Source organism: Geminicoccus sp., assembly GCF_036263595.1.
Lineage (GTDB): Bacteria > Pseudomonadota > Alphaproteobacteria > Geminicoccales > Geminicoccaceae > Geminicoccus.
In genome coordinates this window covers 1-56,829 of record NZ_DATAGQ010000148.1, presented here as the reverse complement: position 1 = coordinate 56,829, position 56,829 = coordinate 1, and the positions used below count along the sequence as shown (strand labels likewise).

Here is a 56,829-nt window from a genome sequence, read left to right as displayed (position 1 = left end):
GGAAAGAGGGGCGTGCCCGCAGGCTCCCGGGGCAGGTCGATCACCTGCTCTACATCCTGCCCTTCGAGCCGGCCTTCTTCGCGCGGTTCGGCGTGTCCGGGACCTTTGTCGGCCATCCGGTGATCGAGGAGCCTCCGCATGCCCCCGACGGCGAGCGGTGGCGGGCCGCCAATGCGGTGCCGGCCAGCCGCCGCCTGCTATGCCTCCTGCCCGGCAGCCGCCGCTCCGAGGTCACCCGGCACCTGCCGATCCTGCGTGAGGTCGTGCGCGACCTGGCCGTCGACCAGGCCGATCTCGGCGTGGTCCTGCCGACGGTGCCGTCGGTCGAGGCGCTGGTGCGCGATGGGGTGGCGGACTGGCCGGTGCCGGTTCAGGTGACGACCGAGCGGGCCGGCCGCTTCGACCTCTTCGCCGCCTGCGAGGCCGCGATCGCCGCATCGGGCACCGTGACGCTGGAGCTGGCCCTGGCCGGTTGCCCGGCCGTGGTGATCTACAAGTCGTCCGCGATCTCCGCTTTCATCGGGCGCCGCCTGATCAAGGTCCGCTATGCGTCGCTGGTGAACCTGATCGCCAACCGGCCGGTGCTGCCCGAGCTGATCCAGGAGGATTGCACGCCATCGGCCATCGCGGCGGAGGTGGCGGCGCTGATGGAAGATCCGGATGCCGTGGCGCTGCAGCGACTGGCGATGGGGGACGTGATCCGCACGCTCGTCCCGGCCGATGGCTCGACCCCGAGCGAGGCCGCCGTTCGTGCAGCCCTGGGCCCGGCACGGCTCAGCCTGCCGACAACGCCCTAGCCAGCTGCCGGCCCGCCATCCCTGCGGCCTCAAGGATGTTCTGGGGAGTGACGGTGGCTCCGGTCCGGCGCCGCAGGACGCCGGTATCGAGCACGAACTCGTCCTTGGGCTCGTCCAGGTCGATGACCAGCCTGCCCCGCCCGAAGCCGTCGATGAGGGCCTGAGCCAGCGTACCGCAGGCGGTCGGGCAACCGCTGCCGACGTTCACGATGCCTGGATGGTGACGGCTTGCCAGCGAAGCGATGGCGGTGGCGGCTGCTTCGACAGGGATGAAGTCGCGACGGGTGGCGGCCGCCATGTCGAAACGGATGATGCCTCGCGTCGCGAGGCCGTCCAGCATGCTGCCGACGAAGGTCGTCCGGCCCGGCCATTCATAGCCGAACACGTTGGCGAGACGGAGAACCGTCAGCCGATCGCCGAGCAGGGCCTGCGCGTGATCCTCGAGCTGCAGCTTGTGGCGGCCATAGGCGGTGACGGGGCTGGCCGTTTCCTGCTCCGTGAGCGGCGCCGACCCGGTCGGGCCGTAGACCGCGCGCGTGGAGAGCATCACGTAGCGGGCGGCGCTGCCCTGCACGCGCGCCAGGAGCGTCGTCTCCACGTCCTCGTCCAGACGCCAGGCGCGCGGGTCGCCTGGGCGGTGGCGGCCGGCATGGATGACGACGTCCACGCCGTCCAGCGGCACGGCGGCGATCTGGTCGTGCCGAACGGCCTGGGCACCGGGCAGGGCAGCGACCAGATGCCGCCCGATGAAGCCGCCGGCACCGGTGACCAGGACCCTCATGACCGCGTCAGGAGCGTCCGGCGCCTGCCTGGCGCGGCTCCACGACCACCCGCCGCCCCTTGATGCCCAGCACCAGCTCGCCCCGCTTGAGCGCCAGCGCCTTCTCGCCGAACACCTCGCGGCGCCAGCCGCTCAGCACCCGCGCACCGTCCTGCTCATCCAGCGCCACCGCTTCCAGGTCGTCGCCATTGGCGATCAGGCGCGGCGAGATGTCGTGCTCGTCGGCGACCTGCTTGAGGAGGACCCGCAGCAGGTCGACGATGGCGGGAATGCCCTTGGGCAGGTCCTTGACCGGCTCCAGCACCGGCAGCTGGGTTGCCGGCAGCTCCATGGCTTCGTTGATGGCGTCGACGACCGCCTGCGCGCTGCCGCGGTCCAGCGATACCCGCGGCAGGTCCTTCAGGGCGTCGAGCGTGCCGGGCTTGTTCGCCGCGATCTCCAGCAGGACGTCGTCGCGCAGGATCCGCTGCCGGGGCAGGTCCTTCGCCCGCGCGGCGCGCTCGCGCCAGGCGGCCAGGGCGCGCACGACGGCGGCAAAGCGCGGGTCGCGGGAACGCACCTTCAGCCTTCGCCAGGCGTTCTCCGGGTCGGCGTCGTACAGGTTGGGGTCGAACAGGGCGGCATGCTCGTCGTCCAGCCAGTGGCGGCGGCCCATCGCCACCATCTCCCGGTCGAGCTTCTCCCAGATTTCCCGCAGATGGATGACGTCGGCCAGCGCATAGGCGACCTGGCTGGCCTTGAGCGGCCGGTGCGACCAGTCGCTGAAGCGGGAGGTCTTGTCGACCTTGGCGCGGGTGAGCCTGCTCACCAGCGCCTCGTAGCCGACCTCCTCGCCATAGCCCAGGACCATGGCGGCGATCTGGGTGTCGACCAGGGGGCGGGGAAGCTGCCCGTCCATCAGGTGCCAGAAGATCTCCAGGTCCTGCCGCGCGGCATGCATGACCTTGAGGACGGCGTCGTTCGCCATGAGCGCCAGGAGGGGACCCAGGTCGATCCCGGGCGCCAGCGCATCGATCGCGACCGCCTCCTCTCTGCCGCCCAGCTGCACCAGGCAGAGCTTGGCATAGTAGGTCTTGTCGCGCATGAACTCGGTGTCGACGGTCACGTAGTCTTCGTGCGCCAGCCGCGCGCAAACGTCCGCCAGCGCGGCGTTGTCCTGGATCAGCATGCGGTGGGGATTTCCCTCGTGCGGGAGAGGCTCGCTTTACGTGCGAGGTCGGCAAGGCTAGACGCGCGGTCGAAACAGCCGGCCGGGCCGGTGGATACGAGGAACCCATGCATCTTTACCGCACCCATACCTGCGGACAGCTTCGCGCGGACGATGTCGGCAACAACGTCCGCCTGTCGGGCTGGGTCCAGCGCAAGCGCGACCACGGGCAACTCCTGTTCATCGACCTGCGTGACCATTACGGGATCACACAGCTGGTGTTTCAGCCCTCCGCCAGCTTTTTCGACGAGGCGTCGAGGCTGCGTGCGGAGAGTGTCATCACCGTCACCGGTCGGGTCGTGGCCCGCGACGCCGCCACCGTCAACCCTGGCCTTCCGACCGGAGCGATCGAGCTGGTGGTCGAGCAGCTCCATGTGGAGAGCGAGGCGGACGTCCTGCCACTCGAGGTCGCAAGCGATCGCGACTATCCGGAGGAGACCCGGCTGCGCTACCGGTTCCTGGATCTCCGCCGGCAGAAGATCCACGAGAACATCGTGCTGCGCTCGAAGATCATCACGTCGCTTCGCCAGCGGATGACCGCGCAGGGCTTCACCGAGTTTCAGACTCCCATCCTGACCGCGTCCAGCCCGGAAGGTGCCCGCGACTTCCTGGTGCCGTCCCGACTGCATCCCGGACACTTCTATGCGCTGCCGCAGGCACCCCAGCAGTACAAGCAGCTTCTGATGATCAGCGGCTTCGACCGCTACTTCCAGATAGCACCCTGCTTTCGCGACGAGGATGCGCGGGCGGACCGCAGCCCCGGCGAGTTCTACCAGCTCGACGTCGAGATGAGCTTCGTCAGCCAGGACGATGTGTTCGACGCGGTGGGGCCGGTGATCGCGGGCGTGTTCCAGGAGTTCAGCGACTGGGATGTCACGCCCTACCCGTTCCCGAAGATCACCTACCACGACTCGATGCTGCATTACGGTTCGGACAAGCCGGACCTGCGTAACCCGATCAGGATCCAGGACGTCACCGAGGTGTTCGCGGGCGGTGGGTTCGCCGTGTTCGCCAAGGCGATCGAGAGCAAGAAGGCGGTCGTGCGCGCCATCCCGGCGCCGGGTGCAGCCTCCCAGCCGCGCTCCTACTTCGACAAGATGGTGGCCTTCGCGCAGAGCCTGGGGGCCCCCGGCCTCGGCTACATCATCTTCCAGGACGGGGCGGCCAAGGGGCCGGTCGCAAAGTTCCTGGACGAGGGGCGCCTCGCGCAGCTGAAGGAGAAGGCGGGGCTGAACGACGGCGATGCCGTGTTCTTCGTCTGCGATGCGAAGGCCGGCGCCGAGAAGCTGTCCGGGCAGGTGCGGAACCAGGCGGGCGAGCAGCTCGGCATCTGCGAGAAGAACGCCTACCGGTTCTGCTGGATCGTCGACTTCCCAATGTATGAGTATGACGAGGACCTGAAGCAGGTCATCTTCTCGCACAACCCGTTCTCGATGCCCCAGGGAGGCATGGAGGCGCTGAACGGCAAGGACCCGCTCGAGATCAAGGCGTTCCAGTACGACATCGTCTGCAACGGCATCGAGCTGTCCTCGGGTGCCATCCGTAACCACCGGCCAGACATCATGGTGCGGGCGTTCGAGGTGGCGGGCTATGGCCGCGAGGAGCTGGAAACCCGCTTTGGCGGCATGTTCCGGGCCCTGCAGTTCGGTGCACCGCCGCATGGCGGCATTGCGCCGGGCGTGGACCGGATCGTGATGTTGTTGGCGGATACGCCCAACATCCGCGAGGTCACGGCCTTCCCCTTGAACCAGCAGGCGCAGGAGCTACTGCTGGGAGCACCTTCGCCGGTGAACGAGAAGCAGCTGAAGGAGCTGAACATCCAGCTGAGCCCGATCGCGCGGGAGAAGCTGCGCGGCGAGAAGAAGCCCGACGACAAGCCGATCGCCGCACCGCCGTCCTGACAACGACAATCGGCCGGTCCGCAAGGACCGGCCGATGCACGAGAGCCGAAGGCTCAGCCTTTCAGCTGCGTGAAGTCTTACTGGTCGGGTTCCGCGGACGGCGGGATGCTGCTCCAGCCACTGTCGTTGCTCTCGACCGCGGGCAGCGCCTCGATCTGCTCCTTCGACATGTTGACGACGAGCTCCTCGCCGGCATCGCCCTGGGCCATCTGCAGCTGGTTCAGGTCCAGCGCGACGGTGCGCTGGCCGAGGCCGAGGAAGCCGCCGACATCGACCAGGACGTTCTGGATCGAGCCGTCGCTGCCGATCAACAGGTCGCTGACCTCACCGACCGAATTGCCCTCACCGTCGACAATGTCACGGTCCATCAGCTCATCAGCGCTGAAGTTGCCGGCGATGGTGCCCGAGAAGCTGCCGGGCTCGGTGTTCCGGTAGGAGCCGAACTGGCTGGCGGCGGTCCCAGCCGTGCTGTTCTCCATCTCGGTGGCAGCGCTGTCGGAAGACGGCATCGTCGTCGTCGCAGCAGGGTCCGTGCCGACAGGAGCCTGCGGCATGGTCTCCATCGGCTGTTGTGCAGCAGGAGCAGCAGGATCAACAGTCGGCTGAGTCTCCTGGGCAAATGCAAGACCTGCAGTCGTCAGGCCGATCGCTGCAACGCTTGCCATGAGCAACTTCTGCATGACCGTTTCCTTTCTTTCGTTGGCTCGCTCGATCCGGGGATCGACTGTCAAATCAACGTCCCCAAACCTCTGCGGGTTCCTGCGGTGCCGGCAAATAACCCCTTGGGAAGCTGCTAATTGCGCAGGAACCTCCTAAGGCGCCCGGCGACACCCGCCGCTGCTTCGCCTAGACTTGCGGCGGCATCGCATGTGCCTGCAGGCTGGAAACGCCCGAGCGGGCGCAACAGATGGAACGGTAGCAGAACTAGGGCAGGAACGATCATGAGCGACGTCGTCATCGTAAGCGCGGGCCGGACCGCGATCGGCTCCTTCAACGGCGCCCTGTCGACACTGCCCGCGCATGATCTCGGCAAGGTGGTCATCCAGGCCGTGCTGGAGCGGGCGAAGGTCGATCCGGCCGAGGTTTCCGAGGTCATGCTGGGCCAGATCCTGACCGCCGCCCAGGGCCAGAACCCGGCGCGCCAGGCATCGGTGAACGCCGGGCTGCCGATCGACGTGCCGGCCTATGGCGTGAACATGCTGTGTGGCTCCGGCCTGAAGACGGTCGCCATGGCCTATCAGGCGATCAGGAGCGGCGACAGCTCGATCGTGGTGGCAGGCGGCCAGGAGAGCATGTCGCAGGCGCCGCATGCCGCCTACCTGCGCACCGGGGCGAAGATGGGCTCGGTCGACATGGTCGACACGATGATCAAGGACGGGCTCTGGGACGCCTTCAACGGCTACCACATGGGCAACACAGCCGAGAACGTCGCGGAGAAGTGGCAGATCACCCGCGAGCAGCAGGACGCCTTCGCGGTGGCCTCGCAGAACAAGGCGGAAGCGGCCGTGAAGAACGGTCGTTTCAAGGATGAGATCATCCCCGTCACCATCAAGAGCCGCAAGGGCGACGTGGTGGTCGAGCAGGACGAGTATCCGCGCTTTGGTGCCACGATCGAGGCGATGCAGAAGCTCCGTCCCGCCTTCAGCAAGGAAGGCAGCGTCACGGCCGGCAATGCGTCGGGCATTAACGACGGCGCTGCCGCGGTGGTCGTGATGACGGCTGACGAGGCGAACAAGCGTGGCCTCACCCCGCTGGCCCGCATCGTCTCCTGGGCGCAGGCGGGCGTGGATCCGGCGATCATGGGCTCGGGCCCGATCCCGGCCTCGCGCAGCGCCCTGAAGAAGGCCGGCTGGTCGGTCGACGACCTGGACCTGATCGAGGCGAACGAGGCGTTTGCGGCCCAGGCCTGCGCGGTCAACAAGGATCTCGGCTGGGACACGGACAAGGTGAACGTGAACGGCGGTGCCATCGCACTGGGCCACCCGGTTGGAGCGTCCGGTGCCCGCGTGCTGGTCACGCTGCTGCACGAGATGCAGAAGCGCGACGCGAAGAAGGGCCTGGCCACGCTCTGCATCGGCGGTGGCATGGGCATTGCCCTTTGCGTCGCGAGAGACTGACCAGCTAGCTGGACGGGCCGGGAACTGGCGCCCGGCCCGCCTTCTACTTGCAGGCAACCACAGCCCGAATGGGCGTGATCCGATCAGGGAGAATCGAGATGGCCCGTGTCGCACTCGTCACCGGGGGATCCCGTGGGATCGGAGCCGCGATCTCGGTCGCGCTGAAGGAGGCCGGTTTCCAGGTGGCCGCCAACTATGCCGGCAACGACCAGGCCGCCAACGACTTTGCGGCCCAGACCGGCATCCCGGTCTTCAAGTGGAGCGTCGCGGACTTCGAGGCCTGCCAGGCGGGCATCGCGAAGGTGGAGGCCGAGATCGGCCCGGTCGACGTGCTGGTCAACAATGCCGGGATCACCCGGGACAGCAGCTTCAGCAAGATGACCGTCGAGCAGTGGCGCGAGGTGATGGCGACCAATCTCGATTCACTGTTCTTCATGACCAAGTGCGTGTTCGACGGGATGAAGAAGCGCGGCTTCGGGCGCATCATCACCATCGGCTCGGTGAACGGCCAGAAGGGCCAGTTCGGCCAGGCGAACTATGCCGCTGCGAAGGCCGGGGCCATCGGCTTCACCAAGGCGCTGGCCCAGGAAGGGGCCAGGTCGAACGTCACGGCGAACGTGGTGGCGCCGGGCTACATCGCTACCGACATGGTCAAGGCCGTGCCCCAGGAGGTCCTGAACTCCAAGGTCCTGCCGCAGATTCCCGTCGGGCGGCTGGGCGAGCCCGAGGAGATCGGTCGCTGCGTCGTGTTCCTGGCCGGGGAGGGCGCCGGATTCATCACCGGCTCGACACTGACGGCCAATGGCGGCCAGTACATGGCCTGAGCGTTCTCGCGAGGCGACCGGTGCCGGGGCTTCCTGGCGCCGGTCGCCTCCGCTACTGGTGCCGCGCGTCCGGCCGGCTGGTCGGTGAACCCCTGGCGTGTTCGTTGGAGAGATCGGAATGACTGGAAGGCTGGCCGGCAAGCGCGTGCTGGTGACGGCGGCGGCACAAGGCATCGGCCGTGCGGTCGCGATTTCCTTCGCACGCGAGGGCGCCGACATCCTCGCCACGGACGTGAACACCCATCTGCTCCAGGAGCTGGAGCGTGAGGAAGGGATCCGGACCGAGCGGCTGGACGTCCTGTCGGCCGACGCCATCCGGTCCTGCGCCCAGCAGCACCCGGGCATCAACGTGCTCGTGAACGTGGCGGGCTATGTCCACAATGGCACGATCCTGGACTGCACGGACGAGCAGTGGGACTTCGCGTTCGACCTGAACGCCCGCTCGATGTTCTGGCTGATCAAGGCATTCCTGCCGAAGATGATCGAGAACGGCGGCGGCTCGATCGTGAACGTCGCCAGCGTCGCGGGCGCGTTCAAGGGGGTGCCGAACCGCTTCGCCTACGGGGCATCCAAGGCAGCCGTTCAGGGCCTCACCAAGTCGGTCGCGATCGACTTCGTGAAGCAGAACATCCGCTGCAATGCGATCTGCCCGGGCACGGTGCAGTCGCCGTCCCTGGATGACCGGATCAACTCCGCCGCCGACCCCGTGCAGGCACGCAAGGACTTCGTTGCCCGCCAGCCGATGGGCCGGCTGGGCACGGCGGAGGAGATCGCCGCGCTGGCACTCTACTTCGCGTCCGACGAGAGCAGCTACACGACCGGCACGCTCGCCGTCATCGACGGCGGGCTCACCACCTGATCGTCAGCGGGTGCCGTAGATCCGGTCGCCCGCATCGCCCAGGCCGGGCATGATATAGCCCTGCTGGTTCAGGCCGCGGTCGACCGCGGCCGTGAACACCGGCACGTCCGGATGCGCGGCGTGGAACTTGGCCACACCTTCGGGTGCGGCCAGCAGGCAGGCATACTTGATGTCAGTGGCACCCGAGGCCTTCACCTTGGTGACCGCAGCGATCGCCGAGTTGGCGGTGGCCAGCATCGGGTCGACCAGGATCACTGGTCGCTCGCTGATGTCGCTGGGCACCTTGTAGAAATATTCCACCGGCTGCAGCGTCACATGGTCCCGGTAGAGGCCGAGATGGCCGACGCGCGCGGAAGGGATCAGGTCGAGCATGCCTTCGAGCAGGCCATTGCCGGCACGGAGTACGGAGACTAGGCAGAGCTTCTTGCCGGCCAGCATCTTGACCCGGGCCATCTCGAGCGGCGTTTCCACGTCCACGTCTTCGAGCGGCAGGTCGCGGCAGATCTCGTAGCCGAGCAGCAGCGCGATTTCCTTCACCAGCTGGCGAAACTCGGCCGTGGGCGTCTCCTTGCGGCGCATCAGGGACAGCTTGTGCTGGACCAGCGGGTGATCGACCACGACGAGCTTGGGCACGCGTTTTCCTCCAGGCACGGACGGGGCCGGGTTTACGGAGCAGCGGGCCGAAGGGCAATCCGCCGACGCCGGGCTTGACGCGGTGCAGCACGAGGATACCGTCGTCACAGGCTCGTCAAGTTCCAACGGAGCGCACGCATGAAACGCCGGACGCTGTTGACTGCCACGGCAGGAGTCGTGGGTCTTTCCGCCGGGCTCGGCAGCGGCCTGTTCACGCCTGCAGCGGCCGCCACGCCCAAGGACGTGCTGGTGATCGCCAAGAACATCGACGACATGATCACGCTCGACCCGGCCGAGTGCTTCGAGTTCTCGGGCGGCGAGATCGTGGCGCAGCTCTATACGCGGCTGGTATCGGTCGACCCCAAGGACACCACCAAGCTCGTGGGCGGCATCGCCGAGAGCTGGACCGTCTCGGACGATGGCGGTGTGCTGACCTTCAAGATCCGCCCGAACCTCAAGTTCCACTCCGGCAACCCGGTGACGGCCGAGGATGCCGCCTGGTCGCTGCAGCGGGTCGTCATCCTCGACAAGACGCCGGCCTTCATCCTCTCCCAATTCGGCTGGGCCGCGGACAATGTCGCCGAAAACATCAAGGTGACGGCGCCAGACACGCTGCAGCTCACGCTCGTCAACAAGTTCGCGCCGACGCTCGTCCTGAACGCGCTTTCGGCCGGGGTCGGCTCGATCGTCGACATGAAGCTGGTGATGAGCCACGCCGAAGGCGACGACCTCGGCTATGGCTGGCTGAAGAACCAGTCGGCGGGCTCGGGCGCGTTCAAGCTCCTGACCTGGAAGGCCAAGGACGCGGTGGCGCTGGAGGCCAATCCCGACTTCTACCTGGGCGCGCCCGGCATGAAGCGGGTGGTGGTCCGCCATGTCGGCGAGCCGGCGACCCAGCTCCTGCTGATCCAGAAGGGTGACGCCGACATCGCCCGCAACCTCAGCCCCGACCAGATCGCTGAGCTCACCAAGAGCCCGGATTTCAAGCTGCAGACCGACCCCAAGCAGAGCATCCTCTATCTGGGCCTGAACCAGAAGAACTCGATCCTGGCGAACCCGAAGGTACGCGAGGCGCTGCGCTATGCGGTCGACTACGAGGGGCTGACCAACAGCCTCCTGAAGGGCCAGTGGATGATCCACCAGTCCTTCTTGGGCGAGGGGATGTTCGGCGCGCTCGGCAACAATCCCTACAAGCTGGACATCGAGAAGGCGAAGGCCCTGCTGGCCGAATCGGGAGCGGGCTCCGACCTGTCGATCACGTTCGACGTGCCGAACACCTCGCCTTATATCGACATGGCGCAGGCCATCCAGGGGACGTTCGGTCAGGCAGGGGTCAAGGTCGAGCTGGTCCAGGCCGACCAGAAGCAGGTCCTGACCAGGTACAGGGCGCGCAACCACGACATGGTGCTGATGTACTGGTCGCCGGATTATCTCGATCCGCACTCCACCACCGATTATTTCGCGCGCAACCCCGACAACAGCGACGAAGGCAAGACCAAGACGGTGGCCTGGCGCAACGCCTGGGACATTCCGGAGCTGACCAAGGCGACCGATGCGGCGGCGCTCGAGCCGGACACGGCCAAGCGCGAGCAGGCCTATCTGGACATCCAGAAAGAGGTGCAGGCCCAAGGCGCCTATATCCTGATGTTCCAGCAGGTCGAGCAGTCCGTGCTGCGCAGCAACGTCCAGGGCTTCGTGTCCGGCCCCACCTTCGATACCGTCAACTATTCGGGCGTGACCAAGACCTAGGGTACCACCGGATCGTGGCTGTTGCCTCGGACATCGCGGCGCTGCCGGCGCGGGAGCGTGGGCGCAGCTGGCTCCTGCGCTTCTTGGTCAAGCTCGGGTCGCTGATCGTGTCGGTCGTGCTGACCGTGCTCGGCCTGTTGCTGGTCACGTTCATGATCGGCCGGGTCATCCCGGTCGATCCGCTGCTGGCGATGGTGGGCGACCGGGCAAGCGAGGAGATCAGGGCCAGGGCAGCGGCCGAAATGGGCCTGGACCTGCCGCTGTGGCAGCAGTTCATCCGCTATCTCGGCGACGTGCTGCAAGGCGATCTCGGCAATTCGGTCCTGAGTGGCCAGCCCGTGCTGACCGATATCGGCCGGTTCTTCCCGGCGACCCTGGAGCTTGCGACCACGGCGACGCTGCTGGGCGTGTGCCTTGGCGTGCCGCTGGGCGTGCTGGCCGCGACCCGCCATGGTCGCTGGCAGGACCAGATCATCCGGATCGTGGCGCTGGCCGGCTACTCCGTGCCGGTATTCTGGCTGGGGCTGGTCGGGCTCCTGCTGTTCTACGCCAAGCTCGACTGGGTGGCGGGGCCTGGCCGGATCGACGTGGCCTACGAGTACTCGATCGAGCCGGTGACCGGCCTGATGCTGGTCGACACGTTGCTGGCGCACGACACGGACGCGTTCTTCGACGCGCTCTCGCACCTGATCCTTCCGGCCTCGGTGCTGGGCTACTTCTCGCTGGCCTACATCACACGGATGACCCGCTCGCTCATGCTGGCCGAGCTAGGCCACGAGTACATCGTCGCCGCCCGGGTGAAGGGCCTGCCGGAACGGCGGGTGATCTGGCGGCATGCAGTCGGCAACATCATGGTGCCGCTGATCACGACCATCGCGCTCTCCTACGCCTACCTGCTCGAGGGAGCGGTGTTGACCGAGACGGTCTTTGCCTGGCCCGGCCTCGGCCTCTACATCACGCAGTCCCTGTTCAGCGCGGACCTGACCGCGGTGCTGGGCGCCACCATCGTGATCGGGCTCGTGTTCATCGGGCTGAACCTCCTGTCGGACGTGCTCTACACCCTGGTCGATCCGAGGGCGACGTGAGCACGCTTGCGACCTGGCTCACCACCGCCACGCCTGCGTCGCGCGGCCAGGCCCGGGCAGGGCGGCTGTACCGGGGCACGCTGGAGCTTCTTTCCAACCGGCTGGCGGCGACGGGCATCGCCATCGTCGTGATCCTGGTGCTGGTGGCGATCTTCGCCCCGCAACTGGCCACTTATCCGCCCGACCTGCAGAACCTGCAGGACCGCCTGCTTCCCCCGTCCAATGATCACCCGTTCGGCACGGACAATCTGGGCCGCGACATCCTGAGCCGGGTCATCTGGGGAAGCCGGATCACCCTGACGATCATCCTGCTGGCGGCCGTGACGGTAGCACCGCTGGGGCTGGCCGTCGGGATCGTCGCCGGTTACAGCGGCGGGCTGCTCGACCGGGTGCTCATGCGGATCACCGACATCTTCATGGCGTTCCCCCGGCTGGTCCTGGCCCTGGCCCTGGTGGCAGCGCTGGGCCCCGGCATCGAGAACGCCATCATCGCGATCGCCGCCACCGCCTGGCCGCCCTATGCGCGCCTCGCGCGTGCGGAGACGCTCACGCTGCGACGGCAGGACTTCATCGCGGCGGCCCGGCTGCAGGGGGCCTCGCATGCACGCATCCTGGTCCGGCACATCATGCCGCTGACCGTTTCCACCATCCTGGCGCGCCTGACGCTGGACCTTGCCGGCATGATCCTGATCGCGGCCGGCCTGGGCTTTTTGGGCCTGGGCGCCCAGCCGCCCACGCCCGAATGGGGTGCGATGGTGGCGTCGGGACGGGAATATCTCACGCAGCAATGGTGGGTCGCGACGATGCCGGGGGCGGCGATCTTCCTGGTCAGCCTCGCCTTCAACCTGATCGGGGACGGCCTGCGGGACGTGCTGGACCCGAAGGCCGCGCGCTCGTGACGGCGCCGCTCCTGGAGGTCGCCGGGCTGACGGTCAGCTTTCCCACCCGGGATGGCCTGCACCCGGTCGTCCGCGACGTTTCGTTCACGGTTGGACGCGAGAAGGTCGGCATCGTCGGCGAGAGCGGCTCGGGCAAGTCGATGACCGCGCGCGCCATCCTCGACCTGGTGCCGCCGCCAGGCAGGGTGAGTGCTGCGCGCCTGGCATTCGCGGGTCAGGACCTCCGCAGCATGCCTACGCGGGAGCGCGCGAAGCTGCGCGGCAAGCGGATCTCGATGATCCTCCAGGACCCGCGGCATGCGCTGAACCCCGTGATGACGATCGGTGCGCAACTGGCCGAGACGTTCCGGTTGCACAAGGGGGCGAACGGCCGCCAGGCGCGCGAGCGGTCGCTCCAGGCGCTGAATGCGGTTCATATCCGCGACCCCGCGCGCGTCGTGGACCTCTATCCCCACGAGATCTCGGGCGGGATGGGGCAGCGCGTCATGATCGCGATGATGTTGGCCCCCGATCCGGAACTGCTGCTGGCCGACGAGCCCACCTCGGCCCTGGACGCCACGGTCGAGGCGGGCATCCTGGAAACGCTGGACGAGCTGGTCACCGCCCGGGGCATGGGGCTGGTGCTGGTGAGCCACGATCTCGACCTTGTCAGCGCGTTCTGCGACCGGGTGCTGGTCTTCTATGCCGGGCGGATCGTGGAGGAGCTGGATGCACGGAATCTGAGAGCTGCGCAGCATCCCTATACCCAGGGGCTGATGGCTTGTGTGCCGAGGCTGGGCCAGCGGCGTACGGAACTGCCGGTGCTGCGCCGCGATGCCAGCTGGGCGCGCTGACGATGGGTGCCGACATCGAGATCCGGGGCCTGTGCGTGCGCTTTGGCAGCCTCCAGGCGCTGGACCACGTCTCGCTGCGTGCGGAGGCCGGCAGTTGCCTCGGGCTCGTCGGCGAGAGCGGATCCGGCAAGTCGACGGTCCTGCGCGTGCTGACCGGCCTGGTCGAGCAGTGGGAAGGGCGGGTGGAGGTGGCGGGGCGAGCGCTCATGGGCGGCCGACGCGACCTCGAGTTCTGCCGGCAGGTCCAGATGGTGTTCCAGGACCCCTACGGCTCGCTCCACCCCCGCCACACGATCGACGCGATCCTGGACGAGCCGATCTCGATCCACCGCCTGGGCAATGCCTCGACGCTGATCCCGCAGGCGCTGGCCGATGTCGGGCTGCCGCAGGATGTCCGGTTCCGTTACCCGCACCAGCTCTCGGGCGGGCAGCGGCAGCGGGTCGCCGTCGCGCGCGCCTTGCTGCCGGCCCCTTCGATCCTGCTGCTGGACGAGCCGACCTCGGCACTGGACGTCTCGGTGCAGGCCGAGATCCTGAACCTGCTGGTGGCGCTGCAGAAGAAGCGCCGGCTCACCTCGATCCTGGTCAGCCACAACCTGGCGGTGGTCGCTCATATGTGCCCGCGCGTCCTGGTGATGGACCAGGGCAGGATCGTGGAAGAGCTCTCCAGCGACGCCCTGGACGCTGGCGAAGCCAGCTCTTCGCAGGCAAGGGCGCTGATCGCAGCCAGCCGCCATGCCCGGACGCAGGCTTCAAATGCACGACAATAGCGTCTAGAGCGCTTCCAGCGCCGCATTGGGAGGATGGTTCGCTCATGAAGCTCGTGCGTTACGGCACGCCCGGGGCCGAAAAGCCCGGTATCGTGGATCAGGACGGCGTGATCCGTTCGCTGGACGGGGTCGTGTCCGACATCGCCGCCGATGTCCTGTCCGATGACGGCCTTGCGAAGATCCGCGCGGTCGATTTGGCCAAGCTGCCCAAGGTCGAGGACAGCGTCCGTCTCGGACCCTGTGTCGGTAGGACCGGCAAGTTCATCTGCATCGGCCTGAACTATGCCGACCACGCCGCGGAAAGCGGCATGGCCGTGCCGCCCGAGCCGGTCATCTTCATGAAGGCCACCTCGGCGATCGTGGGGCCGAACGACCAGGTCAAGATCCCGCGCACCTCGGTGAAGACCGATTGGGAGGTCGAGCTGGGCGTGGTGATCGGCAAGACCGCCTCCTATGTCAGCGAGGACCAGGCGCTGGACCATGTCGCCGGCTACTGCGTGATCAACGACGTCTCGGAGCGGGCCTTCCAGGCCGAGCGCGGCGGCCAGTGGACCAAGGGCAAGTCCTGCGACACGTTCGGGCCGACCGGTCCTTGGCTCGTCACCCGTGACGAGGTGCCGGACCCGCAAAACCTTCACATGTGGCTGGAGGTCGACGGGCACCGCTACCAGAACGGCTCGACCAAGACGATGGTCTACGGCGTGCGCTTCCTGGTGCACTATCTCAGCCAGTTCATGTCGCTTTATCCGGGCGACATCATCTCCACCGGCACCCCGCCGGGCGTTGGCCTAGGCCAGAAGCCGGAGCCGATCTACCTGAAGGCGGGCCAAGTCATGCGCCTGGGCATCGAGGGCCTGGGCGAGCAGCGGCAGGAGCTGGTGCAGGCCTGACCTGAATTGGTTTGGTACACGACGAGGGGCGGCCGATCGGCCGCCCTTTTTCGTTCACTTAATCGGGTACTTCGCCTCGATCTCCGCGACCTGTTCCGGCGTCAGCAGGCGCGGGTTCAGGTTGCGCAGCATCAGATAGAGCTTGGCCGTCTCTTCCAGCTCTTCCACCGCGTTGGTGGCGGCTTCCAGATCCTTGCCGGCGACGACCGGGCCGTGATTGGCCAGGAGCACCGTGCTGGCCTTGCCCGCCACGCCACGAATGGCGTCGCCCAGGGCAGGATCGCCTGGGATGAAATAGGGGATCAGCGGCACCCTTCCGCAGCGCATGCAGTAATAGGCGGTGAGCGGCGGCAGGACGTTCTCGGGATCCACCTCCGGCAACATCGAGACGGCAACCGAATGCGTGGAGTGCAGGTGCACGATGGCGCCGGAGCCGCTGCGCTCGTCGTACATGGCCGAGTGCAGCGGGATTTCCTTCGACGGCGGGTCGCCGGACAGGAGCCGGCCGGCCGCGTCCAGCCTGCTGATCCGCCCAGGGTCCAGGCGGCCGAGCGAGGCGTTGGTGGGCGTCATCAGCCACGTGCCGTCGTCCAGCCGCGCGCTGATGTTGCCGGTCGAGCCCGAGGTCAGGCCGCGGTCGAAGATCGACTTGCCGATGGTGCAGATCTGCTCGCGCAGCTGGCTCTCGCTGCTCATGGCCGCTTTCCCGGCATGAAGCCGAACGCCTTGCTCAGGAAGTTGGGCGTCCCGAAATTGCCTGACTTGAGCGCCAGGGCGAGGGGGCGGTCGCCGACCGACACGGTTGCCGGAACGCCCGGGTCGATCTTCTGCCCGATCCGCAGCGCCGAAACCTTGAGTGCTGAGACCACCGAGCCGCTCGTCTCGCCGCCCGCCACTACGAGCCGGCGCACGCCACGCTCGACCAGGCCCGTCGCCAGCTTGGCCATGGCGGCCTCGACCAGCTCGCCCGCCCGCTCGCGGCCGAGCACCGTCTGGGCTGCGGCGACCTCGCCCGGTTCGGCGGTGGCGTAGATGATCAGCGGCCCGTCCTTCAACCGCTCCTGCGCGAACGCGAGCGCTTCCTCAACCGCTCCGTCGCCGTCCGCCAGCTTCTGCGGATCGAGCTTGAAGCCGGGACGCCCGTTCAGGAAGTCGGCGACTTGGCCACGTGTCGCCACGGAGCAACTGCCGGCAAGAACCGCTTCGTAGCCATCCACCTCCGGCAGTTCGCCGGCCTCGTGGCGGCCGAGCAGTCCCTGGCGGCGGAAATTCTCCGGCAGTCCCAGGGCGATGCCGGAGCCGCCCGTCACGAGCTTCAGCCCTGCCGCGGCCTCACCCAGGATGCGCAGGTCCTCGTCGTAGATCACGTCGGTGACGACATGGGCAACGCCATCGGCGCGAAGCTCGCCCAACCGGGTGCGGACGGCGTCGGCTCCGTCGCGCACCGTGTCATAGCGCACCAGCCCCACCTTGCGGCGGCTCTGCGAGGCCATCACCCGCACCAGGTCGGGCTCGGTCATCGGGTTGAGCGGGTGCTTCTCCATTCCGCTTTCCGACAGGAGCCGGTCGCCGACGAACAGGTGGCCGCGAAAGATCGAGCGGTTCAGGGTGGGGTAGGCCGGGCAGACGATCGTCTGCTCCTCGCCCAGTGCTTCCAGGAGCGCTTCGGCGACCGGGCCGATATTGCCCTCCCGCGTGGAGTCGAAGGTGGAGCAGTACTTGAACAGGATCTGCTTCGCCCCCCGCTCCTGCAGGTAGCGCAGGGCGGCCAGCGACTGGTGGACAGCCGCGGATGGCTGGATCGAGCGCGATTTCAGCGCCACCACGAGCGCGTCGACATCGCCCGGATCGGTGCCGGCATCCGGTACGCCGATCGTCTGGACCGTGCGCATGCCTTCGGCGACCAGCACGGCGGCAAGATCGGTGGCGCCGGTGGAATCATCGGCGATGCAGCCGAGCAGCATGGTTCTGCGCCTCCCTCGGGTTCGTGCGGGCAACCTAACGGGCCTGCGGCGTCTGCGCGAGCAGGTCCGTCAGCTGGGATACGACACTGTTCCGGGCAGGGCGCCACAAGCCTCGCTCCACTGCCTCCATGAACCGCGCCGCCATCTCGCGCAGGCCCGCCGGGCTGGCTTCCTCCAGGAAGGACCGGACCTGCTCGTCCTGAAGATAGGCCTCGAAGAGCTGATCGAAATGGTGGTCCTCGACGACCCGGGCGGTCGCGGCGAAGGCGAAGAGATAGTCGACGGTCGCGGCCATCTCGAAGGCGCCCTTGTAGCCGTGCCGCATGACGCCGGCGATCCAGCGCGGATTGGACGCACGGCCGCGGACGATCCGGCCGATCTCGGCCGCGAGCGTGCGCGGCTTCGGCGTCTCCGGGCGACTATGGTCGACATGGAAGGCTTCCGGCTGCCGCCCGCTCAGCGTGCGGACGGCGGCGATGACGCCGCCTTCGAACTGGTAGTAGTCGTCGCTGTCGAGCAGATCGTGCTCGCGGTTGTCCTGGTTGTGCAGGACGAGGTCGATCCCTGCCAGGCGTTGCTCCAACTGATCCCGGTCGTTGATGCCGTCGCGGCCCCTGCCATAGGCGTAGCCGCCCCAGGTCAGATAGGCGGCGGCCAGATCGGCGTCCGTCTGCCAGTGCCGCTCGTCGATCAGCGCCTGCAGGCCGGCGCCATAGGCCCCTGGCCTGCTGCCGAAGATCCGTGCCGAGGCCTGCAATTGCGCCTGCGACGGCTCCTGGCCGGCCGCGACGAGCCGCGCCGTCTCGGTCCGGACCCGGTCAGCCAGGGGGTTGCACTCCGGCGGCTCGTCCAGCGCGCTGACCAGCCGCACGGCCTCGTCGAGCAGGGCGATCTGGTGCGGGAAGGCGTCGCGGAAGAACCCTGAGACGCGGAAGGTGACGTCGATCCGCGGCCGGTCGAGCATGGACAGCGGCAGCACCTCGATGCCGGTGACGCGTCCGCCGGCGCCATCCCAGACCGGCCGGCAGCCCATCAGGGCCAGCGCCTGGGCGATGTCGTCGCCGCCGGTGCGCATGTTGGCCGTTCCCCAGGCGGAAATGACCAGCGCCTTCGGCCAGTCGCCGTGCCGCTCGACATAGAGTTGCACGACCGAGGCCGCCGATGCCCATCCCAGCCGCCACGCCGTCGGGGTGGGAAGCGAGCGGGCGTCGATCGAGAAGAAGTTGCGGCCGGTCGGCAGCACGTCGGGGCGGCCGCGACTGGGTGCGCCCGACGGGCCCGGGCGGATGAAGCGGCCGTCCAGGGCGTGCAGGACGCTCGTAATCTCGTTTCTGCCCGAATGGTCCAGGGCCGGTGCGATCTGACTCACGACCTGATCAAGGACGGCCCTCGTCCGCTGCCAAGCCGGCGGCACCGGCGCCTTGTCCGCGAGCATGGCAAGGGCCAGATGCTCCAGCCGCTCGATCGTGTCGCCCAGGGTGCGCCAGGGTGCCCGCGACAGGGCATCCAGGGCGGGCGGCTTCGGTCCCAGCCAGGGCCGGCCCAGTTCCTCCCCGGCGAGCGGATCGAAGTCGTGGAGGTCCAGGTCGGCTGCCAGCGCCCGTGGCAACGAGGCATCGCCGTCACGGGAGCCGCGCGGCAGCCGGATGATCGCCGACAGCATCTCGGCACGGGCATGGCCGGTCGGGCTCGTGCCCAGCACGTGCAGGCCGTCGCGGATCTGCAATTCCTTGAGGTCGCACAGGTAGGAGTCCAGGGCGACGATGCTGTCCTCGGCGGAGCCTGCGGAGGCGAGGTCGTGGTCCAGCTTCAGGCGCTGTGCCTCCTCGGCGATGGACCGGCCGAGCGCCTTGGCTCGCTTGGGGTCCAGGTCGCGCGCCTCGCTGTACTCGTCCAGCAGGTTCTCGAGCGCCCGCAGGTCGCCATGCAGGCCGCCCCTTGCCAGCGGCGGCGTGAGATGGTCGACCACCACGGCGCCTGTCCGCCGCTTGGCCTGGGTGCCCTCGCCGGGATCGTTGACGATGAACGGGTAGATCACCGGCAGCGGGCCGATCAAGGCAGCGGGGAAACAGTCCTGGCTGAGCCCGGTGGCCTTGCCCGGCAGCCATTCCAGGTTGCCGTGCTTGCCCACCTGGACCAGCGCATGGGCACCAAATTCGTGGCGCAGCCAGAGATAGAAGGCGACGTAGCGATGGGGTGGCGGCAGGGCCGGATCGTGCCAGCTCAGCGCGGGGTCGATCTCGTAGCCTCGGGAGGGCTGCAGGGCGACGATGGTGTTGCCGAGCGGAAGGACGGGCAGGAGGAACTGGCCGTCGACGCAGAAGGGATCGTCGCAAGGTGATCCCCAGCGCTCCCGAACGGCGGCACGGATCGCCGGCGACAGCTGGTCCAGCCAGCGCTCGTACCGGTCGAGCGGTAGGACCGTCCTGACGGTCCTGCTCGAGGGCGGCTCGTTGGTGACGCCTGCCTGGAGCTGCCGGACGAGGTCGTCGCCATCCGCCGGCATGGGTTGGATATCGTATCCAGCCTCGGCGAGGGCGCGGAGCAGCACGACGGTCGAGGCGGGCGTGTCGAGACCAACGCCGTTGGCGATCCGGCCATCACGGATTGGATAGTTGGCGAGCACCAGGGCGATGCGGCGTTCGGGGGCAGGAGTGCGCTGCAGGTCCAGCCAGGCCTGCGCCCGTTCCGCGGCAGCCTGGATGCCTTCGGCGAACGGCAGCCAGCGCATGAGCGGGCACTGGGTGCGCTGGTCGATGCGGCCTTCGTCCTTGAAGCCGATCACCGGGCCGTGAAGGCGGCCGTCCAGTTCCGGAAGAGCCACCTGCATGCCGAGATCCACGGGCATCAGGCCGCGTGAGGACTGACGCCATGCCTGTTCGGTGCTGCCGGCCAGGACCAGCTGCAGGACCGGGACGTCGAGCTCGTCCAGGGGCGTAGCCCAGCCGTCCTCGGCGCGGGCCGTGGAGAAGCTGGTGGCTGCAAGGACGATAAACGGCCGCAGCTCCGCGCAGAAGCTGCGTACGATCGCTCCCTCGGCAGGATCCTTCAGGCTCGTGGTGAACAGGCCCACCGCCTCGATGCCGCGGTTCCGCAGCGCGTTGATCAGCTCATCAACCGGGGCCGTGTCGCCAGCCAGCATCAGGGCCCGGTAGAACAGCAGGATGGCGTCCGGTGCCCGACGGTGGCCGTCGAGGAAGGCGTCGGGCGTGGGCCAGGTTCGGCCATCACGGTACAGCCCCGTGCGCGGCAGCGGGCTCGGCCGGGCTGAGACGGGGCGGCCGTCCAGGATCGCAGCGGCGCTTTCCAGAAAGCTGAGGGCGTTCTCGATCCCGCCTTCCGCCAGTTGGCGCCAGAGCAGGCCATTGATCGCGGCCGGCAGGCTCGACAAGCCATCCAGGGAAGGATCGGCCCGATCATCGCCCGGCAGCACGGCCAGCGGGATGTTCCTGCCGCGGCAGGCCGCCACCACCTGGTCCAGCCCATAGGACCAGTAGGGGCGGCCGCCGATCAATCGCAGGACTACCAGGCGGGCATGGGCCACCGTCCGTTCGACCCACAGGTCGACCGACATGGGGTGGCGCAGCAGCCGCAGCGGAGCGATCCGCAGCGACGGGCAGCGGTCGCTCAAGCGCTCGGCGGCGGCGGCGAGGCAGGCCAGTTCCGTGTCGGCGAACGAGGCTACGACCAGGTCAGCCGGCGTCTGGGCGAGGTCGACGGCCTCGCCATCGGTAGGCGTGCCGCTCGCCGTGGCTGGGAGAAGGTGCACGCTGGCTCAGGCGGCGGCGCGAACGGCCGCTTCGATCCCTGGCTGGTCCAGGCCCTTTTCGCCGATGACGACCAGCCGGCCGCTGCGCGCCTCGCCATGGCGCCAGGGACGATCATAGGCATGCGCAATCCGGCCGCCGACACCCTGGACCAGCAGGCGCATCGGCTTGCCGGCCACCTCCACGAATCCCTTGAGGCGCAGCACGCGATGGCGGTCGGCAAGCTCGGCCAACGCGGCCGCTGTCCTGTCCGGGTCGCTCACCGGGCCCAGTTCAACGGCGAAGCTCTCGAAATCGTCGTGATCGTGGTCCTCGCCCTCATGGTGCGAAGGGCGGCTGTCCAGGTCGCTCTCGGCGGCTGCACCCAGGCCCAGCAGGACGTTGATCGGCAGGCGACCATGGCATGCCCGCACCGTGCGTGCCTGCGGCCGCAGGTCATGGGCGACGGCCCGATCGACCTCTTCCCAGCTTGCGGCCGGGACGAGGTCGCTCTTGTTGAGCACCACCAGGTCGGCACAGCCGACCTGCTCCTCGAACAGTTCCTCCAGCGGCGTCTCGTGGTCGAGATTGTCGTCGGCCAGCTGCTGCGCCTTCACCGCGGCCGGATCCGGCGCGAACAGGCCGGCTGCCACTGCCGCAGCGTCTACGACCGTCACCACCCCGTCCACGGTCACCCGATCCCGGATACCCGGCCAGGCGAACGCCTTGACCAGGGGCTTGGGCAGGGCGAGGCCCGAGGTCTCGATCACGATATGGTCGGGCGGCGGGTCGAGGGCCAGGAGCTTCTCCATGGTCGGCAGGAAGTCGTCGGCCACGGTGCAGCAGATGCAGCCATTGGCCAGCTCCACCACGTCCTCTTCGCGGCAGGTGGCATCGCCGCAGCCGAGCAGCACCTCCCGGTCGACGCCCACCTCGCCGAACTCGTTGATCACCAGGGCCAGCCGCCGGCCGCCGGCATGCTGCAGGAGGTGGCGGATCAGCGTGGTCTTGCCGCTGCCGAGAAACCCGGTGATCACCGTCGCTGCGATCTTCGTCATCGATGGCCCTTCAGTTGCAGCGCCAGCCCCGCCACGACCAGGGTGACCGTCGTCGCGATGGCGGCGACGTCCTGATGAAGCCGGCCGGCATGATCGACGAACGTCCGGGCCATCGCATTGGCCGGAACGACGCCTTGCCCCACTTCGTTCGACACGAGCACCACCGGGCCCGCCAGATCCGTCAGCGTCGCTACCAGCTCGGCCGAGGCGGCCGCCACGTCCAGCTCGGCCACCATCAGGTTGGTCACCCAGAGCGTCAGGCATTCCACCAGCACGATCCGCCCCGGTGCCGCATGAAGCCGCAGGCTGGCGGCCAGTGCCAGCGGCTCCTCGACAGTGGTCCAGCGAGGGTCCCGATCCGCCCGGTGCCGTGCCACGCGGCTCGCCATCTCGGCGTCGAAAACCTGCGACGTGGCGAGATAGACGGGCTCCAGGCCGGTGCGCAGGCAGACCGATTCGGCATGCCGGCTCTTGCCCGAGCGCGCCCCGCCCAGGACCAGCGTGACCTGCGATCGAGCCCCGTTCGTCATGCCGATGGGGTGTGCAGCGGCCCGGTGCGCCGGGTCAAGGCAGGAAGATGACGTCTTTTCAACTGGTTCTCCTCGGTCCATCTGCTATGCGCCCCACCGTCATCGCCGGAGCGCACATGCCAGAGAGCTTTCTCGCCGAATTTTATGTCTTCTTCACGATCGTCCTGATCGATATCGCGCTCGCCGGCGACAACGCCGTCGTAGTCGGCCAGCTGGCATCGGGCCTCCCCGAGCTGCAAAAGCGCCGCGCGATCATGATCGGGGTCGTGCTGGCACTGGTGTTCCGCATCGCGTTCGCCCTCGTCGCTGTGCAGCTGCTGCAGATCATCGGCCTGTTGCTGGCAGGCGGGCTGCTGCTGCTCTGGGTGGCGTACAAGATGTACCGCGAGCTGCGCGAGGGCAGCCATGGCCACGAGACCGACGCCACCGGTGCCACCGGAACGGTCGCCCGGAAGTCGTTCGCAGCCGCCGCCTTCCAGATCGCCGTTGCGGACGTGTCCATGTCGCTGGACAACGTGCTGGCGGTGGCGGGCGTGGCCAAGGACCACCTGCCTGCGCTGGTCTTCGGCCTAGTCCTGTCGATCGCGCTCATGGGTGTGGCCGCCAGCTTCATCGCGCGCTGGATGGAACGGCATCGCTGGCTGGCCTGGGTAGGCTTCCTCATCATCCTCCTCGTCGCGCTGAAGATGATCTGGGAAGGTGGGCACGAGGTCTACGCGATGATCTGACCGACAGGGTCAACGGCGCCGAGGCACGTGCGCGCGCCATGGGTTGCGCCCGCGCGGCCTCTGCGTCCCGGATCGATCCTTGGAAACGGAAGGCGCAGCGTGCCTCCTGGCCCGGAAGTCGGGGCCCTCGGAACATGCCTTCCTGGATCGAGCCGCCATCGCCGGCGCCGCAAGGTCTCGCATGAAGCTGCAGGGTATCGGGACTCCGTCGCGACGATGGCCGGGTAGGTGTAGGTAAGCCCGACGACGCGTACATTATCGCGCCGTTGGGCTTGGCCTGGGCGCGCGTCGGGTCCCAGACGGCTTTCCCGTGCAGCCGTCCGTCCCTGCGCTGATGACAGTGGACAGTTCTCGGTCCTGCAATCCGGACAGCCGGTGCCGGACCCATCGAGGAGGGATAGCGAGAACGATGCAGCGTGTTGCGATCGAAGTGCCCGAGCCGGGCAAGCCGGTGGCGGTGGCCGACGGCATCTTCTGGCTGCGGCTGAAGCTCCCGTTCGCCCTGGACCACGTCAATCTCTGGATCGTCGACGACGGCAGCAGCTGGACGCTGATCGATACCGGCCTGGGCGACGCGACGACCAAGGCAATCTGGGACGACCTGCTCGCGGGCCTCCTCCATGGCCGCCCGGTCCGGCGGGTGCTGGCGACCCACTTCCATCCGGATCATGCCGGCAATATCGGCTCCCTGGTCGAGCGCACCGGGGCAGAACTCCTGATGAGCCGGACGGAATGGCTCACGGCCCGCATGCTGGTGCTGGACACGAGCGACGACTTCGTTGCCAGCGGGCGACGGTTCGACCTGGCCTGCGCGCTGCCGGAGGACCTGATCGAGTCGCGCTCCAGGCGCGGCAACTATTACCGCCGCAACGTGGACCCGATCCCCTACCGGTTCACGCGGCTGCAGGCAGGCGACAGGCTGGAGCTTGCCGGCACGATGTTCGAGGTCATCGTGGGCGAAGGGCACAGCCCCGAGCAGGTGACGCTCCATAGCCGCGAGCGCAACCTGCTGATAGCCGCGGACCAGGTCCTGCCGTCGATCTCGCCCAACGTCGCGGTCTGGCCGTCCGAACCGGATGCGGATCCGTTGGGCGCCTTCCAGCGAACACTGGCGCGCTACGTGGACGTTGCCGACGATGCCATGGTGCTCCCGTCCCACAAGACGCCGTTCACCGGCCTGCAGCAGCGGATCGAGCAGCTGCAGCGGCACCATGACGAACGGCTGGAGGCGACCCTGGCGGCTTGCCGGCAACCGAGCAAGGCCGTGGAGGTCATGGTAAGGCTGTTCCCGCGCGCGCTGGACATGCACCAGCTCTCGTTCGCGCTGGGCGAGACGCTGGCGCACCTGAACCGGCTGGTTGTAAGCCGCGGAATCGTCAAGGAGACCGATGCGGCCGGCGTGAACTTCTATCGGGCTGCCTGATCGGCACGGCTGCGCTTGTCGCGATACATGGCCTGGTCCGCGACCCTGAGCAGCGTTTCGAGGTCGCTGCCTTCGTCGGGGAACAAGGCCAGGCCGACGCTGACCGTGACCTGGGTCTGGCGGCCGGGCAACTCGTAGGGCAGGCCCAAGAGGCGCTGCAGGCGCGTGCGGATGCGCTCGCCGTTGCCGCGGTTGACCACCTTGTCCATCACGACCACGAACTCGTCGCCACCCAGGCGGGCCACCGTGTCGCTCTCGCGCATCGACCGAAGCATGCGCTGGCCGAAGGCCTGCAGGAGATGGTCGCCCGCTTCGTGACCGAGCTGGTCGTTCACCGCCTTGAAGTTGTCCAGGTCGAAGAAATAGAGCGCGCCTGCCTGCGCGGAACGGCGTGCGCGGCCGATGGCGCATTTCAGCCGGTCTTCCAGCAACCAGCGGTTGGCCAGCCCGGTCAGCCTATCGCGCGTCGCCACATGGACGAGCCGGCGGTCCTGCTCCCGCTTGCGTGCGGCCCGCTGCAGGCAGGTCACGGCATGAGCCTGTTCGAGCGCAGCGGTATCGTCAAATCCCGGAAAAGCGAGGATCGGGATGCCGGGTGCTATCGACTGCAGCCGCACGAGGCCCGCAAGGCCGGACGCGTCCGCCGTCGACAGGTCCAGCAGCACGGCGCCGACCGTCTGGTCGGCGACCAAGCCCACCGCCTCGGTCATGCTGCCGATGCGCTCCAGGCTTTCCGGCTGGAGACCCGCCTGGCGCACGAGGCGACCGATGGCGGGAGGCTCTTCCTCACGGCCGCTCACGAGCAGCACTCGAAACCAAGGCTCCATGGCGCTGTGCTGCATGATGCTCCTTCTCCGCCAGGGCCGGCGCCCGCACTGTCGGCCGGCGTTGCATGCCCAACGTTCAGGTAGAACACTCGAGTGGAGGGATCAACATTATCATCTCGTGGTAAAGTTGCCGAAAAAGCCGCCCAAATGCGTCGCCATCCTGTCCTTGCCATGCCGGAGCAATGGCCCGGGCTGCTGCCTGCACCGGTGCATTTACACATGAGGCGGTGCAGCTTACCCCAGCGCTGGGTGCGATCATGCCAGGTCATGCATCCGGGGAAGGGAGCCACGCAGGCGATGATGCAGCATCACGATCCGGCCGATGCGATGGTGTCGTTCCGCAACGTCCGCAAGAGCTATGACGGGCGGCACCTCGTGGTGAAGGACCTGAACCTGGACATCCGGCGGGGCGAGTTCCTGACGATGCTGGGCCCGTCCGGGTCAGGCAAGACGACCACGCTGATGATGCTGGCGGGTTTCGAGGCGGCGAGCGGGGGTGAGATCGTGCTGGCCGGCCAGCGTATCGACCATGTCCCGCCCTATCGACGCGACATCGGCATGGTCTTCCAGAACTACGCGCTGTTCCCGCATCTGACGGTCGCCCAGAACGTGGCCTTTCCGCTCAAGGTCCGTCGTCAGCCAAAGGCCGAAGTTGAAGCCAGGGTCGCAGCGGCGCTGTCGATGGTGCGGCTCGACGGCTTTGCCGATCGCAGGCCTAGCCAGCTATCCGGCGGCCAGCAGCAGCGCGTGGCACTGGCCCGCGCCTTGGTGTTCGAGCCCAAGCTGGTCCTGATGGACGAGCCGCTGGGCGCGCTCGACAAGCAGCTGCGCGAGAACATGCAGTACGAGATCAAGCAGCTGCATGAGCGGCTGGGCGTCACGATGGTGTACGTGACGCACGACCAGTCAGAAGCGCTCACCATGTCCGATCGGGTCGCGGTGTTCGAGGACGGAGTGATTCAGCAGCTGGCAACGCCCCGCGACCTCTACGAGCGCCCGCAGAATGCGTTCGTCGCCCGCTTCATCGGCGAGAACAACCGGCTGCCCGGCCGGGTCCAGGCGGTCGAGGGCGGTACATGCAGGGTCGAGGTGAATGGTGCCTGCCTTCGGGCGACGACTGTCGGCGCGCTACGTGCCGGGGAGCGTGTCATCCTGTCGCTCCGGCCAGAGCGCGTGGCGCTGGCGCCAGCGCCCGGCAGCCTGCCGAACATGGCAAGTGGCAGGGTACTGGAGCTGATCTATGTCGGCGATCATCTGCGCGTGCACCTGCGGGTCTTCGAGGAAGACGGCTTCATCGTGAAGCTGGCCAATACCGCGGGGCTTCCGGACATCCGGATCGACGACGAGATCGCGGTCGGCTGGTCCGCGGACGACTGCCTGGTGCTGTCCCAGTCCGCATCAGAGCATTAGGGGCGCTTCAGTAGACGTCCTGCCCGCCGTTCACCGGGATCTCCGCGCCGGTGATGTAGGATACTTGGTCGCTGCAGAGATAGTGGATGACGGCCGCCACTTCCTCAGGGGATCCCAGGCGCTTCATGGGGATGCGCTCCACGAGCGCATCGGTGCCGGGAGAAAGGATCGCCGTGTTGATCTCACCGGGGCTCACGGAGTTCACGCGGATGCCCAGATGGGCGAGGTCGGCCGCGAGTTCACGCGTCAGGGCGGTCAGGGCCGCCTTCGACGTCGCGTAGGCGGTTCCGGCAAAGGGGTGGACGCGGCTGCCGGCGATGGAGGTGATGTTGACGATCGCACCCTTGGTCAGCGCCAGCTTGGGCGTGAGTTCGCGCGCGAACCATGCGCAGGAGAAGAAATTGATCGCGAAGACCTTCTCGAAGACCTCGAGGTCACTCTCCAGGACGCCCAGCCTCGCGCCATATTCACCCTTAGGCGAGTAGCCTGCATTGTTGACCAAGCCATTGATCGGCTCGCCTTCCAGCAGATCCTCGAGTTCGGCCAGCACGCTTGGCAGCCCCCTGAGGTCGGCCAGATCAGCGCAGATATGCATGTGCCGCTCGCCGCGGCCGCATTGCGGCGGCACAGCATCGCGCGAGCAGGTCACGGCGCGCCAGCCCTGCCGCACGAAGTACTTGGCCGTGGCGTGCCCGATTCCGCGGGACGCACCGGTGATGAAGACGACCTTCTGGTCCCGCACGTTCAAGCTCCACGCTCTTTCACCGTGCAGGAAATGGTCCGGCCCGTGTCCGTGCGCAAGCGGCCAGCCGGACGGCCGCTACGACCTGTCACGCCTGCCGTCGTCTCAGGGGCTCAGCCGCTCGCGCCGCCAGATGCCGTCCGTCCGGACGAAGCGAAGTCGGTCGTGCAGCCGGTTGCGGCGGCCCTGCCAGAATTCCATCGCTTCCGGCGCGACCCGATAGCCGCCCCAGTAGGGCGGCCGGGGCGGATCGTTGCCCAGCCGTGCTGCGGCGGCCGCTTCCTGCTCGTCCAGCTGGGCGCGGCCGGCCACTACCTCCGATTGCCGCGATGCCCAGGCGCCGATCCGGCTGCCAAGCGGACGACTGGCGAAATAGGCATCCGCCTCATCGCCAGGTACCAAGGTGACCTGGCCTTCCACGCGCACCTGCCGATGCAGCACATCCCACCAGAACAGGAGGGCCGCCCTCGGGTTGGCGGCCATCTCGACGCCCTTGCGGCTTTCGAGGTTGGTGAAGAAATCGAAGCCGATCGCATCGAAGCGCTTGAGCAGGACGATGCGGGCCGATGGCCTGCCCTCGCGATCGGCCGTCGCCAGCGTCATCGCGTTCGGCTCGGCCAGTCCGGCCGCCGTCGCATCGGAAAACCAGCGCGCGAACAGCGCAATCGGATCGTCGCCCGCCTCCGTCTCGACGAGTTCCGCGCGCTCGTAGCTCACCCGCATCTCATGCGGCTGTTTCATGGTACGGACTTCCCAAGGATCACCGGACGGTCGTGCCGTTGCCGAGCCGGCTTGTCCACGGGCCAGGCGATGTGGCTCCATGAGATTCCTGCCTCAGCCGCACCATCTGGCCCTTTTTTGCTCGTCCAGCTGGACCTAGCGTCCGGCCGGGTGAAGCGAGGGAGCCTGATGGTGGCGGTCGAAGGCATTTTGTCGATCCAGTCGCACGTGGCCTATGGCCATGTCGGCAACTGTGCGGCGGTGTTCCCGTTGCAGCGGCTGGGCTTCGAGGTCTGGTCGGTGAACACGGTGCAGTTCAGCAACCACACCGGCTATGGCGTCTGGAAGGGGCACGCCAACACGGTCGAGCAGATCCGCGAGATCCTGAGCGGCGTGGAGGCGCGCGGCGCGTTCGGGCGGGTTCAGGCGGTCGTCTCCGGCTATCTCGGCGATCCGCTGCTGGGCGATGCGGTCCTGGAGACGGTCGCGAAGGTGCGTGCGGCGCGGCCGGGCGCGGTCTATGCCTGCGATCCCGTCATGGGCGATGTCGGTCGGGGCTTCTTCGTCCGGCCGGGCATTCCCGAGTTCTTCCGCGACCGGGCCGTCCCGCTTGCGGACATCGTGACACCGAACGCGTTCGAGCTCGCCTGGCTCGCCGATCGCTCGATCGACAGCCTGGACGACGCGCTGGCCGGTGCTGCCGCCGTCCGGGCGCGCGGCCCGTCCCTGGTCGTGGTGACCAGCCTGGAGCTGCCGGGGGCACAGGACGAGATCGTCGTCCTGGCCGACACCGCCGAAGGCTCCTGGCTGGTGCGCACGCCCAAGCTGCCGCTTACGGTCAACGGCACGGGCGACGCGACCACAGCGCTCGTCCTCGGCAACCGGCTGACGAGCTCCGATGTCGCCACCGTTCTGCAGCGCAGCGTATCGGCGATGTATGAGCTGGTCCGCCTGACGCACGAGACAGGGTCGCGCGAGATCGAGCTGATTGCGGCCCAGGACGCCTATGGCCAGCCTCCGCAGCTGTTCCCGGTGGAGCGGGTGCGGTGACCGGCCCCGGCGAGCACGAGCCGGTGGCGCTGCGCCGCCTCTCGACCGACCCCGTCATACGCATCCCACCGGCCACCCCGCCGGCACGGGAGGCGCTTGATGGCCGTCTTGTCCGCCTGGAGCCGCTCGATGCCGCGCGGCATGCCGCGGCGCTGTTCCGGGCGGGGCATGGGCCTGGACAGGACGATCGGTGGCGCTTCCTGCCCTACGGGCCGTTCGTGGACGAGGTTGCCATGCGGAGCTGGATCGAGACCAGTGCCGCCTCCAAGGACCCGATGTTCTTCGCCGTCTGCTCGCCTTCGGGCGAGGCCATGGGCATGACGAGCTACCTCAACATCCATCCCTCCAGCGGCTCGATCGAAGCCGGGCACATCTGGTTCGGCTCCAGGCTGCAGCGGACGCCGGCCGCAACGGAGGCGATCTTCCTGATGATGCGGCACGCGATGGAGCGCGGCTTCCGGCGCTTCGAATGGAAGTGCGACGCGGCCAACCGGCCGTCCCGCGCCGCTGCACGCCGCTTCGGCTTCCAGCACGAGGGCATCTTCTACCGTGCCACGGTCGTGAAGGGCCGCAACCGTGACACCGCCTGGTACTCGGTCATCGAGGAGGAATGGCCGCGAGTGCGGGCGGGCTTCGAGGCGTGGCTCGATCCGGCCAATTTCTCCGCGGACGGATCCCAGCGTCGGACGCTGGCCGCCTGCCGCGGCGACTGAGAGGCTCTTGCCAGTTCGGCAGCAAGAAGCGGAGCGTGCGGCCCTCACGACAGATGCAGGCTTCCTTCACGACTGGTCGGGAAGGAAAGTCGGATGAACGCGATCCAGGCGAGGATGGACGCCCGGGACTGGGCGATGCTCGTCGTGTTGTCAGTCCTGTGGGGAGGCTCGTTCTTCTTCGTTGAGGTGGCCCTGCGCGGGATACCACCGCTTACGCTGGTATGGCTGCGGGTTGGCTGTGCCGCAGTCCTCCTCCATTTGTTCCTGCGCATGACGGGGCGGCGGCTCCAGCTGGCCGGCCAGTGGCGGAGATTCGCCGTGATGGGGCTCCTAAACAATGCGATCCCGTTCTCCCTGCTCGTGTGGAGCCAGACGGAGATTAACGGCGGCCTTGCAGCAATCCTCAATGCCACCACGCCGCTATGGACTGTCCTGGCCGCGCATCTGCTCACCTCGGACGAGAAGCTGACCCTTGGCAAGCTGGCCGGCGTCACCCTGGGCTTTGCTGGTGTCGCATCGATGCTTGGCCTAGACCCCGCGCTCGCCGACGGATGGAGCCTGTTGCCGATCCTTGCCTGCCTCGTCGCTGCGCTCTCCTATGCGCTGGCCGGCATCTATGGTCGACGCTTCAAGAGACAGGCCATCCCACCGCTCGCCGCGGCCACTGGCCAGCTCACCGCGGCAGGGCTGCTGCTCGCTCCACTGAGCCTCTGGGTGGATCGACCTTGGCAGCTGACCACGCCCACCATTGAGGTCCTGGCGGCCGTGACCGCCCTGGTCGTACTGTCCACCATGGCCGCTTACGTCCTTTATTTCCGTCTGCTCGCCGCGGTCGGCGCAACCAACCTCCTCCTGGTGACCCTGCTCGTGCCGGCCGCCGCGATTCAGCTGGGCGCGATTCTGCTGGGCGAAGTGATGGCGACGGGTCAGTGGCTGGGCCTGGGCTGCATCGCCACAGCCCTCGTCGCGATCGACGGCAGGGTGCCATCTGCGCTGGGGCTGACATGGTCCACCCGGTCTGGTCGCCTGCTCAAGCATCAAGGCGCTGCAGGGCGTCAGCAATGACCAGCCTCCGGCAAAGACCAGGCCCGACACGGCCTAGTGAAGCGTCGGCGATATCATGCCGCTCGTGGCCAGACGCGTGGCGCGGCCGTAGAGCGCTGCGCTGCGGTGGAGGAGCGTCCTCAGCGCAGGCGGGATGCCCATGACGACCGCCTCCTCCAGACAGGTCGGGTCGCCGCCCAGCCGGCAAAGTTCCTCCCGGCCAGGGAAGCCTTCCAGCTCGCCGGCATGTTCTGCCTTGCAGGCAAGGAGCCATGCGACGATGAACCCCAGCCGGGCGGTAATGCGGCCGACCTCGCGGACATGGACGAGCTCCTCCAGGCCCACCGGGTCCGGCCGGACACGTGTCTCCAGGTAGAGCTTGGTGGCTTCCGCCAGTTCCAGCGCCTCGGCCAGCAACCGGTCGAGCGGTGCGCTCGAGACCGGGAGGAGATCCTGCTCGCGGTCGCTTTGTTCCATGGGCGTTTCCGTTTGGTCGTCATGCCTGCAGGCTCAAGCTGCAGGCGGACCCGACGGCGGTCAACGCTCAGAGGAAACTTTCCGTGTTGCAGGCGTACCCGAGAACAGGAAGCCGTGGTTCAGCGCGACGCGCCCGCCCGATGGGTCCCGCGGAAGCTTGATGATGCTGCCGGGTGCCGCCGACGTCGAGACCCCGGGCCTTGCTTCCAAAGCGGCAAGCAGCACGCCCCCGCGAGCGACCGCCCGGTCGAGCGCCATGGCGTCCTCGCCGCCATCGGCTGCCAGGACATCCCGCCTCGCATCGGCGAACGCCAGCTGGATCTCGTCCTTGCCCCAGAACTTCTGCTGTTCCTGGAGCTTCTCCACCCGCGCCAGGTAGGCCTCCCCACGTTCGGGGTCACGGCTGTGGTACGAGGCCACCGCCCGGCTCCAGCTGCCGTGCTCGTCGAACAGCTCGCGCAGGAAGGCGGTGCCGTAGGCGATGTTGCGGATCGGATCCAGGGCCTGCTCGATGCTGTCGAAGGCGTCCGGGTGCCAGTGGAGGTTGATCTGCATGCAGCCGACATCGATGTTGCGGCGACCTTCCGCCTGCAGGCGCCGCACGGTGGCCACCGCTTCCTCGCGGCTCATCGCGAACCAGGCTTCGCTGCCCGAGGTCACCGTCCAGGGCCAGGGATAGCTGCGCTTGCGCTCCTTGCTCCAGCGGCCGGTCTCGGCAAGCATGATCGCCGTGACGATCCCGTCCGGCATGCCGGACAGCTGCTCGGCACGTCTTGCCGCGCTAAGGCACAGCTCGGCAGTTCTTGCCGGGTCGTCGGGGACGGCGGCAGCAGGCGTCAGTCCCGCGGCAAGCAGCAGGAACAGGGTGACGAGGAAGAACAGGCGAGTGGGCTGGTTCGGCATGCCCGAGCACGAGCAAACTCCTTGCCAGGGCTCCTGGGGACCGGCTCACTCCGCCGCATCGAGAAGATCGGCCGATGCTGCGAGTTCGGCGCCAACAACCCGGACCAGCTTCCTTGCCACCGCCTGGAGCCGTTCCCTGGAACACGCTTGCCCGCCGCCCTGCTCGCCCAGGAAGAGCGCGCGGCGCAGCTCGATCTGGAGGGCGTGGCGGTTCCGCTCCGGCCGGCCGTGATGTTCGGTGATCCAGCCTCCGGCGAACGGTTGGTTGCGGCCTACCGTGAACCCTGCGTCGCGGAAGATCTGTTCCGCGCGCGTCACGATCCAGCCGGCGCATGTGCGTCCGAAGCGATCGCCCAGCGCCACGTCGGGCACCGCGCCGGCGCCGGAGGGGCCGCCGGGCATGGAATGACAGTCCAGCAGCAGCATCCCGCCGGGCCATGCAGCCAGCCGATCGGCCTCCCGCTCGATGGCCGCATGGTAGGGGCCATGGATGGCATGGATCCGGCCGGCGACCTCGCCATAGTCGAGGCGCCGCTGATGGATCCGGCGCTCGCCCAGCCGGGTCGGCACCACGCCCAGCCCCGATCGGACGCGAAGCGAGCGTCGCCTCGCGTAGCGTTCCGGCACGCCCGTGATCGCCTCGTCGTCCAACTCGGTCGGCTCGCGGTTGAGGTCGACCCAGGCCCGGCTCCAGCATGCATAGAGGAGGGTAGCCCCGTCCTGGACCGCCGGGAGGAACAGTTCGTGGACCGGACCGTCGCTCAACGTGGCGAGGTCATCACGCTGTATGCCCAGCCGGCGTTCTTCGCTGGCCGGGTAGTGGGTCCCGCTATGCGGCGACGAGATCAGGATGGGAACGGCAGGGCCGTCCGGCCTGACGAGCACGAAGGGTTCGATCATCCACAGCGCCAGCATCTGCCGGCCCGGAGGGAACCATGCCACCGGCGCGGCGGCAACCTCCGGCAAAGAAGGTCAGCAGGGACTTGCCATGGCGGCCGCCAAGCGCTATCCGCACGGCCACCCGATCGGTGAGGGCGCGTAGCTCAGCGGTAGAGCACTACGTTGACATCGTAGGGGTCACAGGTTCGATCCCTGTCGCGCCCACCATTGGGTCCAACGAATACACCTGGAATCGGCCTTCGATAGCTGACCGGCGGGCAGGGCATCGTCTTGCCCCGAGCAGTATCCAGCACGGATCACAGCCGTGCGAATGGCCTTCGGGACCAGCCAGCCCGCCTGGTGGTCACATGGTTGCTGCACGCGTAGTTGCTTGCCGTTGCCGGAGGGGCACGGGCAGGCTGTCACTGACCTTCTCGGCCAGCCGCCTCTTGCTCCTCTGCTAGCTGCCGGTCGGGTACAGCCGGATCGTCCTACATCAGGATCGACCTGATCCAGCCGCCGAACCACGGTGGCCACTGGCCGAAGCGAGCTGCTGAACACTACCGGTTGAACATGCAGGCGCTGGTGAGGACTGGTGCGGATGGCCGCCGTCACCGACGTGCAACAGCCTCGGAGACGGGATAGCCCTCCAGCGGTACTTCCTCGATCCGCCTCGCCACCCGTCGATCCCAGGAGCCCGGCCGCCGTTGCATCAGCTTCAAGTCGATATCCTCGACCGCTTTACGGGCTGCTTGCGCGCGTGCGAGCAATTGTCCAACTTGGTTGGACGATGAACGTGGTAGGGCGGGAGCGGTTTTACAGGGAAAGCAGGAGCAAGCTGCTATCGTGGCCGTGTCGATGCGAGATCTGTGAACCTTTTCGGCAGCAAACAAGAAGAAGTGTGCGGGCGGCAGGACAGTGATGAGGAAGCGGGACCGTTCCCAGTTCCAGGATTCGCTGGATTTCGCGCGCGAGGGCAACGTTCTTGTTATCGCCGAACTGAGTCGGCTCCCCAGCTCGACAAAGCAGCTGATCGAGGCTGCCGAGAACGTCGGTTGCTCCGGCATCAAACCGCGCGTCTCGCACAGGCGATCGCCGGCACCGGTGCGACTGAGGGGATCTTCTCCATCATGATGCCAGCCTTCGGGGAGTTCGGGCGCGGCATGATCTGCGGTCGTACCCGCGGCGGCCTTGAAGTTGCGCGGTTCCTCGGCCGCAAGTGCAGCCGCGCCGCCACGCTGGACGTCCATGCGGTTGCCCGTGCCAACGCCAGGCTGCGCAACGCCGGCCTCGACGTCGAGAAAGCAGCCGAAGAGTTCGATATAGTTTCATTGGTCCAGTGCCTGGACGTCGCCGGCGGTCGCTCCGATCGAAGGGGGAGCACGCGGTGAACGTGGCTGGGCTCCCGAGCCGGGTGGCGAAGGACGCACCCGAGGCGCATTACGGGTCGCAGCCCTTCAGACCGCCACTCACGCCGGTCCCGGAGCGCATCATCTTCCGACGCTTCGCCACTGCGCTTGCCAGCAGCATGATCCTCCTGTTCGCGATGTTGGGCCTCGGTGCCTGGTGGACCTACTACCTAGCCCAGGACGAAGCGCGCACGGTGGCAAAGGGCATGACCCGCCTGGTGGTGAGCCAGGTCGAGCGGCTCCTGGACGCCAGCGACCTGATGCTGGAGCAGATGGCGGATGTTGCGGCTGCGACGGATTGGGCCGCCGCAGGGGCGCGAGCGCAGGTGGATGAGCGCCTGGACCGGCTGCGTGGTGCGCTGCCGATCTCGTTTCGGCTCTTCGTCTGGGCTCCGGACGGCAGTCTGCGCGCAACATCAGTCCAGGATGCCTCTCCGGCGCTCAGCGTTTCCGAACGCGACTACTTCCGAGTGCAGGTCGAGGCCGACGCAGGACTTTATGTGAGCGAGCCGCTCCAGTCCAAGATCGACGGCACGCCGATCGTGATCTTCAGCCGCGGGGTGACAGCCCCGGACGGCGGCTTCCTCGGCGTCGTGTCCTTCTCGGTCGACAGCAGAGAGATCGCCCAACTCTACAATTCGCTGGGCCTGCCAGAGCGCTGGGTATTCGCCTGGATCCACGAGGCGCGGAGGTCACTCCTGTTCCGCGAGCCCGCTCTGCCCCAAGACGTGCCGCTGGACAAGGCCATCCCCTCCACGGTGGCGGCCAGGATTGCCTTGTCCGAGCCAGAAGGGTGGATCTCGTACCGCTCCGAGGTCGACGGCGAACAGCGGACCGCCTTCTTCGCGACGCTGGCCAAGTACCCGATCTCGGTTTTCGTCGGCATGTCGGAAGCGGCTGTTCGGGATCAATGGTTGAAACGGTCAGTAGCTTATTTCTTCACGGGCTTGGTCGCCGTGGCGGCTTTTGGTGTCGCCGGCTTTTTCGCACTCCGCTGGGCACGAGCGGAAGACGAACGCCGGACCGTACTTGCAGGTGCGAATGCAGAACTGGAGCGGCGTGTGCGCGAGCGCACGGCCGAGTTGACCGATCTGCTGGCCGAGCGTGATGCGCTGATCCGGCACAAGGACACGCTGATCCAGGAGGTCAACCACCGGGTCAAGAACTCGCTTCAGCAGGTCGCTGCCATGCTGACGCTTCAAGCCATGGACCTGCCGCCTGGCCAGACCCGGGAGGCCATCGACGATGCCTGCGCGCGCGTGAATGCGGTCGGCACGGTGCACGCGCGGCTGTACGAGAGCGACTTCACCGGTGTCGTCGAGGCTCAGGCCTATCTGCGCGAACTGTGCAACTATTTCCAGGTCGCCGCGGGTCCGGCGTGCTCGATCACGCTGACAGGGGAGCCGGTCGAACTTCCGCTGGCGCGTGCGGCGCCCTTGGCCCTGGCGCTCAACGAGCTCCTGACCAACGCCATCAAACATGCTTGCCGGCCAGGGAACGCTTGCCAAGTCCGGGTCAGCCTCGCGGCGACCGGAGAAGGCATGCTGCAGCTGACCGTGGAAAACGATGGAACCGGCCCTGCCGCGGGAAGCGATCCACTGAAAACCAGGAGCCTGGGGATGCGGCTCATCCAAACTTTCGCGCGCCAACTTGGCGGCGAGTTCGCGATCATGACCGGGACCGCGGGCACCCGGGCCGAGATGACGTTTCCGAGGGAAGCCGCTTGATGCTTCGTATCCTGGTCGTCGAGGACGACCTGCTTATCGCCACGGTCCTGGTCAGTCTGCTTGAGGATCTCGGCCACGAGGTGTGTGGGCAGGCGGTTGATGCCGCAGGCGCGGTTGAGGAAGCTGCCAAGTCCAAGCCGGACATGGTGCTCATGGATGTGCGCCTTGCTGGAGGCAGCAGCGGCGAGGAAGCGGCGGCCGAGGTCCGACGGTGCTTTGGCATCCGCTCCCTGTTCGTCAGCGGGAATCTGATCCGAGACTTCGTTGCACGCACCGGCGCGCTCGATCCCATCGGCTACCTCAACAAGCCGGTGGACCGGGCCACGCTTGAGAGGACACTGCGATCGCTGGACCACGGCCGAGCCTCCTGATCTGCCGGAGACGGGCGGCCTAAGACATCACGCCAGTCGGTAGGAATGTTCCCGCCTGGGGCGATCGGGCAAGGCTGGCGCGGCGGCGAAGTCCGACGCGACGACCGATTGCCGCACGCGTGGTCGAGACCGACCGCCCGTACCCCCAGGGCCAACCGGAACGAATTGACAAGCCCGAAGGCTCGGCTGCGGATGCGTCTCACCCGCGGGGCGGACAGGCGGCTACGCGAGTTCTCGCATGACGCTGTAGAGACGCGACTTGGCTTCGAAGCCGATGCCCGGGATGTCCGGCAGAGCCACCCTTCCGTCATGCACCTCGATGCCATCGGCAAAACCACCAAAGGGCTGGAACACGTCGGGATAGCTCTCGTTGCCACCGAGGTGGAGGCCCGCAGCGATGTTGAGGGACATCTGGTGGCCCCCATGCGGCACGACCCGGCGCGGGGACCAGCCCAGATCATCCATCACCTTCAGTGTGCGCATGAACTCGACAAGTCCGTAGGACAGGGCGCAGTCGAACTGCAGCCAGTCACGATCGGGGCGCATCCCGCCATAGCGCAGGAGGTTGCGGGCGTCCTGGTGCGAGAACAGGTTCTCACCCGTCGCGATCGGGCGATCGTAAGCCTCGGCTAGACGCGCCTGGATCTCGTAGTCGAGCGGGTCGCCCGCCTCCTCGTACCAGAAGAGGTCGTAGGGCTTGAGCGCTTCAGCGTAGGCAAGGGTCGTCTCAAGATCGAAGCGGCCGTTCGCGTCGACAGCCAGGTTGCGGCCATCGTCCACCACGTCGAGCACCGCCTCGATCCGGGCGATGTCCTCCTCCATCGGAACGGCGCCGATCTTCATCTTCACGACGCGATAGCCACGGTCGAGATATCCCTTCATCTCGTCCTGAAGCTGGGTGTGGTCCTTGCCAGGATAGTAGTAGCCGCCGGCAGCGTAGACCCAGACGCTCTCGTCGTGCACGCCGCCGCGGTAGCGGTCGGCCAGGAGCTTGTAGAGCGGCACGCCTGCGATCTTGGCCACCGCATCCCAGACCGCCATGTCGATCGTGCCGACGGCGACCGAGCGCTCGCCATGGCCGCCGGGCTTTTCGTTCTTCATGAGCGCTGCCCAGATCGCGAACGGATCCAGGTTGTCGTTCGGCTCGTCGACGAGGCTCGCCGGGTCGGCCTCGAGCACCCGGCCGATGAAGCGGTCACGCATCAGGGCGCCTTGCCCGTAGCGGCCGTTCGAATTGAAGCCGTAGCCGACGACCGGCTTGCCGTCGCGAACGACGTCGGTGACGACGGCCACGACCGAGCAGGTCATCTTGGAGAAGTCGATATAGGCATTGGCGATGGGCGAGGCGATCGAGACCGTCTTCTCGCGGATGTCCGTGATCTTCATGATCCGTCCTTCAGGAAATCGCGTCGGCGATGGCCTTGCCACAGGTCCGGGTATCGGCCGTGCCGCCGAGGTCGCGGGTGCGCAGCGCGGGCTCGGCCAGCACCCGCTCGATCGCGGCGACGATCGAGGCCGCCGCCTCGGCATGGCCCAGATGCTCGAGCATCATCGCACCCGCCCAGATCTGGCCCACGGGATTGGCTATGCCTTGCCCGGCAATGTCAGGGGCCGAGCCGTGCACCGGCTCGAACAGCGAGGGAAAGCGTCGCTCGGGATTGATGTTGCCGGAGGGCGCGATGCCGATGGTCCCGGTGCAGGCGGGCCCGAGATCGGACAGGATGTCGCCGAACAGGTTGGAGGCGACGACCACGTCGAACCAGTCCGGATGGAGCACGAACTGCGCCGTCAGGATGTCGATGTGGTACTTGTCGACCTTCACGTCGGGATAGGCCTTGGCTATTTCGGCGACGCGACCGTCCCAATAGGGCATGGTGATCGAGATGCCGTTCGACTTGGTGGCCGAGGTCAGGTGCCTGCCGCGGCTCATCGCGAGGTCGAAGGCGTAGCGCAGGATGCGGTCGACGCCGTGCCGGGTCATCACCGTCTCCTGGATCACGACCTCGCGCTCGGTGCCTGGAAACATCGTGCCACCAATCGAGGAATACTCGCCTTCGGTGTTCTCGCGCACGATCATCATGTCGATGTCGCCGGGCTTGCGGCCGGCGAGCGGCGAGGGGACGCCCGGCATCGCGCGCGCGGGGCGCAGGCTGACGTACTGGTCGTACTCGCGACGGAACTGGATCAACGAGCCCCAGAGGGAAACATGGTCGGGCACCGTCGCAGGCCAGCCTACCGCGCCAAAGAAGATCGCATCGGTGCCGGCGAGCCGGTCCTTCCAGTCCTCGGGCATCATCGTGCCGTGCTTCTGGTAATAATCGACCGAGGCGAAGTCGTGCTCGGCGAAGTCGAAGCCGAGGCCGTGCCGCCTGGCCGCGGCTTCGAGCACGCGCAGGCCCTCGGGCACGACCTCCTTGCCGATCCCATCGCCGGGGATCACCGCAATCTTCATCTGGTTCGTGCTCATTGACTTCTTTCAGTCGTTGCGGCCGCGGACTGCGTCGATGACGGCGCGGGTGACGTCGTCGGTCCGGGCGGTGCCGCCAAGATCGGGAGTGTGGAGTGCCGGGTCGGCCGTAACCCGCTCGATCGCCCGCATCAGGGTCGCGGCGGTGTGCGGCTGGCCAAGATGCTCGAGCATCATCGACGCGGTCCAGAACGTCGCGATGGGATTCGCGATGCCCTTGCCGGTGATGTCGAACGCCGAGCCATGGATCGGCTCGAACATCGAGGGCGCGCGTCCCGTCGGGTTGATGTTGCCCGTAGGCGCGACGCCGATCGAGCCGGCGAGTGCCGCGGCGAGATCCGACAGGATGTCCGCGTGAAGGTTGGTCGCGACGATGGTATCGAGCGACTTGGGGTGCAGCGTCATCCGGACCGTCATCGCGTCGACCAACATCTTGTCCCAGGTCACGTCCGGAAAGTCCGCAGCGACCTCGCGCGCGATCTCGTCCCAGAGGACCATGCCGTAGCGCTGCGCGTTCGATTTGGTGACGACAGTCAGGAGCTTGCGCGGCCGTGACCGTGCCACCTCGAACGCGTAGCGCATGATCCGCTCGATCCCGGCTCGCGTGAAGATCGAGACTTCGGTCGCCACCTCCTGCGGCAGGCCGCGATGCGACCGGCCGCCCTGACCAGCATACTCTCCCTCGGAGTTCTCGCGCACGATGACCCAGTCCAGGTCGCCCTCGTCCACGCCGCGGAGCGGGCTGGTGATACCGGGCAGGATCCGTGTCGGCCGCACATTGGCGAACTGGTCTAGCGGCTGGCAGATCGCCAGACGCAGGCCCCAGAGCGTCAGGTGGTCGGGTACGTCGGGCGCGCCGACGGCGCCGAAGAAGATCGCATCGAATGCGCGCAGCTGGTCAGCCCCATCCTTAGGCATGAGCGCGCCGGTGCGCTTGTAGCGCTCGCTCCCCCAGTCGAACCGCTCGACGTCGAGGGTGAAGTCGCCGTCTCGTTCGGCGAGCGCGGCCAGCACCTGTAGCCCCGCTTCCACGACCTCGATGCCGATGCCGTCGCCCGGAATCGCGGCGATCCGATAGGTCTTCATCCTTTTCCCTTGTTCAGAACAGCACGCCGTTCGGCATCCGGAGGAGCAGCACGTCCGACATCAGCCACCAGAACGCGGCGACGATGGCCACAGCGACGACAGCACGGATGACCCAGGTACGGACTGGCACCGCCTCGTGCTCGCCCACCGCCGTCAGCGCCAGGAATGCCGTGAGGCTCGTTACGGCCAAGCCTACGATCGGAAGCAGCCAGACCCAGATCCCGAAGACGATGGCCAGGATGGCCCGACGCGCATTCGACACAGGCCCCACCATCGTCTCGGCCTTCCCCGGGCGGCCGCGTCCGGCGATGCCCAGCGCGATGAGGGCGAGCGTCAGAGCGGCGAGGACCACCGAGATCGTCGTGGGAAAGATCGAGCCCATCGCCGACATGCCGCGGGTGCTCCAGAATGCGCTCACCGCGATCAGGAAAATGATCGCCGCCAGCGCCACCGCGCCCCAGTCATGGCCACGGGCAGCGGGAGGCTCGGCCTCGGGCAAGGGGTGCGGAGAGTCGAGAGCGCCTGGCCGCTCGCTCGCCGCCTCGGCGATCTCGGTCAGTGGCGTGACGGCACGCCGCCGCGCACGCCATCCGGCCCAGAATGGGTAGAGCAGCGTCAGAAGGGCGGCGGCGATGATGCCGATGCTGATCGGACGGCCGAAGAACATGCCGCCGAGGTTCTGGGTGGAGTTCCCGATAAGGTAGGTCTGCACGAAGCCCTGCTCCGCGATCTGGCCGAGGACGAGGCCCAGCACGATCGGCGAGGGTGCGAACCCGTAGCGATTGAGAACCCAGGCCAGGACTCCCAGGCCGAACATGACCTGCGTGTCCTGAGGGTTGGAGTGGATCGCGAACGAGCCGACGACAGTCAGGAAAGCCACCGTGGGCACCAGCAGCGCCTTGGGGAACGCTACGACCGACTTGTAGGCGTAACGCCCGATCAGAAGCCCGATCGGGAGCATGAGCAACGTTGCGATCAGCAGGCCGTAGATGAAGGTGTATACGATGTGCCCTTCGGACGCGAAGAGCGTGGGCCCGATCTTGATTCCCTGCACGAGCAGCGCGCCGAGGATGATCGCGTCGGGCGGCGTGCCGGGGATCCCGAGCACCAAGGTCGGGATGAAGCCGCCGCCGACCGTCGCATTGTTCGCGGCCTCGGTCGCGATCACACCGTCCGGCTCGCCCTTGCCGAAATGCGCCGAGCGGGGCGAGGACCGGCGGGCCTCGGAATAGCTGACGAGGCCGGCGATCGAGCCGCCAGCACCGGGAAGGATGCCGATCACGGTGCCGATGACCGACGAGCGGATCACGTTGAACTTCTGCCGCCAGGTGATGTCCCATGCCTCGCGGAGGCGGATGCCATCGTCGCCGGCGGTCACCTTGAGGTGCGGGTCGCGCGTCGCCACGAGGTCGATGATGACGGGCACGCAATAGAGCCCGATCAGCGCCGAGGTGATGTCTACTCCGCCGAGAAAGGCCTGCATCCCGCCGGTGTAGCGCACGTCGCCGCCCACCACCGCCACGCCCACCATGGATAGCAGCAGGCCAAGGCAGGCGCCGATGAGCCCCTTGAGCGTGTTGCCGACCGAGAGCGCCGAGATCAGCGTCAGTCCGAAGATGGCCAGCCAGAAATATTCCGGCGGACCGAAGGCGAGCGCCACCCGCGCAAGCGGCGGCGCCAGCAGAAGGAGGCTGATCGCGCCGATCAGGCCGCCGATCACCGAGGCGATAGTGGCGAGGGTCACCGCCAGCCCGCCATCACCTCGCCGCGCCATCGGGTAGCCGTCGAAGGTGGTCGCGATCGAGGACGGCGTTCCCGGCGTGTTGACAAGGATGGCCGCGAAGGCCCCGCCGTAGATCGCGCCCGTATAGATCGCGCCGAGCGCGATCAGGCCCGCGGCGGGGTCCATCGTGAACGTGAATGGAACCAGCACGGCCACTGCCATGGTCGCCGAAAGCCCAGGCAATGCGCCGACCACCGTTCCCAGCACCACGCCGACGATGGCAAGGAGCAGGTTGAACGGGCTGAGCGCCTCGAACAGGTAGCCGAGCAGGTCCATCCGAGGCGGCCTTACTGGAGGATGCCGAGGGCCTTGGCGCCCTTCGTGTATTCCGCCGTCATCTCCTCCAGGAATGCCGGCATCTTGTCATAGGTGATGTCGGTCAGCACGAACCCTGCATCCTCCATCTTCTGCTGGAACTCCGGGTCCTCGTTGATCTGCTGCACGATCTGCGAGATCCGCTGCCGCAGTTCCTCGGGTGTCGAATCCGGCACCGCCACGCCCCGATAGGCGCCGCCGACGAGGTCGTAGCCAAGTTCCTTAAAGGTCGGCACGTCAGGGAAGGCCGGCAGCCGCTCGTCGGACGCGACGGCAAGCATCCGCAGCTCCTCGCCCTGGCTCACGCCCGAGGTCGCGTAGTTGAAGCCGGCCACCGTCTGGTTGCCGAGCACCGCGGTGATGGCCGGACTCGTGCCGGAGAACGGCACATAGGTCGTCGTGATTCCTGCCAGCTCGTCGAATTTCACCTGGGCAAGATTGTTAGACGAGTTTGAGCCCGAGCCCGAGAAGGTCACGAGGCCAGGGTTGGCCTTGGCATACTCGACGAGTTGCTCAAGCGTCTGGAACTGGCTGTCCTTCGACACGAAGATCGCGTCGGGCGTGTAGTGGAAGTAGTGCACCGGCGTCAGATCGTCGGTCTGATAGCCGGACTCGCCTTCCATCGGCTGCAGCACCGTGTGGGGCAGGTTGATGCCCATGATCGTGTAGCCGTCGCCCGCGATCTGGTTCAGCTGCGACCAGGCCTGCGCACCGCCGGCGCCGGGCTGGTACTGGATCACGACGTCCTGCCCCGTGACCTTGTTCCAGACACTCTGCTGGAAGCGCGCGGAGATGTCGGATTCGCCGCCCGCGTTGAACGGGATGATGTAGGTCATGGGCTTGGTCGGAAAGTCCGACGCCTCCTGCGCCGCAACCTGGCCCGCGAGACCCAGTGTGGCCGCGGCTGCCATGGCGAGAAGTGTCTTGGATGCCATCGGGCGTCCTCCCCTGTGCCGACCATTGATGGTCGGGCGGTTGGTCATGGAGAGGCAGAAGCTGCCATGCATGCGGCGGCCAGCCTTCCCCTGAACCGGGCGATGTGCTTCTCGCGCGCTTTCGCGCGGTGAGCGCGAACCCGGATCTCGGAAAAATAGCTTGGTGCGCCACGGTTGATAATGTCTCATCCGTCACATCATTTTTGCGCGGGAGGCAAGAATGACACTGGACAGCGACATGCAGTTCTTTGCGCTGCTGGCCCGGCAGAGCAGCTTCAGCGGCGCCGCGCTGGAGCTGGGGATCTCTCCGTCGGCCGTCAGCCGTCGCCTCGCCCGGATCGAGGACCGGCTCGGCACCCGGCTGATGAACCGCACCACGCGGCGGACGAGCCTTACCAGCGAAGGCGAGGCGTACCTGGAGGCGGCGCTCGCGATCGCCAGCCAGATCGAGATGATCGAGCAGTCTCTTGCCCGCTCGCGGGAGCGCCCCCGCGGACTGCTCAAGGTCAACGCGACCTTCCAGTTCGGACGCGAACATATCGCACCCGCGATCGGCGACTTCATCGGCCAGCATCCGGAGGTCGAGGCCCAACTCGTCTTGTCGGACGCGCCGCACAATCTCGTGGAAGAGGGATTCGACCTGGGCATCCGCTTCGGCCTGCCGCCCTCATCGCGACTGATCTCCCGACTCCTGATGCGCAACCGCCGACTGCTCGTCGCTGCGCCAAGCTATCTCGCCCGGCACGGCACGCCGCGACGTCTGGCCGACCTTGCCGCCCACAACTGCATCGTGCTGCGCCAAGAGCACGACGCGTACGACGTCTGGCGCTTTGAAGGGGGCGACAGCGTCAAGGTCAGCGGCACGCTGTCCACCAATGACGGCGAGATCGCGGTGAACTGGGCCATTCAGGGGCTCGGCATCATGATGCGGTCTGAATGGGACGTGAACCGGCACATCGCTGCGGGCCGCCTGCGGGTGGTGCTGCCTCGGCACCACAGTGTGGCGCATATCTACGCCGTCTATCCCGAACGGTTGAACCTGTCGGCCAAGGTCCGACACTTCATCGATTTCCTGCGGCACCGGCTTGAGAAGATCCGGCCGCCGGTGGAATAGCGCCCGGTAGGTTCCGCAAAGCCAGGGTTGCCGGAGGCTGCTCCGGGCGGCTCGATATAAGCGGCCTCGACAGGTGATCCGACCTTGCCCGCCAACTCCCTTGCGGCATGGATGCAGAAATCGACGCTGCGGCTCTGCTTATTGACCTTCAGGCTTCATTGGCGCCGATATTGCTCGGCTGCGATCGGCGAGTGCTTCTTTGATTTGTTTGGGTCACGGAATGATCTCCGTGGTGCTCACTATCAGTTGGCCAAATGAGCCGAACTATCTGGGCAGCCGGTGCAGTTGCGCCAGTATCTCCCTGCAGGTCCACTCTGCATGAGGTGTGTCCTAGTCCGCCATCGCCATCTGGCGCAGGGAAGGGGTGGAGCCGTCGCTGCGGGTGGTGGGCGCCAGCGCGATCTTGAGCGTAAGATAGGCTTCCAGTTCGGGCTCTGGATCACGCGCCGGGCTGCCACGATGGGCCTTCGCGCTGGCGGCGACGAAGGCGACGCTTGCCTGGTCGGATAGCCGATAGGCGATCCTGGTAATGAGAGTCGTCTCGTCCCCGGCGTCGTCCCTTCCTGCCGAAGGTTGGTCATGCCGGTCCGCCTCGGCTGGCGTCACGGTTGCCTGTGCAAACAGGCCAGTGTCCCGGCGGCCCCAGATATGCCCGATCCGGAGCCTGGCGACATGGGTCGTGGTAGTGGTGCGACCGGCGCCCACCGGTGTCGATACCCCCGATGGGGTCGGCTGGTGCTGACCCATCGCGACGGCCATGCCGTAGCCGACCCCCCAGCGCCAGCCCTGCAGTGGATCGTGCGACAAGGACCAACTGCCACCGAAGATCCGGACGTCATCATGCGGCGCAATACCGGCAGCACTGCCGATCGTCCAATCGGCATCAAGCTCCTGGAAGGCCGGGGCGAAGTCGTGACGGATGAACAGGCCGGAGCGCCACAGGATCGACCCGTCGCCCAGCCGCTGCTCGTAGTCCAGGCTGTGGTGGCTGGCGGTCTCGGCATGAAGGTCCGGATCCTGGCGCAAGCTCCAGCGCACGGGATCATGGGTCCAGCCGCCGCCAATCATCGGCGGCAGCCGGGTTCCCCGCCTGGTTTGCAGGCGCAGGCGCGAGCGGTCGCTTGGTTGCCAGACCAAGTCTGCATGGTAGCTTACCAGTCTTGCAGGGTCCGCGAGCTGCCCATGCCGATCCGCTCCTGGCTGGACCTGATCGAGGCGAATGCCGCTCTTGGCACTCAGGCTGGACGGACCTGCCCAGTTCCAGGTGGCGCTGGCGGTAAGATGGCGCCGGGACGTCTGATCAGCGCTGGCAAACTCGAGGACCTCGCCAGCCAGGACGAGAACATTGTCCGCGAACGGCACGATGGCGTCGTCGAGCGAGACCGCGCTGATGCGATGCCCGGTCCCCGTGCGGTCGTCGAACCAGCGGTCCGTGTAGGCCCGGGCCTGGAGAAACCCGAACGGGCTGTCGCTGGCGAAACGCACCGCGACCTTGTCGCGAACGAGCTCTGTACCCGGCGCTCCATCGCTCGAAATCGGCGCGCGGCTTGCCTCGGCGTGATGGCCCTTCAGCTCCAGGAACCCTGCCTCGCTGAAACGCCAGAGAGTGCGCGACGCCAGATGAAGCTGGTAGTCGCCGATCCCGTCCCGGGTGTCAGCCGCGCCTGGATCCGCCCCATGATCTCCGCCCGCCAAGCTGGGCGAGCGCCATCCGGCGGACAGGCTCCATCGCCATGCCGATGGCGCTTGGTCTTCGGCCACGTCGTCATTCCCGATCGTGGCGGAGAGAAAGCTGGCGCCATCCAGCGCTGGATCCGCCGTGATGATGTTGACGAGCTCGGCTTGGCCTTCACGGCCGACGGGGGCGTCGCTACTGCGCAGGATTTCGATCTGGCGGATCTCGTCCATCTGGATCGGCAGGCTCGACAAACCGATCGCATCGGAATGGCTTGACCGCACCTCCTGCCCGTTGACCAGCAGGGTGGCCGCAGACTGACGGGGTGCCGCGTAGCCGCCGATCGACATGGCGTCGGGCGAGGGACTCGTCCGCTCCGACAGGTCGATCCCGGCAACCTCCTGGAGCAGGCTCGGCACATCCTGCGCAAGGGCAGCCTGGATGCGGTCGGCGCGAATGATCTCCAGGTTGGCTCGATTGGAGGGTGTCAGCGATCCGCTGGGTGTGATGCGGGCGGCCAGCAGTGCATCGGTCCAGGCATCGCCGGCCGAACCCGCCTGGGCAGGTGTGACGGACAGCAGAGCCAGCAGTACCAGTGCTGTCGACGCAGTCCTGGCGGACCCATGAACGGCGAGAGAGAACGCGTGCCAGCGAGAAACAGCTGCGCCGGGCGAGGGGCGCCGGCCATTGCGCGGTTGGACCAGGATGGGCTTGGCGATGGAGAGCGTCGACCTGCGTCGGGGCGGCGACGGCGCAGGTGGTGCCATGGAACCTCCAGAGAAACCCGCACCCTGACAGGTGCTTGGGCCGGTTTCTCACCCTGAAGTTGAAATGGCAACCGATCTCATCAACTGAATTATACGAATCTGTGGAGAATATTCGACTGCTGGTTGATGGTCCTGGCGACGAGATGACGATGAAACGTGGCGACTGGGCAGTCATCGACCAGTCCACTGACGCAAGACCTACGGCGCGTCAGGTATGACCGGCTCCCGCACCTCTCATCCTCCAAGCCACGCCACCTCGCTAGCATGCGGGGCAGTCGAGATCCGCCAAAGTGACCAGCCTGCAGGCATGGCCCGTCGAGGATGAACCCCATCCACGTCCCGATAGTCGGCGGAGCATTCGCGCATGGACCTGGCGGCGGTTCCGCATGGGGTCCAGTCGGCCGCGACGACCCTAGTAGGCTTCAGGTCCGGATCGTCGCGAGCGCCTCGCGGAACGCTGCGATCGTGGTGGCGATGATCTCGTCGTCGTGCTCCGTCGACAGGAACCAGGCACCACGCTCCAGGGCGCGCACGCCACGCTCCAGCATGGCCGTGGTCAACCGGATGTACCTCTTGCGGTCGGTTGCCAGCGTGTCGCGGTAGTTGACGGGCGGTGTCTTCAGACCGAGGGCCACGCTGAAGATCTGGGGCAGCCCCCTTACGGTGGCAGGGATGCCGGCTTCCTTGAGCGCGTCGCTCAGGCCCGTCATCAGCCGTTGGCCCCGCTCTTCCATCATCTCGAAAACGCCAGGCGTGTTGAGACGCTTCAAGGTCGCGATCGTGGCCGCCATGGCGATCGATTGGGCATTGTAGGTGCCGCCGTGAATGATGCCGCCGTGCGCCAACTGGTCCATGAAGCGAGCTTGGCCCGCGACGGCTGCCACCGAGAAGCCGTTGGCGATGGCCTTGGCGAAGATCGCCAGGTCGGGCGTGACGCCCAGGCGCTGCTGGGCGCCACCCGGTCCGACCCTGAAGCCGGTGATCACTTCGTCGAAGATCAGCACGGTGCCGCTGTCCGTGCACGCCTTGCGAACCGCCTCCAGATAGCCGGGCAGCGGCAGGATCCCGCCGCTGTTGCACATCATGGGTTCCATGATCACCGCGGCGACATCGCCGCGCGCCAGCCGCTCGACGACCTGTTCCGTCCGGTTCCAGGAAAGCACCTCGACATGCGCGCCCGCCATCGGGTCCTGGCCGGAACTGCCGGCAAACGGGATCGGCTGCGCTTCTGGTCCGAGATCGTCCGGTGGCGTCCCCACGCTCCAGAGCACGCTGTCCAGCCAGCCATGATAATGCCCCTCGAACTTCAAGACGGTCTTGCGGCCCGTGGTGGCGCGGGCCAGGCGCAACGCCAGTTGCACGGCCTCGGATCCTGACGAGGCGAAGCGGACCCGCTCCGCGCAGGGCACCATCTCGCAGACCAGCCGCGCGGCGTCGAACTCGAGCTCGCTCTGGCCGCCATAGAGGATGCCGCGCTCGAGCTGCGCTCTTGCGGCCTCAATGACGTCGACTGGCGTGTGGCCCAGGATCATCGGCCCCAATGCCAGATAATAGTCGATCAGCCGGTTGCCGTCGGCATCGTAGAGATAGACGCCGTCGGCGCGTTCGATCACCAGCGGCGTGGGGGAGACGCCGAACCGAAAGTGGCTGCTGACGCCACCCGGGATGAGGCGGCTCGCCTCGGCGATACGCTGCCTGGATCGCTCGAAGGAACAGAGAGTCATCGTCGCCTTTCCGTCTGTCGCATCTCCGCCGGCATCAGCCCGCGGGACCCATCATCCCAGCCCGTGCCGCCGCCTTTGCCTGATCGATGCGCTCGGCGTTGACGCAGTCCCGGGAATACCCCTCGCGCAGGTAGGATGCCGCGGTGGTGGCCGACTTGCGCCGGAGGTCCATCAGGCTGGCGGGGCTGTAGAAGGCCGCGTGCGGCGTGACCACCAAGCGGTGGCGCAAGGGCGAGCCGGGTGTGCGCCATGCCAGCATGAGTGGATGCTCGGCAGAGAGCGGCTCACTCTCCAGGACATCGAGTGCTGCTGCGCCGACATGCCCATCGAGCAGGGCCCTGGCCAGCGCCGACAGGTCGACAACACCACCCCTGGCCGTGTTGACCAGGACCGCGCCGGGCTTCATCGAGGCCAGCGCCGGTTCGTCGATCAAATGCCGTGTCTCGTTGGTCAACGGCGTATGCAGCGAGACGATGTCCGCCTGCCGCAGCAACTCGCCGAGCGAGGCCGCCCGTTCCATCCCGAGCGCCAGTTCAGTTCCGGTGGGGCGGTACGGATCGTGGAAGACTACCCGCATGCCGAGCGCCTTGGCTCGCAGGGCCGTCGCCGTTCCGATCCTGCCCAGGCCAACGACACCGAACGTCTGGGTGGACAGGCGCCGCACGGTCGGCACCGCGGCGAAGTCCCAGCCGCGGACCGGGTCCGCGAAGACGAGGTCGTCGTAGCCGGTGATACCGCGCAGGATCGCGAGCGTCAGGGCAATGGCATGGTCGGCGACGTCGGTCGTGCCATAGTCGGGCGTGTTGCAGACCGCGATGCCGCGCTCGGCGGCAGCCGCCAGATCGATGTTGTCGAAGCCGACGCCAGCGCGAACGACCACACGGCAGTGCGGCATGCGGTCGAGCACCGCCGGCGTCACCGTGATCTCGTGGTAGCAAACCATGGCTGCGGCCCGTGCCCATACCTCGTCCGGGATCCTGGCTAGGTCGGTGGACTGCGTCGTCCAGGCCTCGAACGCGCTGCCATAGACGCTGGCCTCGATGTCGGCGGGGCCGCTGAACTGAACGTCCGGGTGCAGGACCAAGGGGCGCATGAAAAGTTCCCGAGGATCGACCGTCATCGGATCAGCCCTGCAGCACGCGGCAGCCAGAGCGAGATGAACGGGACATAGGTGATGAGGAGGAGCGCTACGATCTTGACGGTGTAGAGCGGCAACAGCGCCCGCGTGATGGCTGCCATCGAACGGCCGCTGATCGAGGAGATCACGAACAGGTTGGTGCCGATCGGCGGCGTGTTGAGGCCGACCATCAGGTTCACGATGACGATGATCGAGAAGTGGATGGGGTCGATGCCGAACTTGACCGCTACCGGCTGAAGGATCGGAACGAAGATGAGGATGGCGGGCACGGTGTCGAGAAAGCAGCCGACGAACAGCAGGAAGATGTTGACGATGATCAGGAAGACGTAGCGATTGTCCGAGATCGACAGGAACAGGGCGGTGACCGCCTGCGGGATGCTCTCGATCGCCAAGAACCAGGCGAACAGGGTGGAGGTCGCAACCACGATCATCACCGTTGCCGTCGTCAGCGCGCTGTCACGGAACACTTTGGCCAAGCCGGTCAGGTCGACCGCGCGATAGAGAACGCAGGTGAGGAACAAGGCATAGGCGCACAGAACCGCCGCCGCTTCGGTCGCCGTGAAGACTCCGCCGCGCACCCCGCCGACGATGATGACCGGTGCGACCAGGATCGGGACCGCGTCGAGGATCGAGCGGAACAGGCTTCGCCCGGGGCGCCTTCCGCCTTCCAGGACTGGCTGGTTGCGGCAGGCATAGGCCACGTACAGCGTGAGCAGGGCGAAGATCAGGAGGCCCGGCAGGATGCCGGCAAAGAACATGGCGCCGATCGAAAGCCTGGTCGGAATGGCATAGATGACCATGATCAGGCTTGGCGGGATGATCGGCGCGATAATGGCGCCGGAAATGGTGAGGGCTGCAGCGAAGTCGGTTGTGTAGCCGCGCGAGCGCATCATGGGCACCATGACCGATCCCAGGGCCGCCGTGTCTGCCGTGGCGGAACCGGACACGCCCGCCATCATCAGGTTGGACACCAGGTTGACGTAGGCGAGCCCGCCGCGGATGCGTCCGACGACGAGATCGGCGAAGTCGACCAGACGCTGGATGACGCCGCCGGCGACCAGCAGGTTGCCAGCCAGGATGAAGAGAGGCAGCGCCAGCAGCCCGTAGCTGTTCATGCCGGCATACATGCGCTGGGCTGCGGCGGCGGCGTTGCCGAAACCGCCGATGAGAAGTCCCGCAAGCGCGCAGAGGCCGACGGCGAAGGCGACGGGGGTCTCGACCGCCAGAAGAAAGACGAGAAGCAGCACGACCAGGGCGGTGATCATGGTGCTTTGGCCGACCTGGACGAGGCCATCAGCGCAGTACGGATGGCGGCAGCCACGGCCGCTATCGAGAGCAGGCATGCCAGCGGCATGATCAGATAGGGGATCGCCGTCGGCAGACGCAGCGCGGTCGTGGGCTGATCCCAGGCACCTGTGGCGAGCCACCAGCCTCCAAGGCCGATATAGGCCAGGAAACCTGCCACCAGCAGGAGGCTCAGCGCACGCAGCAGGCGTACCGGCCTGGAGTGCTTGGGCAGCCAGTCGATGCGGATGTGCTGGTCCTTGCCGAAGGCGCGATACATGCCGAGGAAGGAAATGACGACGAGAAGGATCTGCGCCAGCTCTTCCGGCCAGGGCAGGGCGGCGTGCAGGACGTAGCGGCAGAAGACCTGCGTCACCAGGACGGCGGCGATCACGGCGATGCCGAGGACCAGGATGGCGTCGGTGATGCGGTTCACCCAGAAGGCAAGGGACGTCACGGAGCCTCTCCGTCTTGTCCCGGACCAGGCCCTGGTCCGGGACGTGGTCGATCAGGAACGGAGCGCTCGCTTACTCGGACACGGACGAGACGAGGGCAGCGCGGATGTCGGCGACCTCCTTGTAGACCGCGTCGACATAGCCGGGATCGAGTTCCTTCTTCAGATAGGCCTGCATCGGCTCCTTCGTGGCCGCACGGAAAGTTTCGATTTCCTCGAGAGTCGGTGCGTAGACTTCCATGCCGTTCCCGCGCAGCTTCTCCACCGCGCTGACCCGCGCCTGATAATTGCGTTCGCCATATTCGGTAGCCGCCGCCATCCGGGCGCCGGTCACCACGACGGCCCGCAGTTCCGGAGGCAGGCTCTGGAAGAACTGCTCGTTGATCATGAGGGAGTTCAGGCCGAGCTGGTGGTTGTCCAGCGTCAGGTATTTCTGCACTTGGTAGAACGAGTAGTCGAGCACCACCCCGACCGGGTTCTCCTGCCCGTCCACCACGCCCGACTGCATGGCGCCGTAGAGTTCTTCCCAGGGCACCGGCGTCGGCGAGCCGCCCATCGCCTCGACCATGGCGAGCGACATCGGGCTGGGCGGCACCCGCATGCGGATCCCGGCCATGTCGGCGGCCGACTTGATCGGCTTTACGTTGTTGGTGAAGCAGCGAAAGCCGTAGGACGAGGCTGCAAGAAAGCGCAGGCCGGACTCCTTGGCCATCTTCTCGCGGACTTCCATGAAGAAATCGGAGTCCAAGAAGCGCTGGCCCTCCTCGTCGTTGGCGAACAGGTATGGCGTCGCCAGGATCATCATCGGCTTGTAGAAGCCGTCGAGGTTCTGCTCATCGCCCTGCGCCATCTCGATGGCGCCGATCTTGGCCTGTTCCAACGCGTCCTTGATCGAGCCGAGCTGGCTGGCAGGCGAAATCGAGACCTCGACCCGGCCGCCGCTGGCGCTCTCGACATAGGCCTCGAAGACCTGCCAGCCCTTGTGCAGCGGGCTTTCCGTCGACTCGGCGTGACTTCCCCGGATGCTGAACTCGGCGGCGATCGTGACAGTTGACGCCCCGACCATCGCGAACGCTCCAGCGAACGCAGCCAAACCCCAGTACAGTTTCATGGTTGCTTCCCTCTCTTTCACCAATCCGACTGGAATGCCGGCTTCGTTTTTCCGTGCCGGTTCAGAGCACCCCGTACTTGGCATAGACGTCGCCCAGCAGCTGACCCTCCTCCAGCAGGCGGCGGGTCAGATTCTCGCTCTCGACCTTCTTGAGTGCTGCCTCGATCACCTCGTTGGCGATGTCCTGCGGGATGATCACGAGACCGTCGACATCGCCGAAGACGAGGTCACCCGACGTCACCTTGACGCCGCCGCACATGATCGGGATGTCCATCGCCATCATCTTGCCGCGGCCCCGCGAATCGAGCGGTCCGATCCCGCCATGGAACACCGGGAACTTCATGGCCCGGATGTGGCGGACGTCGCGCACCAGACCATCGGTGACGCAGCCGGCCGCACCTCGCATGCTGGCCGCCGTGCTCAGCAGCTCGCCCCACGGTGCAATCCGGGTGGTCGGCCCGTCGCAGCCGAAGATCGCGACATCGTCCTTCTTCAGGTCGTCGATCAGGGCGATCTCGATCTCGTAGGGGTTCTCGCCCTCCGCCACCGCGTAGGTGTTCATGTAGAGCCCGGTGCGGGCACGCCCGAACAGCACGAGATCCTCGTCCAGCGGACGCACGAACGGACGCATCGCCTGCTCCATGCGCCCGAACCCGTCCAGGACGTCGGACAGGACCGCCGAGTAGAGACGCGGCTTCAGGGCGGCAAAGTCGAGGATCATGACTGGTACCAGGATGTTAAACGATTAACATCGACGCTAATATTCTTCCCTTGGCGCGTCAACGCCCCTACGGCCGGCGGCTGGAGAACAGGATCCCATGGCGCAGCGCCCGACCATCCATGCCGTCGCAGCCCGTGTCGGCGTTTCGACCGCCACGGTGTCGAAGGTCGTCAACGGCATCGAGACGGGCGTGTCGGCAGTGACCCGCGCAAAGGTCGAGGCGGCTGTCCAGGAACTTGGCTACCGGCCCAATCGCATGGGACGAAACCTGCGGACCCAGAGGTACTCCACGGTCGGTCTGGTGATCCTCGACCCGTCGCCGCGGTTCTTGGCCGATCCCTTCACCACCAACCTGGTGGCGGGCCTTGCCAACTACCTGAACTCGCGCGGCTTCGGCCTGCTGCTGGATGGGATCCTGCCGGGGAAGGTGGAATCGTCCTTCCTCATTCGAGGCTCGGCCGTGGACGGACTGTGCCTGAGCCTGTCGGGTACGCGACGACAGCGGATCGCCGTGATGCGGCGGATTGCCAGGCTCGGCCAGCCGATCGTCGTCTTCCAGGACCTAGCCACTCCGTCCCTGCAGGATGCCTGCTTCATCCGGCAGGACGACAGGGGCGGCGCTACGATCCTTGCCAGGGCGCTGCTGAAACGAAAGCCGCGGCGGGCGGTCGTCGTGGTGTCCACGGTGCCTTGGCCTGCGGTGGAGCAGCGCGTGGCAGGCATCCGATCCGTGCTCGAAGCCGATGGCGTGCATGTCGACCTGGTCGAGTGCGATGAAACCAGCAACGAGATGATCGCCGACGCGATCAATCGCTACCTTGATCGGGAACAGCCCCCGGACCTGATCCTGGGCCAGAACGACCAGATCGCGATTGCCGCTCTCCACGTGCTGCGGCGCCACGGCCTCCAAGTGCCGCAGGACGTAGGGGTGACGGGGTTCAATGCCTTCCCGTTCATGGACTTCGCCGATCCTCCCTTGATGACGATCCGTTCCGCCGCCTACGAGATGGGTGAACGGGGTGCGCAGACCATGCTCGGGCGGCTGGAGAATGGGCATTTCTCCGATCGCGAAGTAGTATTGCCGGTCCAATTCGTGGCCGGCGCATCCGCCTGATCCGAGGCTGACAGCAAGCCACCAAAGCCAAGCCGCCTCTCGAACCCCTCCTCCAACGGTCGGGCAGACCCCGCCGATGGATCCAGCTGGGAGACCACCACGCCTGATGTCTAGCCTTAGTGCTGCGCTGCTGGCGTGCGCCAACCCGAAGCATTGCGCCCATGCAAGGGCTGGGCGCCGGCCTCCATCGCGTTCAGAGCGAGAACTCGAACCTGCGGGTGGGACCGGAGCAGCTTGAAACATGCCACTGCCTTCTTCCCGCTCGTCGGAGACTGCCGAGGGATGATCCTCCTGGAGATATGGCAGTCCGCGGGCCCTGGCCGGAGATCGGCCCGCACTTCGGGCAGATAGTTGCCTTCTGCAGCGCCGCCACGGCTCGTGGACCGAAGACAATCGCCCTTGATGTGAGGCCGGCCAAGCCGCAGCGCGAAGCGTGCGGTCCAGGGATGAGGTGGTGCGGGTTGCTCTTGAAGGCCGACGGGCTGGATTTTTAAGGCGTCGCAGGAGGGCAGGAACGGTGCCCGACATCGCAGCGCCGTCAGATGCTTGGCGAAGTTGCAGGCCAAGGTGAGGACGTGGGCCGGGAGTGCCTGAAGCTCCGCGTAGTGGGACGTCTTCAGCGCGGCCTCCGGTCCGGTTCATCCGGACGGTCTGGCCGCTCGTCGATCATCTGACAGGGTTGAGCCGCAGAACGGGCCGACAATGATCCGTTCCTTGAAGAGGGGCGGCTCAGGACGGCCGGGAGGGGTGGCAGGGCTTGGTGAGGCGATGGTTGATGCCGTGTGTGTCGCAGGCGCCGTGGAAGATGTGGCTGCTGAAGTGAGCCTCGATCTCTTGGACAGCGGCCGCGGTTCTCGGGTCTGGTCGGTAGGGGCCATGCCATGATCGGTCAGCACGATGTGCTGGCGCTAGGGGAACGTGGCACCGCTGGCTTGCGTGTAGGCGAGACCTCTGCGCCTGGAGGCTTTCTTCTCGTCCTTTGGCAGGCGGAACATGCCATCGGCATGAGCCCGATCCCTCGAATAGATGTCGGCAGTGCTTCAAAGGCCGTTGCACAGCAGAGATGCAGGGACGCATTGCGGGAACGTCCTGGAACAGCCTCGCGCAGGCACCGCGGGACGCCGCCCTGCGGCAGGAGGGTGCGCCACCAAAACTCGACGACCATGGCCCATCCGCCAATCGATGATCGTGGTCCGACGCCGCGACTTGGCGATGGTCTTCGGGTTCAGCCCGTAGCTGGCAGGCAAGGTCCGGGTCGTTTCTTGCGACGCTTGGAACTCGGCTGAGACGTGCGGCGTCGTTCGGACTGAGCGATGAAGACCTGCTGCCATAGTGCATCCTCCCTTTCACGGGACAACGCACCACGATACCCCGAGACCGAACACCTAGGGCAAGTGCCGTGGCGAGCCTTTTCTGCGACCTCACCCGGAAAGCCTTGCCACGGAGCGTCTTCCGTTCGGCCGAGGACCCAGCAACGGGGACCGAGCGCTGGATCGCCGCCACAACCAACCAATCTCGAGCCCCTTGTCCGGACTGCAACCGAAGGCGACGGCCAAACCCGTCCTGAACCATCCGCCCGAGGCAGGGCACTAGCTGTATGGTCTCGGAGTGTCGTGGTGCATTGTCCCGTGAAAGGGAGGATGCACTATGGTAGCAGGTCTTCATGGCTCAGCCCGTACGACGCCGCGCATCTCAGCCGAGTTCCAAGCGTCGCAAGAAGCGACCCGCACCCTGGCCATCCGCTACGGGCTGAACTTTGAAGACCGTCGCGAAGTGGCGCCGACGCACGTTCACCGCCGATGCACCAATGGGGCCGAGCCGGCCACGCCGTTCTGTCCTGACTGAGGCCGAAGAGGCGATCGTTGTCGCTTTTCGACGGCGAACAGAGGTGGTTCCATACCCTCGGGCAGTTTGGCGGCTGGGATAAGCTTGGCTCTGGTTGTCGTCAGGCCGCCAATCTCTCGATGCCAGCTGCTCCGTATGCCTCATCGGGTGTGCGACCGGCCAGAGATGAGTGAGGGCGCTGGGCATTGTAGTAGCCAATCCAGCGGCTGAGGCCCTCCCGCAGCTCAGAG

General features: G+C 66.9%; 49 protein-coding genes, 1 tRNA gene and 2 pseudogenes (1 of these 52 only partly in view). 23 read left to right on the top strand and 29 right to left on the bottom strand.

Translation table 11 applies throughout. The annotated features are described in order from the left end of the window. Positions 1-797 carry the 3' portion of a lipid-A-disaccharide synthase gene (gene lpxB, locus VHL31_RS15335; protein ID WP_329662095.1) on the top strand. 385 nt of this gene lie to the left of the window's left edge, so 797 of the gene's 1,182 nt are visible here — the last part of the coding sequence; its start codon lies off the left edge, out of view; the stop codon is at positions 795-797. On the opposite strand, the gene VHL31_RS15330 is transcribed toward lpxB, so the two are convergent. Together VHL31_RS15330 and rnd are read right to left on the bottom strand one after the other, a co-directional pair. After that, complete coding sequence (locus VHL31_RS15330) at positions 775-1,578, bottom strand: NAD-dependent epimerase/dehydratase family protein (protein WP_329662094.1); 804 nt, start codon at positions 1,576-1,578, stop codon at positions 775-777. The genes lpxB and VHL31_RS15330 overlap by 23 nt on opposite strands. 7 nt (positions 1,579-1,585) lie before the next feature. Continuing rightward, entirely contained in the window at positions 1,586-2,746 is a 1,161-nt protein-coding gene (gene rnd / locus VHL31_RS15325) for a ribonuclease D (RefSeq protein ID WP_329662093.1), read from the bottom strand. Between the two features lie 107 nt (positions 2,747-2,853). Between rnd and aspS the strand changes: the two genes are divergently transcribed. Beyond that, a complete protein-coding gene (aspS, locus tag VHL31_RS15320) occupies positions 2,854-4,686 on the top strand; it encodes an aspartate--tRNA ligase (protein ID WP_329662092.1) in 1,833 nt (610 codons plus the stop codon). Positions 4,687-4,763: 77 nt separating this feature from the next. Here the strand turns inward: aspS and VHL31_RS15315 are convergent, their stop codons facing one another. Next, positions 4,764-5,240 (bottom strand): PRC-barrel domain-containing protein, encoded by a 477-nt coding sequence (locus VHL31_RS15315; protein WP_329662091.1) that lies wholly within the window; start codon positions 5,238-5,240, stop codon positions 4,764-4,766. A gap of 384 nt (positions 5,241-5,624) precedes the next feature. Here VHL31_RS15315 and VHL31_RS15310 point away from each other — a divergent pair, with 384 nt between their 5' ends. From VHL31_RS15310 to VHL31_RS15300, 3 genes are all read left to right on the top strand, one after another. After that, positions 5,625-6,803 carry an acetyl-CoA C-acetyltransferase gene (locus tag VHL31_RS15310; RefSeq protein ID WP_349262456.1) on the top strand — a complete coding sequence of 393 codons (1,179 nt, stop codon included), beginning with the start codon at positions 5,625-5,627 and terminating at the stop codon, positions 6,801-6,803. 98 nt (positions 6,804-6,901) lie between these two features. After that, positions 6,902-7,627, top strand: a complete 726-nt coding sequence (gene phbB, locus VHL31_RS15305; protein ID WP_329662089.1) for an acetoacetyl-CoA reductase — start codon at positions 6,902-6,904, stop codon at positions 7,625-7,627. 118 nt (positions 7,628-7,745) lie between these two features. Further along, entirely contained in the window at positions 7,746-8,486 is a 741-nt protein-coding gene (locus tag VHL31_RS15300; protein ID WP_329662088.1) for an SDR family oxidoreductase, read from the top strand. Positions 8,487-8,489: 3 nt separating this feature from the next. Here the strand turns inward: VHL31_RS15300 and upp are convergent, their stop codons facing one another. Further along, complete coding sequence (gene upp, locus VHL31_RS15295) at positions 8,490-9,119, bottom strand: uracil phosphoribosyltransferase (protein ID WP_329662087.1); 630 nt, start codon at positions 9,117-9,119, stop codon at positions 8,490-8,492. A gap of 138 nt (positions 9,120-9,257) precedes the next feature. Between upp and VHL31_RS15290 the strand changes: the two genes are divergently transcribed. From VHL31_RS15290 to VHL31_RS15265, 6 genes are read left to right on the top strand one after another with little or no spacing between them, the layout of a single operon-like run. Beyond that, entirely contained in the window at positions 9,258-10,868 is a 1,611-nt protein-coding gene (locus tag VHL31_RS15290) for an ABC transporter substrate-binding protein (RefSeq protein WP_329662086.1), read from the top strand. A gap of 14 nt (positions 10,869-10,882) precedes the next feature. Then, entirely contained in the window at positions 10,883-11,953 is a 1,071-nt protein-coding gene (locus VHL31_RS15285; RefSeq protein WP_329662085.1) for an ABC transporter permease, read from the top strand. After that, the gene (nikC, locus tag VHL31_RS15280; RefSeq protein WP_329662084.1) at positions 11,950-12,852 is read left to right on the top strand and encodes a nickel transporter permease; all 903 of its coding nucleotides are present in this window, start codon (positions 11,950-11,952) and stop codon (positions 12,850-12,852) included. Before VHL31_RS15285 ends, nikC begins: the two co-directional genes overlap by 4 nt. Continuing rightward, entirely contained in the window at positions 12,849-13,685 is an 837-nt protein-coding gene (locus VHL31_RS15275; RefSeq protein ID WP_329662083.1) for an ABC transporter ATP-binding protein, read from the top strand. The genes nikC and VHL31_RS15275 overlap by 4 nt, the downstream gene beginning before the upstream one ends. A 2-nt stretch (positions 13,686-13,687) precedes the next feature. Further along, positions 13,688-14,455, top strand: a complete 768-nt coding sequence (locus VHL31_RS15270) for an ABC transporter ATP-binding protein (RefSeq protein ID WP_329662082.1) — start codon at positions 13,688-13,690, stop codon at positions 14,453-14,455. A gap of 44 nt (positions 14,456-14,499) precedes the next feature. After that, positions 14,500-15,345 carry a fumarylacetoacetate hydrolase family protein gene (locus tag VHL31_RS15265; RefSeq protein ID WP_329662081.1) on the top strand — a complete coding sequence of 282 codons (846 nt, stop codon included), beginning with the start codon at positions 14,500-14,502 and terminating at the stop codon, positions 15,343-15,345. Between the two features lie 54 nt (positions 15,346-15,399). Here VHL31_RS15265 and otnC read toward each other — a convergent pair whose 3' ends face one another. From otnC to cobU, 5 genes are read right to left on the bottom strand one after another with little or no spacing between them, the layout of a single operon-like run. Continuing rightward, positions 15,400-16,041 carry a 3-oxo-tetronate 4-phosphate decarboxylase gene (gene otnC, locus VHL31_RS15260; RefSeq protein ID WP_329662080.1) on the bottom strand — a complete coding sequence of 214 codons (642 nt, stop codon included), beginning with the start codon at positions 16,039-16,041 and terminating at the stop codon, positions 15,400-15,402. After that, positions 16,038-17,309 (bottom strand): 3-oxo-tetronate kinase, encoded by a 1,272-nt coding sequence (gene otnK / locus VHL31_RS15255; protein WP_329662079.1) that lies wholly within the window; start codon positions 17,307-17,309, stop codon positions 16,038-16,040. The genes otnC and otnK overlap by 4 nt, the downstream gene beginning before the upstream one ends. Before the next feature lie 34 nt (positions 17,310-17,343). Beyond that, entirely contained in the window at positions 17,344-21,078 is a 3,735-nt protein-coding gene (gene cobN / locus VHL31_RS15250) for a cobaltochelatase subunit CobN (protein ID WP_329662078.1), read from the bottom strand. Between the two features lie 6 nt (positions 21,079-21,084). Beyond that, a complete protein-coding gene (gene cobW / locus VHL31_RS15245; RefSeq protein ID WP_329662077.1) occupies positions 21,085-22,113 on the bottom strand; it encodes a cobalamin biosynthesis protein CobW in 1,029 nt (342 codons plus the stop codon). Continuing rightward, complete coding sequence (gene cobU / locus VHL31_RS15240) at positions 22,110-22,643, bottom strand: bifunctional adenosylcobinamide kinase/adenosylcobinamide-phosphate guanylyltransferase (RefSeq protein ID WP_329662076.1); 534 nt, start codon at positions 22,641-22,643, stop codon at positions 22,110-22,112. The genes cobW and cobU overlap by 4 nt, the downstream gene beginning before the upstream one ends. A gap of 116 nt (positions 22,644-22,759) precedes the next feature. On the opposite strand from cobU, the gene VHL31_RS15235 reads away from it, so the two are divergent. Then, a complete protein-coding gene (locus VHL31_RS15235; protein WP_329662075.1) occupies positions 22,760-23,371 on the top strand; it encodes a YjbE family putative metal transport protein in 612 nt (203 codons plus the stop codon). 409 nt (positions 23,372-23,780) lie between these two features. Next, positions 23,781-24,794, top strand: coding sequence for an MBL fold metallo-hydrolase (locus VHL31_RS15230; protein WP_329662074.1), 1,014 nt, complete (start codon positions 23,781-23,783; stop codon positions 24,792-24,794). Here the strand turns inward: VHL31_RS15230 and VHL31_RS15225 are convergent. Then, positions 24,779-25,636 carry a diguanylate cyclase domain-containing protein gene (locus VHL31_RS15225; protein WP_329662073.1) on the bottom strand — a complete coding sequence of 286 codons (858 nt, stop codon included), beginning with the start codon at positions 25,634-25,636 and terminating at the stop codon, positions 24,779-24,781. The genes VHL31_RS15230 and VHL31_RS15225 overlap by 16 nt on opposite strands. Before the next feature lie 282 nt (positions 25,637-25,918). Here VHL31_RS15225 and VHL31_RS15220 point away from each other — a divergent pair, with 282 nt between their 5' ends. Next, on the top strand, positions 25,919-27,031 hold the full coding sequence (locus VHL31_RS15220) for an ABC transporter ATP-binding protein (protein WP_329662072.1): 1,113 nt from the start codon (positions 25,919-25,921) through the stop codon (positions 27,029-27,031). A 7-nt stretch (positions 27,032-27,038) separates the two neighbouring features. Here VHL31_RS15220 and VHL31_RS15215 read toward each other — a convergent pair whose 3' ends face one another. Together VHL31_RS15215 and pdxH are read right to left on the bottom strand one after the other, a co-directional pair. After that, the gene (locus VHL31_RS15215) at positions 27,039-27,773 is read right to left on the bottom strand and encodes an SDR family oxidoreductase (protein WP_329662071.1); all 735 of its coding nucleotides are present in this window, start codon (positions 27,771-27,773) and stop codon (positions 27,039-27,041) included. Between the two features lie 105 nt (positions 27,774-27,878). Continuing rightward, positions 27,879-28,514, bottom strand: coding sequence for a pyridoxamine 5'-phosphate oxidase (pdxH, locus tag VHL31_RS15210; RefSeq protein WP_329662070.1), 636 nt, complete (start codon positions 28,512-28,514; stop codon positions 27,879-27,881). A 168-nt stretch (positions 28,515-28,682) separates the two neighbouring features. On the opposite strand from pdxH, the gene pdxY reads away from it, so the two are divergent. The 3 genes from pdxY to VHL31_RS15195 all read left to right on the top strand — a co-directional run bounded on the left by pdxY (position 28,683) and on the right by VHL31_RS15195 (position 31,321). Next, positions 28,683-29,543 carry a pyridoxal kinase PdxY gene (gene pdxY, locus VHL31_RS15205; protein ID WP_329662069.1) on the top strand — a complete coding sequence of 287 codons (861 nt, stop codon included), beginning with the start codon at positions 28,683-28,685 and terminating at the stop codon, positions 29,541-29,543. Next, positions 29,540-30,256 carry a GNAT family protein gene (locus VHL31_RS15200; protein WP_329662068.1) on the top strand — a complete coding sequence of 239 codons (717 nt, stop codon included), beginning with the start codon at positions 29,540-29,542 and terminating at the stop codon, positions 30,254-30,256. The genes pdxY and VHL31_RS15200 overlap by 4 nt, the downstream gene beginning before the upstream one ends. Positions 30,257-30,349: 93 nt before the next feature. Further along, positions 30,350-31,321 carry a DMT family transporter gene (locus VHL31_RS15195; protein WP_329662067.1) on the top strand — a complete coding sequence of 324 codons (972 nt, stop codon included), beginning with the start codon at positions 30,350-30,352 and terminating at the stop codon, positions 31,319-31,321. Positions 31,322-31,354: 33 nt separating this feature from the next. Here the strand turns inward: VHL31_RS15195 and VHL31_RS15190 are convergent, their stop codons facing one another. From VHL31_RS15190 to VHL31_RS15180, 3 genes are read right to left on the bottom strand one after another with little or no spacing between them, the layout of a single operon-like run. Then, the gene (locus VHL31_RS15190; protein ID WP_329662066.1) at positions 31,355-31,777 is read right to left on the bottom strand and encodes a DUF1465 family protein; all 423 of its coding nucleotides are present in this window, start codon (positions 31,775-31,777) and stop codon (positions 31,355-31,357) included. Between the two features lie 60 nt (positions 31,778-31,837). Continuing rightward, entirely contained in the window at positions 31,838-32,680 is an 843-nt protein-coding gene (locus VHL31_RS15185) for a lytic transglycosylase domain-containing protein (RefSeq protein WP_329662065.1), read from the bottom strand. A 45-nt stretch (positions 32,681-32,725) separates the two neighbouring features. Continuing rightward, entirely contained in the window at positions 32,726-33,622 is an 897-nt protein-coding gene (locus VHL31_RS15180) for an N-formylglutamate amidohydrolase (protein WP_329662064.1), read from the bottom strand. Between the two features lie 90 nt (positions 33,623-33,712). Here VHL31_RS15180 and VHL31_RS15175 point away from each other — a divergent pair. Beyond that, positions 33,713-33,787, top strand: a tRNA-Val gene (locus tag VHL31_RS15175). Positions 33,788-34,170: 383 nt separating this feature from the next. Here the strand turns inward: VHL31_RS15175 and VHL31_RS15170 are convergent. Then, positions 34,171-34,809, bottom strand: a complete 639-nt coding sequence (locus VHL31_RS15170; RefSeq protein ID WP_329662063.1) for a hypothetical protein — start codon at positions 34,807-34,809, stop codon at positions 34,171-34,173. Positions 34,810-34,946: 137 nt separating this feature from the next. On the opposite strand from VHL31_RS15170, the gene VHL31_RS15165 reads away from it, so the two are divergent. Further along, a complete protein-coding gene (locus VHL31_RS15165; RefSeq protein ID WP_329662062.1) occupies positions 34,947-36,695 on the top strand; it encodes a sensor histidine kinase in 1,749 nt (582 codons plus the stop codon). Beyond that, positions 36,695-37,066 carry a response regulator gene (locus VHL31_RS15160; protein ID WP_329662117.1) on the top strand — a complete coding sequence of 124 codons (372 nt, stop codon included), beginning with the start codon at positions 36,695-36,697 and terminating at the stop codon, positions 37,064-37,066. The genes VHL31_RS15165 and VHL31_RS15160 overlap by 1 nt, the downstream gene beginning before the upstream one ends. A gap of 222 nt (positions 37,067-37,288) precedes the next feature. On the opposite strand, the gene VHL31_RS15155 is transcribed toward VHL31_RS15160, so the two are convergent. From VHL31_RS15155 to VHL31_RS15135, 5 genes are read right to left on the bottom strand one after another with little or no spacing between them, the layout of a single operon-like run. Beyond that, positions 37,289-38,452, bottom strand: a complete 1,164-nt coding sequence (locus tag VHL31_RS15155; protein ID WP_329662061.1) for a mandelate racemase/muconate lactonizing enzyme family protein — start codon at positions 38,450-38,452, stop codon at positions 37,289-37,291. 10 nt (positions 38,453-38,462) lie between these two features. After that, entirely contained in the window at positions 38,463-39,533 is a 1,071-nt protein-coding gene (locus VHL31_RS15150; RefSeq protein ID WP_329662060.1) for a tartrate dehydrogenase, read from the bottom strand. 9 nt (positions 39,534-39,542) lie between these two features. Next, positions 39,543-40,619, bottom strand: a complete 1,077-nt coding sequence (locus tag VHL31_RS15145; RefSeq protein WP_329662059.1) for a tartrate dehydrogenase — start codon at positions 40,617-40,619, stop codon at positions 39,543-39,545. A gap of 13 nt (positions 40,620-40,632) precedes the next feature. Next, positions 40,633-42,678 (bottom strand): tripartite tricarboxylate transporter permease, encoded by a 2,046-nt coding sequence (locus VHL31_RS15140; RefSeq protein WP_329662058.1) that lies wholly within the window; start codon positions 42,676-42,678, stop codon positions 40,633-40,635. 11 nt (positions 42,679-42,689) lie between these two features. Further along, positions 42,690-43,652, bottom strand: a complete 963-nt coding sequence (locus VHL31_RS15135; RefSeq protein ID WP_329662057.1) for a tripartite tricarboxylate transporter substrate binding protein — start codon at positions 43,650-43,652, stop codon at positions 42,690-42,692. 220 nt (positions 43,653-43,872) lie between these two features. Between VHL31_RS15135 and VHL31_RS15130 the strand changes: the two genes are divergently transcribed. Then, positions 43,873-44,766: a LysR family transcriptional regulator gene (locus VHL31_RS15130; protein WP_329662056.1), complete on the top strand. Its 894-nt coding sequence runs from the start codon at positions 43,873-43,875 to the stop codon at positions 44,764-44,766. Positions 44,767-45,096: 330 nt separating this feature from the next. On the opposite strand, the gene VHL31_RS15125 is transcribed toward VHL31_RS15130, so the two are convergent. From VHL31_RS15125 to VHL31_RS15095, 7 genes are all read right to left on the bottom strand, one after another. Then, positions 45,097-47,208, bottom strand: a complete 2,112-nt coding sequence (locus VHL31_RS15125; protein WP_329662055.1) for a TonB-dependent receptor plug domain-containing protein — start codon at positions 47,206-47,208, stop codon at positions 45,097-45,099. 422 nt (positions 47,209-47,630) lie between these two features. Next, the gene (locus tag VHL31_RS15120) at positions 47,631-48,932 is read right to left on the bottom strand and encodes an aspartate aminotransferase family protein (protein WP_329662054.1); all 1,302 of its coding nucleotides are present in this window, start codon (positions 48,930-48,932) and stop codon (positions 47,631-47,633) included. A 34-nt stretch (positions 48,933-48,966) separates the two neighbouring features. Continuing rightward, the gene (locus VHL31_RS15115; protein ID WP_329662053.1) at positions 48,967-50,025 is read right to left on the bottom strand and encodes a C-terminal binding protein; all 1,059 of its coding nucleotides are present in this window, start codon (positions 50,023-50,025) and stop codon (positions 48,967-48,969) included. 23 nt (positions 50,026-50,048) lie between these two features. Further along, entirely contained in the window at positions 50,049-51,335 is a 1,287-nt protein-coding gene (locus tag VHL31_RS15110; RefSeq protein ID WP_329662052.1) for a TRAP transporter large permease, read from the bottom strand. Then, positions 51,332-51,811 (bottom strand): TRAP transporter small permease, encoded by a 480-nt coding sequence (locus VHL31_RS15105; RefSeq protein ID WP_329662051.1) that lies wholly within the window; start codon positions 51,809-51,811, stop codon positions 51,332-51,334. The genes VHL31_RS15110 and VHL31_RS15105 overlap by 4 nt, the downstream gene beginning before the upstream one ends. A gap of 70 nt (positions 51,812-51,881) precedes the next feature. Continuing rightward, entirely contained in the window at positions 51,882-52,919 is a 1,038-nt protein-coding gene (locus VHL31_RS15100) for a TRAP transporter substrate-binding protein (protein ID WP_329662050.1), read from the bottom strand. 61 nt (positions 52,920-52,980) lie between these two features. Further along, positions 52,981-53,640 carry an RraA family protein gene (locus tag VHL31_RS15095; protein ID WP_329662049.1) on the bottom strand — a complete coding sequence of 220 codons (660 nt, stop codon included), beginning with the start codon at positions 53,638-53,640 and terminating at the stop codon, positions 52,981-52,983. A 97-nt stretch (positions 53,641-53,737) separates the two neighbouring features. Here VHL31_RS15095 and VHL31_RS15090 point away from each other — a divergent pair, with 97 nt between their 5' ends. Both VHL31_RS15090 and VHL31_RS15085 read left to right on the top strand, forming a co-directional pair. Continuing rightward, positions 53,738-54,754 carry a LacI family DNA-binding transcriptional regulator gene (locus tag VHL31_RS15090; RefSeq protein WP_329662048.1) on the top strand — a complete coding sequence of 339 codons (1,017 nt, stop codon included), beginning with the start codon at positions 53,738-53,740 and terminating at the stop codon, positions 54,752-54,754. Positions 54,755-56,401: 1,647 nt separating this feature from the next. Then, a pseudogene (locus VHL31_RS15085) lies at positions 56,402-56,639 on the top strand (IS481 family transposase); the annotation flags it as partial. Positions 56,640-56,723: 84 nt separating this feature from the next. On the opposite strand, the pseudogene VHL31_RS15080 reads toward VHL31_RS15085, so the two are convergent. Then, positions 56,724-56,829 (bottom strand): annotated as a pseudogene (locus VHL31_RS15080) (integrase core domain-containing protein); the annotation flags it as partial.

Bases quoted from the DNA above. Each gene is read 5' to 3' on its own strand.
- phbB (WP_329662089.1), top strand. From the start codon at position 6,902: ATGGCCCGTGTCGCACTCGTCACCGGGGGATCCCGTGGGATCGGAGCC.
- VHL31_RS15135 (WP_329662057.1), bottom strand. From the start codon at position 43,652: ATGGCATCCAAGACACTTCTCGCCATGGCAGCCGCGGCCACACTGGGT.
- pdxH (WP_329662070.1), bottom strand. From the start codon at position 28,514: ATGAAACAGCCGCATGAGATGCGGGTGAGCTACGAGCGCGCGGAACTC.
- pdxY (WP_329662069.1), top strand. From the start codon at position 28,683: ATGGTGGCGGTCGAAGGCATTTTGTCGATCCAGTCGCACGTGGCCTAT.
- VHL31_RS15145 (WP_329662059.1), bottom strand. From the start codon at position 40,619: ATGAAGACCTATCGGATCGCCGCGATTCCGGGCGACGGCATCGGCATC.
- cobW (WP_329662077.1), bottom strand. From the start codon at position 22,113: ATGACGAAGATCGCAGCGACGGTGATCACCGGGTTTCTCGGCAGCGGC.
- VHL31_RS15110 (WP_329662052.1), bottom strand. From the start codon at position 51,335: ATGATCACCGCCCTGGTCGTGCTGCTTCTCGTCTTTCTTCTGGCGGTC.
- VHL31_RS15140 (WP_329662058.1), bottom strand. From the start codon at position 42,678: ATGGACCTGCTCGGCTACCTGTTCGAGGCGCTCAGCCCGTTCAACCTG.
- VHL31_RS15185 (WP_329662065.1), bottom strand. From the start codon at position 32,680: ATGCCGAACCAGCCCACTCGCCTGTTCTTCCTCGTCACCCTGTTCCTG.
- cobU (WP_329662076.1), bottom strand. From the start codon at position 22,643: ATGACGAACGGGGCTCGATCGCAGGTCACGCTGGTCCTGGGCGGGGCG.
- rnd (WP_329662093.1), bottom strand. From the start codon at position 2,746: ATGCTGATCCAGGACAACGCCGCGCTGGCGGACGTTTGCGCGCGGCTG.
- otnK (WP_329662079.1), bottom strand. From the start codon at position 17,309: ATGCTGCTCGGCTGCATCGCCGATGATTCCACCGGCGCCACCGATCTT.
- VHL31_RS15195 (WP_329662067.1), top strand. From the start codon at position 30,350: ATGAACGCGATCCAGGCGAGGATGGACGCCCGGGACTGGGCGATGCTC.
- VHL31_RS15270 (WP_329662082.1), top strand. From the start codon at position 13,688: ATGGGTGCCGACATCGAGATCCGGGGCCTGTGCGTGCGCTTTGGCAGC.
- VHL31_RS15130 (WP_329662056.1), top strand. From the start codon at position 43,873: ATGACACTGGACAGCGACATGCAGTTCTTTGCGCTGCTGGCCCGGCAG.
- VHL31_RS15300 (WP_329662088.1), top strand. From the start codon at position 7,746: ATGACTGGAAGGCTGGCCGGCAAGCGCGTGCTGGTGACGGCGGCGGCA.
- VHL31_RS15290 (WP_329662086.1), top strand. From the start codon at position 9,258: ATGAAACGCCGGACGCTGTTGACTGCCACGGCAGGAGTCGTGGGTCTT.
- VHL31_RS15190 (WP_329662066.1), bottom strand. From the start codon at position 31,777: ATGGAACAAAGCGACCGCGAGCAGGATCTCCTCCCGGTCTCGAGCGCA.
- VHL31_RS15235 (WP_329662075.1), top strand. From the start codon at position 22,760: ATGCCAGAGAGCTTTCTCGCCGAATTTTATGTCTTCTTCACGATCGTC.
- VHL31_RS15090 (WP_329662048.1), top strand. From the start codon at position 53,738: ATGGCGCAGCGCCCGACCATCCATGCCGTCGCAGCCCGTGTCGGCGTT.
- VHL31_RS15115 (WP_329662053.1), bottom strand. From the start codon at position 50,025: ATGCGCCCCTTGGTCCTGCACCCGGACGTTCAGTTCAGCGGCCCCGCC.
- VHL31_RS15160 (WP_329662117.1), top strand. From the start codon at position 36,695: ATGCTTCGTATCCTGGTCGTCGAGGACGACCTGCTTATCGCCACGGTC.
- VHL31_RS15120 (WP_329662054.1), bottom strand. From the start codon at position 48,932: ATGACTCTCTGTTCCTTCGAGCGATCCAGGCAGCGTATCGCCGAGGCG.
- VHL31_RS15265 (WP_329662081.1), top strand. From the start codon at position 14,500: ATGAAGCTCGTGCGTTACGGCACGCCCGGGGCCGAAAAGCCCGGTATC.
- VHL31_RS15100 (WP_329662050.1), bottom strand. From the start codon at position 52,919: ATGAAACTGTACTGGGGTTTGGCTGCGTTCGCTGGAGCGTTCGCGATG.
- VHL31_RS15170 (WP_329662063.1), bottom strand. From the start codon at position 34,809: ATGGACGTCCAGCGTGGCGGCGCGGCTGCACTTGCGGCCGAGGAACCG.
- VHL31_RS15330 (WP_329662094.1), bottom strand. From the start codon at position 1,578: ATGAGGGTCCTGGTCACCGGTGCCGGCGGCTTCATCGGGCGGCATCTG.
- VHL31_RS15220 (WP_329662072.1), top strand. From the start codon at position 25,919: ATGATGCAGCATCACGATCCGGCCGATGCGATGGTGTCGTTCCGCAAC.
- VHL31_RS15155 (WP_329662061.1), bottom strand. From the start codon at position 38,452: ATGAAGATCACGGACATCCGCGAGAAGACGGTCTCGATCGCCTCGCCC.
- VHL31_RS15230 (WP_329662074.1), top strand. From the start codon at position 23,781: ATGCAGCGTGTTGCGATCGAAGTGCCCGAGCCGGGCAAGCCGGTGGCG.
- VHL31_RS15315 (WP_329662091.1), bottom strand. From the start codon at position 5,240: ATGCCGCAGGCTCCTGTCGGCACGGACCCTGCTGCGACGACGACGATG.
- aspS (WP_329662092.1), top strand. From the start codon at position 2,854: ATGCATCTTTACCGCACCCATACCTGCGGACAGCTTCGCGCGGACGAT.
- VHL31_RS15150 (WP_329662060.1), bottom strand. From the start codon at position 39,533: ATGAGCACGAACCAGATGAAGATTGCGGTGATCCCCGGCGATGGGATC.
- VHL31_RS15125 (WP_329662055.1), bottom strand. From the start codon at position 47,208: ATGGCACCACCTGCGCCGTCGCCGCCCCGACGCAGGTCGACGCTCTCC.
- otnC (WP_329662080.1), bottom strand. From the start codon at position 16,041: ATGAGCAGCGAGAGCCAGCTGCGCGAGCAGATCTGCACCATCGGCAAG.
- VHL31_RS15095 (WP_329662049.1), bottom strand. From the start codon at position 53,640: ATGATCCTCGACTTTGCCGCCCTGAAGCCGCGTCTCTACTCGGCGGTC.
- VHL31_RS15225 (WP_329662073.1), bottom strand. From the start codon at position 25,636: ATGCAGCACAGCGCCATGGAGCCTTGGTTTCGAGTGCTGCTCGTGAGC.